Origin of the sequence: Lacisediminihabitans sp. (assembly GCF_036569425.1) — a bacterium.
In the GTDB taxonomy this organism is placed as follows: Bacteria; Actinomycetota; Actinomycetes; order Actinomycetales; family Microbacteriaceae; genus Lacisediminihabitans.
The window spans coordinates 1-56,562 of the sequence record NZ_DATCQQ010000020.1 but is presented as its reverse complement, the minus strand read 5'-3'; the positions used below and the strand labels follow the sequence as shown (position 1 = coordinate 56,562).

The window sequence follows — 56,562 nt, the reverse complement described above, 5'->3', positions numbered from 1 at the left end:
GACGCCATCCACCTCGCTACGGCGGTGCTGCTCGACGCGGACGTCGTGATCGCCTACGACCAGCGGCTCATCGAGGGCGCGCGCGAACTCGGTTTGCGCACGCGCAGCCCGCGCTGAGGCCCCGCCCTATTCGCCCGCCCTATTCGATCGTCGCGAGCAGCTTCATGAACTCCCGCATCCACTCCGGGTGGTCCGGCCAGGCCCGCCCGGAGACGAGGTTGCCGTCGACCACCCCCGCTCCGCCCTCGAAGATGCCGCCGCCCAGCTCCACGTCCGGTTGGAGCGCGGGGTAGGCGGAAGTCGTGCGGCCGTGCAGCACTCCGGCGGCCGCGAGCAGGAGCGGCCCGTGGCAGAGGGCGGCTACCGGCGCATTCTTCTCGAAGAAGTAGCGCACGATGCGCTTGGCGTCCTCGTCGTTTCGGATGTACTCCGGCGCCCGCCCGCCGGGCACCACGACAGCGACGTAGTCGGACGGGTCGACGTCCTTGAAGGCGATGTCGGCATCCCACATGTGGCCGAGCTTCTCGGTGTAGGTGTCGAAGCCATCGACGAAGTCGTGCACCACGAACTGCAGCTTCTTCTTCGTCGGGGCCGCGATGTGCACCTCGTAGCCGGCCTCGCGGAGGCGCTGGTACGGATAGAAGACCTCGAGGGTCTCGGCGGCGTCCCCGGTCAGGATGATGATCTTGGCCATGTCATACCTCTCTGTATGCGAAATCGGGCTCGGTACACGCGCCAGATGAACCAAGCGTCGGCCCCGACGCGCGGGGAGGCAACGCGGTTTCGCACCATCTGCGAAACGGGGGCCGATGGGCCTCGATCGCGGGGCGGCGCACGGCCTGGATAGACTCGCCCCATGTCTGCAGCGACGCAGTTCTCCGACCGGTCCGGCATCCAGTCCGCCGAGCGCGTGCTCGCCATCCTCGGCGAGATCGGCGCCGCGCCGTCCGGGGCAACCGCTCACGAGCTGGCCGGCCGTCTCGGCCTCACCCTCTCGACCACCTATCGCCTGCTCAAGACGCTCGAGCGGCAGGACTTCGTCAGCCGCCAGGCCGTCGACCACCGCTACATCCTCGGCCGCACGGTCGACACGCTCGGGCGGGCGCTGCGCTACCAGCTCGTGGCCACCGAGCAGGTGAGGGCCACCCTCCGGTCGGTGCACGACGCCGTGCACGCTCCGGCCTATCTCACGGTGTTCCGCGGTGAGGACATCGCCGTGGCGCACATCGAGGACTCGCCGGAGCATCCCAGGATCGGGCAGCTGCACGTGGGGTTCGCCGAGGCGTCGCACGCGACCGCGTTCGGCAAGCTCATGCTCGCGGCGATGGATGACGCGTCCCTCTCGCGCTTCCTCGAGCGCCACAACCCCCGAGCACTGACGACCCACAGCGTGACGGACGCGGCGAAGCTGCGCGAGCAGCTCGACGAGGTTCGCGCCCAGCAGATCGCGGTGGAGGTGGAGGAGTACACGCCGCTGCTCGCGTGCATCGCGGCCCCCGTACGGGCCCGTGGCGGCAAGGTTATCGGGGCCGTGTCGGTCTCCGTCTCGGCGGCCGATTTCTCCCGCCGGTCCGGCGACCTCGAGAAGGCGGTGCGGCGGGGAGCCTGGCACGTCTCGGCCCAGGTCGAGTGATCGCACCGCTGGTGGCGGTCTGACCACCGCTACCGTGCGCGGGGCGTGAGCCTCTCCAGCTGGGTGACGTGCGCCGGGGTGAGTTCCTCGAGCGAGTTCACTCCGAGCAGGCGCATGGTGCGCACGATCTGCTCGCCGAGAATCTCGATCGCCCGGTCTACGCCCTCTCGACCGCCGGCCATCAGGCCGTACAGGTAGGCGCGGCCGACCATCGTGAACTTGGCGCCGAGCGCCACGGCGGCAACGATGTCGGCGCCGCTCATGATGCCGGTGTCGAGGTGGATCTCGGTGTCCATGCCCACCTCGCGGGCGACCTCCGGCAGGAGGTGGAACGGGATGGGCGCCCGGTCGAGCTGGCGCCCGCCGTGGTTGGAGAGCGTGATGCCGTCCACGCCCATGCTCGCGAGACGCTTGGCGTCCTCGAGGTTCTGCACGCCCTTGACCACGAGCTTTCCCGGCCACTGGTCCTTGATCCAGGCGAGGTCCTCGAAGGTGACCGTGGGGTCGAACATGGTGTCGAGCAGCTCGCCGACGGTGCCGCTCCAGCGGTCGAGGGAGGCGAAGGCGAGCGGCTCGGTGGTGAGGAAGTTGATCCACCACTCGGGGCGCGGGAGGGCGTTGACCACGGTTCCGAGCGTGAGCTGCGGCGGGATGGAGAAGCCGTTGCGCTTGTCGCGCAGGCGCGCCCCGGCGACCGGCACATCCACCGTCACGAGCAGGGTGTCGAAGCCGGCGGCAGCGGCGCGGTCCACGAGGGCCATCGAGCGCTCGCGGTCCTTCCACATGTAGAGCTGGAACCAGTTGCGGCCGTTCGGATTCGTCGCCTTCACGTCTTCGATCGCGGTCGTGCCCATCGTCGAGAGCGCGAACGGGATGCCGGCCGCCGCCGCCGCCCCGGCGCCGGCGATCTCGCCCTCGCTCTGCATCATGCGGGTGAAGCCCGTCGGGGCGATGCCGAACGGGAAGGCCGTCGGGCCGCCGAGCACGGTCGACGAGGTGTCGACGACGGACACGTCGCGCAGGATGCCGGGGTTGAACTGGATGTCCTCGAACGCCTGGCGGGCGCGGGCGAGCGAGATCTCCGCCTCGGCGGCCCCCTCGGTGTAGTCGAACGCGGCCTTCGGGGTGCGGCGCTTGGCGATCGTGCGCAGGTCGTGGATGGTGAGGGCGTTCTTCAGGCGGCGCTTCTTCGCGTTGAGCTCCGGCGTCTTGAAATGCATGAGCGGCGCGAGGTCGCGCGGGCGGGGGAATCGTCGTTGCAGGGAAGACATGGATCAGCTTTCGTTGTGGTCGTCGTCGAATTTGCGCAGCAGACGGTCCCGTGCGTTGAAGATGTGCTCCCGGGTGAGCCGGCCGGCGAGGGCGATGTCGCCCACGGCGACGGCGTCGAGGATACCCTGGTGCTGCTCCGCGACATCCGAAGGCCTGATCAGCTGATGGGCCTGCACCTGCCCGATGCACAGCTCGATCTCGCCCATGATGAGCGAGTGCAGGCGGCTGAGTCGGGGGCTCTGCTGGGCGACGACGAGGGCGCGATGGAAGTCGATGTCGGTTCGGGCAAGAGCGGCGCGGTCGTCGTTCGCGGCGTGCTCCTGGAGTTGCCGTTGCAGCGCGAGGGCCGTGGACGGCACGGTGCCGGCCATCGCGAGGTTGTGCAGCGCCGCCTCCTCGATGAGCGCGCGGTTCGCGTAGAGGTCGACGATGTCGTCCCGGTCGAGTTCCGGCACGCGTGCGGCGTGGTGGGCCTGGCGGGTGAGGAGGCCCTCGCTCACGAGTCGCTCGAGCGCCGCCTTCGCGGTGGGGCGGGCGACCCCGTACTGCAGGGCGATGGCGGTCTCGGTCATGAGGGACCCCGGCGCTGCCGAGCCCGTGACGATGCTCTCCCGGAGCGCCTCGTAGACGGCCTCGGGGAGGGACGTGGTCTTCAGCGACACTGACATTGTTATACAAGTATACGAGCCCGGTGCGATTGCGCAAGCCTGCCTGCTATCCCATTCCCTCCCCGCTCAATCGTCATGTCACACCAAGGGTTGAACACGCCCAAATCAAGAGGCGTCGATCAGGGTCACGCCCGCCTCGATCGCTGCGTGCGCGGTGTCCACGGCGGCGGACTCGCCCACCGCGGTGAACGCGAACGGCGCCGTGCCGTGGCCGATCGGGACGACGGCGCCGTGGCCGATGCGCGCGCTCATGGGGCGTTTCGGCGGGAGTCGCTCAGTTCTTTCAGCCCGGCCTCGATGTTGTTCCGGACGAACGGCGGCAGCGGGAACATGGCCTCGCCGAGGGCGCGGCCCGGCGTCCACTGGGTGTGGTGCCGGAACACGCGCGCGGCCTCCTCGTCGTGGGCGGCGATCGTGGTCCAGATCGCGGCGTAGGCCTCCGGGTCGTCGATCACCTCGGACAGCGGGGTCTCGAGCGACACCTCGCCCCGCGCCGGAGCCTCTGCGTCCGCCTGCACCGACCAGCGGTGGCTACCCGATCCGACCCGCACGAACTCGCGCGCCCCCGGCAGCCAGACCTCGGCTGTCGTGTTGGGCGGGATCACCGCGTCGACCTCGATCGTGCCGTGGTCGGTGCGCGCCCAGCCCGTGCTCGCGAGACCGTATGGCGTCTCGTGCGAGGTGCGGGCGAAGTCGAACTCCGGCAGCGGCCGGGGGGCGACGAGGATGTTGCGATAGCCGGGGCTCGCCGGGGCGAGGCCAGCGAGCGACCGGTGCATCCAGTCGGCAATGGCGCCGAGAGCGTAGTGGTTGAAGCTCGTCATCTCGCCGGGATTGATCGACCCGTCCTCGAGCATGCTGTCCCAGCGCTCCCAGACGGTGGTCGCGCCCATGGTCACCGGGTACAGCCAGGACGGATTCTCCGTCTGGGTGAGCAGGCGGCCGGCGACCTCCAGGTGGCCGGTCATGGCGAGAGCCTCGGCGACGAGCGGTGTGCCCACGAAGCCGGTGCCGATGCGGTAGCCGGCCGAGCGAACGAGGAAGGCGAGCCGGTCGCCCATCCGCTGGCGCTCCTCCTCGTTCCGGGTGAGCCCGAACATTATCGCGAGCCCGTAGCCGGTCTGGGTGTCCGAGATCATGCGACCGGACTCGCTCACGTACTCGCGCAGGAAGGCGCGGCGCACGGTCGCCGCGATCGCGGCATAGGTCTCGGCGTCCCGCCCGTTGCCGAGCACCGTGGCGGCGCGCGACACGATCTCCACGGAGCGGAAGAGGTACGCGCTCGCGACGATGTCCGGATCGGTCTTGGCGTCGCCCGGGAAGTCGGCCGGGGCATCCGGGTCGAGCCAGTCGCCGAACTGGAACTTGCCCTCCCACAGGTAGCGCTCGCCGGCGATGCCGATGAGGGTGTCCGCCCACGACTTCATGCTCTCGTACTGGTCGTCGAGCACGCCGACATCGCCGAACCGCTCGTAGAGCACCCACGGCACGACGGTCGCCGCGTCGCCCCACGCCGCCGCGGCGCCCGAGCCGCCGCCGAGCACGTTCGGCACGATGAACGGCACGATGCCGCCGCGCGCCCTCTGCTCGAGGGCGAGGTCTTCGAGCCAGCCGGCGAGGAATCCGTCCGCCTCGTAGAGGTAGCTTGCCGTCGGGGCGAACACCTGGATGTCGCCGGTCCAGCCGAGACGTTCGTCGCGCTGCGGGCAGTCGGTGGGCAGGGAGAGGAAGTTGCCGCGCATGCCCCACACCACGTTCTCGTGAAGCCGGTTGACGAGCTCGTGGGAACTCTCGAACCAGCCAGTGCGTTCCATGTCGCTGTGGATGACCACCGCCGTGACATCGGCCGGGTCGAGTTCGCCCGGCAGGTTGTCGATCTCCGCATAGCGGAATCCGTGGAACGTGAATCGCGGTTGCCAGGTCTCCGCGCCGCCCCCGGCCAGCGTGTAGTGGTCGGTCGCCTTCGCCCGGCGCAGCGGACGGATGCCCAACTCGCCGTTCTCCAGCACCTCCGCGTGGCGCAGGGTGATGGTGTGGCCGCGGTCGCCGCGCACGGTCACCCGGAGCCAGCCGACGAGATTCTGGCCGAAGTCGAGGATGGTTCGGCCGCTCGGCGAGGTGATGACCTCCTGTACGCCGATCTCCTCGATGGCCCGCACGGCGGGAGAGGAGCGCGGAGTGGGGGCGGGGAACGTGCCGTCGACGCGAACGGGGGTCCACGCCGAGGCATCGAAGCCGGTGGTCGACCAGCCGTCGATTGCGCGCGTCGCATCGAAGGTCTCGCCGTCGTAGATGCTGCTCGCGGTGATGGGGCCGTCCCCGGTCCCCACCCAGCTCTCGTCGCTCAGCACCGTCTTCGTGCTGCCGTCCGCGTAGACGATCTCGAGCTGGAGGGCAACGGCCGGGTCGCTTCCGTAGAACGGGGCAGCCGAGTCCGCGAATCCGAAGATCTCGGTGTACCAGCCGCCGGCCAGCGTGACGCCGATGGTGTTGTTCCCCTCGGCGAGGAGGGACGTGACATCCGTCGTCTCGTGGGTGAGGCGGAACTGGTAGGCGGTCCAGCCGGGCTTGAGGATCTGGTCGTCCACCTCGGTGCCGTTGACCTCGACCTGGTAGACGCCGTGCGCCGTCGCGTAGAGCGTGGCCCGCGAGATGGGCCCGGATGCGGTGAACTCGGTGCGCAGGAGAGCCGGCTGTGCCACGGTGGCCGGGCTGTTGAGCCCGATCATCCAACCCACCCAGGTGCCGGGGGCGAGGAATCCGCCCGTCAGCTCGAGGGGCTCACTCCAGTCGGAGGCCGACCCGTCGACGCCGGTTACACGGACTCTCACCGCGCGGGTCTCGCCGGGGGCGAGGGGAGCGAACGGCCATTCGACGAGCGCCGAGTCCCTGGACTCCAACCGGTTGGTCCTGTCGCCGTCGGTGAGCTCGGCGACGGCCTGCAGCCAGCCGTCGATCGGCGTCTCGGTCTTCCAGCTCAGCCGGGGCGTCGGCGTCGCGACAAACCCGGTGTCGCCACGGTACTCCGCGCGGAGGCTGGACACTCGGACGGTCGACGAGGTGGAAGCCACTGGCTCTCCTTCGAGTCGGGACGTGATCTGGGTCCATGAAACGATTCAAGTATAGCGAGCATCCGAGGCCCGCCACAACGCACACGGCAAATGACCGGCCGGTCAGCTGTATTCGGGAGGCACGGGAGGTCGACATCCGAATCCGCCCGCTTGGTGCCGCGGGCGACGGGCCCCGTGATGATCACCGCGAGATTCTCGGGCACGGTCGCCGCGTGGGCGAGGAGGACTCGACGGCGGTGTCGTGGTGCCTCACCGCGAATTCCCCGGCAGGTAGCGCCGCACCGCGGTGCTCGCGGCGACGAGCGCGCGCAGCGACTCGATGCTCCCCGTGACGAGGCCGAGCGTGCGGGCCTGGACGAGCACGTTGCCGATGGCGGTGGCCTCGGTCGGGCCGGCGAGCACCGGGAGCGCGCAGCGGTCGGCGGTCAGCTGGCAGAGCAGCTCGTTCTGAGATCCGCCCCCCACGAGATGAACGACGGTCACGGGTATTCCCGAGAGCTCGCTCGCGAGCCGCACCGTGCGCGCGAAGGTCGCGGCGAGGCTCTCGACGATGCTCCGCACGTACTCCGCCCTGCTCTGCGGCAGCGGCAGCCCATTCTCTCGGCAGTAGTCGGCGATGCGGGCCGGGATGTCGCCCGGCGCGAGGAAGCGGGGGTCGTCGGCGTCGAAGACCGAGACCTCCTTCGTCACCGCCGTGGCCGCCGCCAGAAGGCCGGCGAGGTCATCCGTCTGCCAGGTGCGCAGCGACTCGCTCAGCAGCCAGGTGCCCATGACGTTGTGCAGAAAGCGCACCCGGCCATCCACCCCGCCCTCGTTCGTGAAGTTGGCGAGGCGGGCGGCCTCGGTGACGATCGGCGCGTCGAGCTCGACTCCGACGAGGCCCCAGGTGCCGCAGCTGATGTAGGCGAAGTCGCTGTCGACCGCCGGCACGGCGAGAACGGCCGAGGCCGTGTCGTGAGAGCCGACGGCCATCACGACGGTCGAGTCCGGCAGGCCGAGTTTCCGCGCCATGGCGGTCGTGAGGGTGCCGAGGGCGGTACCGGCGTCGATGAGCTCGGGGAAGATGCCGCGAGGCAGGCCGAGCCTGGCGATGAGCGCGTCGTTCCAGCCGCCGCGGAGGTCGAGAAGGCCCGTCGTGGAGGCGTTGGTGCGTTCGGCGGCCGGCCGGCCGGTGAGCCAGAAGGCGATGAGGTCCGGGATGAGAAGCATCGAATCCGCCTCGGCGAGGGTGCCGTCCGCCAGGTCGGTGGCGAGCTGGAACAGCGTGTTGAATGGCAGGTGCTGCAGGCCGTTCGCCGCGTACAGTTCGGCCGGCGTCACGGCCGAGAGCACGGCGTCGACGCCGCGGAAGTTGCGCTCGTCGCGATAGTGGTGCGGGGCGCCGAGCATCCGTCCCTTGCGCAGGAGGGCGTAGTCAACGGCCCACGCGTCGACGCCGATGCTGCGAAGCCCCGGCTCCTGGCTTCCGGCGATGGCGAGCCCGGTGCGAACGTCGGAGAACAGCCGATCGATAGGCCAGTGGATGCCGTCCGCACCGGTCACTGGCCCGTTGGGAAACCGTGCGACCGACTCCAGGCGCAACTCGTTCGGCCCGACGTAGCCGAGCATCACGCGCCCGCTCGTCGCGCCGAGGTCGACCGCGGCCACCGCCTCCGTCATCGCCCGCCCCCGAATCCTCTTCCGAATCCTTTTCCGAAATCCATGCATTTCTCGGTCAGGCTCGGCGTGTCTGTGTCAACACGCCGCTGGTCTATCACGATCGCATGGATTTCGGAAGGGTCGAGAGAGTGGGAGCCGCGCCCGGTCATCGGAGGAAGGCCGCGGCGACACCCGCGTCGACCGGGATGTGCAGGCCGGTCGTGTGGCTGAGGTCGCTGGTGCAAAGCACGAAGACCGCGTTGGCCACGTTTTCGGGCAGCACCTCGCGCTTGAGCAGGGTGCGCTGGGCATAGTACTTGCCGAGTTCCTCCTCCGGCACGCCGTAGACGGCGGCGCGCTTGGCGCCCCAGCCGCCGGCGAAGATGCCGGAGCCGCGCACGACGCCGTCGGGGTTGATGCCGTTGACCTTCACACCGTGCTCGCCGAGCTCCGCGGCGAGCAGTCGCACCTGGTGAGCCTGGTCCGCCTTGGTGGCCGAGTATGCGATGTTGTTCGGGCCGGCGAAGACCGAGTTCTTGCTCGAGATGTAGACGATGTCGCCGCCGAGCTTCTGGTCGATCAAGACGCGAGCGGCGGCCCGGGAGACGAGGAACGACCCCTTCGCCATCACGTTGTGCTGCAGGTCCCAGTCCGCGACGGTGGTCTCGAGCAGCGACTTCGACAGCGACAGGCCGGCGTTGTTGACCACGAGGTCGAGCCCGCCGAACGCGAGCACGGTGGCGTCGACGGCGGCCTGCACCTGGTCCTCGTCTGTGACGTTGGCCTGCACGCCGATCGCGACATCCGTCGTGCCGATCTCGGCCGCGGCGGCCTGCGCCTTCTCGAGGTCGAGGTCGGCGATCACGACGCAGGCGCCCTCGGCGGCGAGACGGGTGGCGATGGCTTTGCCGATGCCGGATGCCGCGCCGGTGACCAGGGCGACGCGGGTGGCGAGGGGCTTGGGCTTCGGCATCCGCTGCAGCTTGGCCTCCTCGAGCGCCCAGTACTCGATGCGGAACTTCTCCGCTTCGTCGATGGGCGCATAGGTGGAGATCGCCTCGGCACCGCGCATCACGTTGATGGCATTGATGTAGAACTCGCTCGCCACCCGGGCGGTCTGCTTGTTCGCGCCGTAGCTGAACATGCCGATGCCGGGAACGAGCACGATGAGCGGGTCGGCGCCCCTCATTTTCGGGACCCCGGTTCCACCCTCGCTCGCAGGCTCGCTCGGCGCTGGCGTCGCGGAATCGCTGGCGCGATTCGCTGAGCTCCAGCGGTCGTAGTACGCCTGGTAGTCGGCGCGGTACTCGTCGTGAAGCTCGTGCAGGCGCGCGAGCTGTTCCTCGAGGGACGCGGTCGGCGGCAGGTCGAGCAGCATCGGCTTCACCTTGGTGCGCAGGAAGTGGTCCGGGCAGCTCGTGCCGAGCGCGGCGAGGCGGGGGTGCTCTGAGGACTGCAGGAAGTCGAGAACGACCTCGGCATCCGTGAAGTGGCCGACCTGGGCGCGGTCGGTGGAGGCGAGGCCGCGCAGGGTCGGGGCGAGGGCGGCGGCCCGGGCGGCCCGGGATTCCGGGCTCAACGGGGTGTACCCGTCCAAGACGGTTCCGAACGGAGTGGCTCGCCCGTTCGCGGCGATGAACTTCTCCGCGGTCTCGATGATCCAGAGCGAGTTGGCCTCCGCCTCGTCGCTCGTGTCGCCCCAGGCGGTGATGCCGTGGCCGCCGAGGATGCAGCCGATCGCGTTCGGGTTGGCGGCCTTGATCGCCGCGATGTCCTCCCCGAGCTGCCAGCCCGGCCGGCGCCAGGGAACCCAGACCACCTTCTCGCCGAACGCCTTCGCGGTGAGCGCCTCCCCGTCCGCGGCCGTGGCGAACGCGATGCCGGAGTCGGGATGCAGGTGGTCGACGTGCGCGGCATCCACGAGCCCGTGCATGGCCGTGTCGATCGACGGCGCCGCGCCCCCCTTGCCGTGCAGGGTGTAGTCGAACGCCGCGACCATCTCGTCCTCGCGGTCCACGCCGGGGTAGACGGCGGAGAGGGCGCGCAGCCGGTCGAGGCGCAGCACCGCGAGACCGGACTCGGTGAGGGTGCCGAGGTCGCCCCCGGAGCCCTTCACCCAGAGCAGTTCGACCGGCTCGCCCGTGACCGGGTCGGTCCCGAAGCCCTTCGCGGAGGTGTTGCCGCCCGCGTAGTTGGTGACGCGCGGGTCGGAGCCGAGGCGGTTGCTTCTGGCCACGAGCTCCGCGGCGGTGGGGTTGACGGGCATTGCTACTCCTCAGGCGGCGGGCCGCCTCGATCTGTGGGGTGGTCAGTTGTCAGTGGGCTGGTCGATCGCCGGGAGGCGAGCTCACCAGATGGTGTAGCCACCGTCGATCACGAGGATCGAGCCGGTCATGAACGCCGACGCGTCGCTCGCCAGGAAGACCACAGACGGGGCGATCTCCTCGGGCTGGGCGAAGCGTTTCTGGGGAGCGTCCTGCACCCAGTAGCGCAGGTAGTCCTCGCGGTGCACCGGGGTCATCTCGGTCTCGACGTAGCCGGGGGCGACGGCGTTGACGCGGATGTTGCGGGGCGCCCACTCCTGGGCGAGCGACTTGGTGAGATGGTGCACGGCGGCCTTCGACGCGTTGTAGGCCGGCTGGTTCTGCGGACGGTTGACGATGAGGCCGGACATCGACCCGATGTTCACGATCGACCCGCCGCCGGTCATGTGCCGGGCGGCCGCCACGCTGCTCTTGAAGACGGCCTTCACGTTGAGGTCGAACACGGTGTCCCACTCGGAGTCCGGCACCTCGTCGGCGTCGCGGTGGAAGCAGGCACCGGCGTTGTTGACCAGGATGTCGAGTCCGCCGAGCGCGTCGGCCGCCTCGTCGATCGCCCGGTGCAGCTCGGCATCCGAGGTCAGGTCGGCCTGGATGGCAGTCACGTGGATGCCGGCCGCCTCGAAGTCCTCGAGCGCGACGGCGCTCTGCGCAGAGTCGCGGGCGATGAAGGCGACCTCCGCGCCCGCCTCGGCGATCGCTCGCACGAACGCCTTGCCGAGCCCGCGATTGCCGCCGGTGACGAGGGCCTTGCGCCCGGAGAGGGAGAACAGGTCGAGCACGGTCATGGCGACTCCTCTGGTCTGTCGTGGTTGCCGACCATCATGCTCCCCAGCCGGCCTGCACGCCACCGACCCGGTCGGCGGCGATGGCGGCCTGGTAGCCGGATGCCGCGTAGGCGGCCATCGGGTCGCCGGCGAGCCCGCGGGACTCGCGCCAGGCGGCGAGGTCGCCGCGCACGTCGGTGTAGAAGGCGTCCATGAGGATGCCGTTGGCGCCGAGCACGTCCCCGGCATCCTGCGCCGCCTTCAGCGCGACGCCGTCAACGAGCAGCGCGCGTGCCGTCATCTCCTGCACGTTGAGCACGGAGCGGATCTGGCCGGGGATCTTGTCTTCGACGTTGTGGCACTGGTCGAGCATGAACGCGACGCCGGAGTCCGGTCCGAAGCCACCGCCCCGGATCACCTCGTAGAGGATGCGGAACAGCTGGAACGGGTCGGCCGCCCCGACGATGAGGTCGTCGTCGGCGTAGAAGCGCGAGTTGAAGTCGAACGAGCCGAGCTTGCCGAGACGCAGCAGCTGGGCGACGATGAACTCGATGTTGGTGCCAGGCGCGTGATGGCCGGTGTCGAGGCAGACGAGGGCGCGGTCGCCCAGGGCCGAGACCTGGGCGTAGGAGGTTCCCCAGTCCGGAACGTCGGTGTGGTAGAACGCCGGCTCGAAGAACTTGTATTCGAGCACGAGCCGCTGGCTCTCGCCGATGCGGGCGTAGATCTTCGTGAGGGAGTCGGCGAGGCGATCCTGGCGCCCGCGGATGTCGCCCTGGCCCGGGTAGTTCGTGCCGTCCGCGAGCCAGATCTTGAGGTCCCGCGAGCCGGTCGCGTGCATGATGTCGATGCACTCGAAGTGGTGGTCGATGGCCTTCTGGCGCACGGTCGGGTCGACGTGGGTGAGACTGCCGAACTTGTAGTCGTCGTCCTGGAACGTGTTGCTGTTGATGGTGCCGAGGGCGACGCCGTGGTCGCCCGCGAAGGCACCGAGGGCGGTGTAGTCGTCGACCTTGTCCCACGGGATGTGCAGCGCGACGGTCGGCGACAGGGCCGTGTACTTGTTCACCTGGGCGGCATCCGCGATCTTCTCCTGCGGAGTGCGCGGGGTGCCGGGCGTACCGAACACCTTGAATCGGGTGCCCGAGTTGCCGAACGCCCACGACGGGAGTTCGATGGCCTGCTGGGCGAGCAACGCGGTGATGTCGGTGAATTGCGCCATTGGAATTCTTGTGTCCCTTATTGAGTGTCGATTAGTGAGTGTCGATAGAACATTGAAACGATTCAGTGAATCGTTTCAGGTCCACCATACGGGGTAGAGGGCGAATTGTCACGACCGGGTCCGAGCGAGCTGGTCGTCGAGGTTGAATGCCTCGTCGAGCAAGGAGAACGCCTGATCCGCCGGCACGTCGAGGTCGACGAAGTGCTCGGCCATCGCCGCCTGCCAGCGGGCGTTTACCGGGTGGGCCGCCATGCCATCGAGGTTCGCCTGGAGGTCTTCGGTTTCGAAGTAGCCGATCACGAGACCATCTGGCGAGAGGAAGATCGAGTAGTCGTGCCATCCGGTGTCCCGCAGGGCCTCGAGCATCTCGGGCCACACGGCGGCATGGGCTTCGCGATAGGCCTCGACGTGGCCGGGCTTCACCTGCAGCTGAAAGCACACACGCCTCATGAGCGCCACCGCGGCAGCGTCGCCATGTCCACATGCCGGTGCTCGATGCCGAGAAGCGAGGCGGCAGCGCGGATGTCGCCGGCGCGATGCCCGACGCAGAGGGCCCAGTGGTGGCCGATGCCGGTCTGCGACCACTCGTCCACCCACTCCCCGGGATCGCCGCCAAAGTCGACGCGGGAGGTCGTGTTTCCGATCGCCAGCACGGGGCCAGGCACGACGGTGCCCTCGCTGGTGATGAAGGTGAAGCTGCCGTCGCGGTCCTGGCCGATGCCGAAGGTCGTGACCGGACCCTGTTTCACGTCGAATTCGACGGAGACGCCGTATCCCCGTTTGCCGTGGTAGACACCAAGCCCGCGAAGAAGCGGATCACGTTCGGAGATAGCGAGGTGTGCAGGCCCGTCATGGCCCATCTCCACCACGTTGTCGAAGAAGTTGAGGGCCTGGATCTCGGTGAACGAGCCGCCGGCCCCGATGGTGTGCGCGGCCAACATCGCAAGGCTCGTTCGCAACTCGTATTCCCCGACGAAGGGGATGCCGCGGGCCGTCAGCAGCGAGGCGCCGAGGATCATCCCCGCGCCGAGCCGCTCGTGTTGTTCGCCCTGGAGCCCACGGTGGTAGTAGGCGGCGGAGTCGAGGTCGAAGTCCTCGACCAGGCGGTCGAGACCGACCGACACCTTCGCGCCCCAGGCGAAGTCCTCGTCCTTGACCGAAGGGTCGAGCGTGAAGAGTGACTTCGCGAGCTCCATGCGCTCCCGCACCTGGTCATCCGTGACTTCGGCGACGCGCACCCGCAGGTCGTCGAATTCGAGCACCTCCACGTGGGAACCGAACTGGGTGGAGACGAGAGTCAGGTCGGTGGAGACGTCGAGCATGCCGGGGTAGAGGTGGCCCATCAGGCCGTGGCGGGCGTTGCGCAGCGTGGCGCGAACTCCTGCGGCATGTACCCACTGGTCGATGCGCGCCCACGCGGACTCCTGCTTGAGGTCGCCGGACACGGAGCGGAACGGGATGCCGGCGCGGCGGAAGACATTCGCCACCTCCGGCACGGGGCACTGGCCGCAATACGCGAGCCACTTGCCGGTGTCGAAGTTCGCGTGGTCCATTGCCTCGGTGGGCTGGAGGTCGATCACGAGCACCGGTGTCTTCGAGCGCTGGGCGATCGGCAGAACCATCGATGACGTGAGGTAGGTGGTGAGAAAGATGACGATGAGGTCGCAGTCGGCGACGCGCAGCTTCTCGGCGGCGATGTTCGCCTCTGGGGCGTCCGAGATGAACCCCACGTCGATGACTTCTGCATCGAGAGCATTGAACCGCGACGTCACATAGGCCGAGGACGCTCGCAACTGGGGGAGGAGATCCGGAAACTGCGGCCAGTAGGCGGCGAGACCGCCGGCCACGAGGCCGATCCGGGTCTGGCGGCGCGTCTTCGGCGTGAGAACGTCAGCGCCGGCGAGGGGGGAATTCATCTGGTCTCCGCAAAAAAGGGAAGGGATGCTCTCCCGGGCCGGGCGGCCCGGCCCGGGAGAGCGGAGGGTTTAGAAGTTGTACTGGTCGATGTTCTTAGCGTCGAACTCGGTCGGCGGGCCGACGATGACGGTGTTGTCTGCACCGACCTTCAGGGTGCCGAGGTCACCGGCCTCGAAGGAGTCGCCTTCCTTGCCCGTGATCGTTCCGGCGACCAGAGCCTTTGCGGCATAGACCGCGGCGGTGCCGATCTTTGCCGGGTCCCAGAGCGCGAACGCCTTGACGGTGCCGTCTTTGACGTACTGGCGCATTTGGTTCGGCAGCCCCAGGCCGACCAGGGCGACCTTGCCCTTGTACGCCGAGGTGGAGAGGTAGCGAGCCGTCGCCGCGATGCCGACCGTCGTGGGCGAGATGATGCCCTTGAGGTTCGGGTACGTGGAGAGCAGACCCTGCGCGACCTGGAACGAGGTCGTGTCGTCGTCGTTGCCGTAGACGGTCGCGACGAGGTTGATCTTCGCGTACTTCGGGTTCGACTTGAGTTCGGCCTTCATGAACTCGATCCAGGCGTTCTGGTTCGTCGCGTTGGCGGTGGCGGAGAGGATGGCGATGTCGCCTTCGTAGTTGATCTGCTCGGCGACCTGCTTCACCTCGATCAATCCGACATCCTTCGACACGACCTGGTTGATGAAGAGGCTGCGGCAGTTCTTGGCGGTGTCGGAGTCGAAGGTGATGATCTTCGCGCCTCCCGCCTTCGCCTGGTTGAGCGCCGAGCAGACCGCGTTCGGGTCGTTGGCGGCGATCGCGATGACGTTGATCTTCTTCTGGGTGAGCGTGTTGATGTAGCTCACCTGCGACGAGGCGCTGGCGGTGTTCGGCCCGACGACGGAGTAGGTAACCCCGTCAACCGCCGCCGCGGCCTTCTTTCCTCCGCCGAGTTCGACGTCGGTGTACGGGTTGTTGAGCTGCTTCGGCACGAAGGCGATGCTGAAGCCCTTCGCGCTTCCGCCGGATGACGACGGCGCGCCTCCGGATGCACAGCCGGCGAGAGCCATGGCGGCTGCGGTGGTGATGGCGGAGACCGCCAGGATGCGGCGGACGGCCACGGATCGACCCTCTGCAAGATGAAACAACTTCACTGTTCTTCCTTTCCTAGTGGACTCGTCGCCGGGTGCTCGGCGCCGAATTATCTACGCAGCTGCTGCGTCGTGTAATGGAGCGCGGTTCCTGCGCTTTTCTCTCGAGTGTCGGAGGCCGGTCGTGACGCTTGGTGCGATGACCGAGAGCACGAGAAGCGAGCCGGTGACGATGGTGAGCACGGTGTCGGGAAGGCCGGCGAGCTGCAGGGAGTAGTTGACGGTGCGGATGATGAGAACGCCCGCGACAACACCGACGATGCCGCCCGATCCGCCGAAGATCGAGACGCCGCCGAGCAGAACGGCAGCGACGACGCTGAGTTCGAGGCCGGTCACACTGTCGCTCTGTGCACTCGAGTAGCGCAGCACCCAGAAGATACCCGCGAACGCCGAGATGCCGCCGCTCGCGACATAGAGCCAGAACTTGGAGCTGTTCACCCGGATGCCGACGAAGCGCGCGGCCTCCTTGCTGAACCCGAGCGCGAACAGGGCGCGGCCGAACGGGGTGAAATGCAGCAGAACGCCGAAGGCGATGACGACGATCGCGACGAAGATCATGAAGGTCGGGATACCGGTGGCCCCGATTGTCGACGTGGCGAAGGTCGTGAGATCGATGGGAAAGTCGGCCACCGCATTGTCGCCGATGACGACGAGCGCGAGCCCGCGGAAGAGGGCGAGCGTGCCGATTGTGACCGCGAGCGATGGTAGGCCGATCATCGTGATCAGGATGCCGTTGAAGGCCCCGCAGAGCAGCCCGACGAAAATGCAGGCGACGAACACCCACCAGATGTTCCAGTGCGCGTCATGGAACAGCACGCCCATCACGGCGGCGGAGAGCCCGGCCGTGCTCGCGACAGAGAGGTCGATCTCGCCGGAGATGATGATGAGAGCCATCGGCATGGCCATGAGAAGGATCGGGATGGCGTCGATGAGCAGGAAGCTCACCGTTGCCACCCCCGCGAAATATGGCACGAGCACGCTCGCGATGACCACGATCAGGAGAAGGGCGTACACGGTGTTGGCGTTGCGGCCAAGCAACAGCCTCCGTGCCGTGCTCCTGGCTTTCACGGGCCGGGCGGTGGCGTTCGTTGTGACGGTCTTAGACATTGCGGGCCTCGCTCACTCGCAGCTTGCGGGCGGTTCGAATAGACAGGATGCGGTCGAGCAGAATCGCCGCGATGATCAGCACACCGACGATGGCCTGTTGCCAGAACTTGCTCACGTTGAGTGCCGCCAGGGCGCCGGTCATGGTGGTCAGAAGCACGGCACCGATCGCGGCGCCGGTGACAGTGCCGCTCCCGCCGAAGATCGCGACGCCGCCGACCACGACGGCCGCCACGATCTGAAGCTCGAATCCGGTGCCGGTGTCGGCACCGACCGAGTTGAAGCGCGAGGCGTAGAGAACGCCGGCGAGGCCGGAGAGGGCGCCGCTGGCGATGAAGGCTCCGACGACGCGGCCATTGACCTTGATGCCGAACAAGCGGGCGGCTTCGGTGTCGGATCCGATTGCGTAGAGGTCACGGCCGGCACGGGCGCCGAACATGAACACGGCGGCGATGAGCACCACGATGAGCGCGGCGATCGCAAACAGCGGAATGCCCCACAGCGTCTGCACCGAGAGGTTGCCGAATGCGGGCGGCTCGTTTCCGATGAAGTACTGCGTGCTGCCGGCCCAGGCGTTGTTGATGCCCCGGAAGATGTACAAGGTGCCGAGCGTGATGACGAGCGATGGCACCCCGGCGATGGTCACCACGAGCCCATTGATCGCCCCGAGCACGGCGCCGAAAGCGATCCCGATGAGGAAGACGAGCGGAATCGGGATGCTCGGGAACGCGTGGAACAGCGATCCGGTGCCGAAGGCCGAGAGCCCGAGAATCGCACCGATCGAGAGGTCGACATTGTTGGTGATCACAACGACGGACAGGCCGACCGCCATGATCACGAAGATGGTCGAGTTGAGCAGAAGGTCTTTGACCCCCTGCGCCGCGAGGAATCGCGGATTGACGGTCGCGGTCACGATGATCAGCACCGCGAGAGCGGCGAACACCGAGAACTCGCGGGAGACGAAGATTCTGCCGATCGCGCGGCCCGCGGCGGGCTTCTCGATCGGAGGGGCGGTCATGGTCTGGGTCATTCCGCACTCTCCGACGTTGCGCTTGCGGCGTGCATTACTGCTTCGGCGGTCGCCTCGTCGCGCGAGAGTCGCGCGGAGATGCGGCCCTCGTGCATCACGAGGATGGTGTCGGCCATTCCGAGCACCTCGGGCAGCTCCGACGAAATCATCAGCACGGCGATACCCTGGACAGCGAGCTCGGAAAGCAGACGATGGACTTCGGCCTTGGTGCCGACATCGATGCCGCGGGTCGGTTCGTCGACGATGAGAAACCGGGGACTCGTCGCGAGCCACTTGGCGATCACGACCTTCTGCTGGTTGCCTCCCGACAGGGTCGCTACCGAGAGGTCTTGCGATCCGGTCTTCACCTGGAGTCGTGCGCTCCACTCCTCGGCGGCCCTGCGCTCGTCCTTCGAGTTGATAAGGCCGAATCGGGCGAGCTTCTTACGCAGCGTCAGCGTGGCGTTGCGAGCCACGGACAGGTCCATCACGAGACCCTGCTTGCGGCGATCCTCGGGAACGAAGCCCATGCCGGCATCGATGGCGGACTGGGGCGAGTGCGCTCGGAGGGCCTTCCCTGACATGTGCACGGTTCCCGAGTCATAGCGGTCGATGCCGAAGATGGCTCGGGCGACCTCGGTGCGACCGGCGCCGACGAGACCGGCAAGGGCGACGATTTCGCCCGCATGTACCTCGAAGCTGATGTCGGAGAAGACCCCGACTCGAGTCAGGCTAGACACCGAGAGCACCGCCTCGCCAATGGTGGCCTCTTGCTTGGGGAAGAGCGTCGCGATGTCACGGCCCACCATCTCCCGAACGAGTCCGTCGACGGTGATGTCGGCGGTGGCATGGGTGGCGATGAACGCACCGTCTCGCATCACGGTGATGCGGTCGCAGAGGTCGAAGACCTCTTCAAAGCGGTGGGAGATGAAGAGGATGCCGGTGCCGCGGTCGCGCAGACTGCGAGACACCGCGAACAGGCGCTCGACCTCGACACCGCTCAGCGCCGCGGTCGGCTCGTCCATGACGAGGATGCGCGCGTCGAGCGAAATCGCCTTCGCGATCTCGATGATCTGCTGATCGGCGATCGAGAGACCCTCGGCAACGCGGTCGGGATCGATGGGCACTCCGAGTCGTGAGAACAGCTCGCGGGCCCGCGCCCTCATCGTGGGACGATCGATGAGCCCTAAGCGCCCCCGTGGCTGTCGACCGATGAAGATGTTCTCGGCCACGGTGAGATCCGGGAAAAGGGTCGGCTCCTGGTAGATGACCGATATGCCGGCTGCCTTGCTGTCTGCCGGGGACTTGAAGGTGACCTCGGCGCCGTCGATGACGAATCGACCGGAGTCTGGCTGGTGCACCCCCGCGAGGATCTTGACCAGGGTCGACTTCCCGGCGCCGTTCTCGCCGACGAGTGCGTGGATCTCGCCGGGAAGGATCTCGATCGTCCCGTTGGTGAGAGCGGCGACTGCCCCGAAGGACTTGGTCGCCGAGGACAGCGACAGCGCGGCGTCGATCGTGGGTGCAGTGCTACTGGGGCTCATCGACATTGACGGCTGATTCTCCGCGTTGAGGTAATTGAATCGTTTTAAAATCCGGAACGAGATGAACTCTACGACGTGGCGCTCCCCGTCGTCAAGTGGGATTGTGAATCGTTCCAAAAAAGTTCCCCGTGAGTGTTAAATGCTGGCATCATTCAATGAGCACGCAGTGGAGCGTTGCGCGAAACCCAAGGATCCCCATGTCAGCCAGTGTCAAAGACGTCGCGGCGCTCGCCGGCGTGTCGGTGGGCACCGTCTCCAACGTGATGAACCGGCCGGAGAAGGTGTCGATCGCGGTGGCCAACCGGGTTCAGGCGGCCATCGATGAGCTCGGGTTCGTGCGTAACGACGCCGCCCGTCAGCTGCGGGCTGGTCGAAGCTCCACCATCGGACTCGTCGTTCTCGACGTGCGCAACCCGTTCTTCACCGATCTCGCACGGGGGGCGGAGGACCGCGCGGCGGTCGACGGATTCTCCGTGATCCTCGGCAACAGCGACGAGAAGGCCGATCGCGAGGCCACCTACCTCGACCTCTTCGAGGTGCAACGCATGCACGGGGTGCTGATTTCGCCCTTCGGCGACATCACCCGCCGGCTGCGGCAACTGCGCGACCGCGGAATCCCGGCCGTGCTTGTCGACCGCACAAGCGCCGATGCCTCGTTCAGTTCGGTCTCGGTCGACGACGTAGCCGGCGGCGCTCTCGCGATAGAGCACCTCCTTTCGATCGGCCGTCGCCGCATCGCGTTCATCGGCGGGCCGATGCAGATCCAGCAGGTGACCGACCGGCTCGAGGGAGCGCGAACCGCGGTCTCGGCGCATCCGGATGCCAGTCTCGAGGTGATTACCCTCGACGCCCTGAGCGTGATTGCGGGCCGCGCCGCCGGCACCGGACTGGTCACGCGCGCACCGGCGCAGCGCCCGGACGCCGTGTTCGCGGCCAACGACCTCGTGGCAATGGGAGTCCTTCAGGCCCTCATGATGCAGGGTGCGGACGTTCGCGTGCCCCACGAGATCGCGCTCATTGGGTACGACGACATCGACTTCGCGAGCGCGGCCGTAGTTCCGCTCTCCTCTATCCGCCAGCCGAGCGCGCTCATCGGGCAGACCGCCGTAGAGATACTGCTCGAGGAGGCCGCCGACCCGACCCTGGTGCCGCGGCAGGTGGTGTTCCAGCCCGAGCTCGTGGTGCGCGAGAGCACTGCGACGAGAACATCCCCCGTGCTCGCAGCGTCAACCGGTTGACGGTGGGCGGGGTCGCCTCCGGGCGAACTCCCGCGGGTCTGCCCGTGAGGCGCTCATCCACCACCCACCGCCCAGCGGATGAGGGACGCGACGCTCTGTTTCTGTGAGAGACGCCTCATCCGAAACAGCGGGTACGCCGCGGCGAAACAACGCCGCAACATCCGGGGAATAGGCTCACACCATGGATGGCCTGTTCGACGGATACGGCGCCCAGGCCACCAAGGGTCCAAAGACCGGTGCGAAGCCCTGGGACGAGATGTTTGCGGCCCCGGCCTCCGTGCGCACGGCGTACCGGGAGATCCACTCCGCGCTCGCGCAGATGACCCAGGAGGAGCTGCGCGGGCGCACCGACGCCCTCGCCAGCTCGTACCTCGCCCAGGGCGTCACGTTCGACTTCGCCGGCGAGGAACGACCGTTCCCCCTCGATGCGGTGCCGCGCGTGATCGAGCTCGCGGAGTGGGTGAACGTCGAGGCCGGAATCAAGCAGCGCGTGCTCGCCCTCGAGGCCTTCCTCGCCGACATCTACGGGCGGCAGAACGCGGTCAAGGATGGCGTGATCCCGGCGGCGCTGATCAGCTCGTCGAGTCACTTTCACCGCGAGGCCGCCGGCATCGTGCCGGCGAACGGCGTGCGCATCCAGGTCTCCGGCATCGACCTCATCCGCGACGAGAATGGCGCGTGGCGGGTGCTCGAAGACAACGTTCGCGTGCCCAGCGGCGTGAGCTACGTCATCTCCAACCGGCGAGTGATGGCCCAGACGCTGCCCGAACTGTTCGTGAGCATGCGCGTGCGGCCGGTCGGCGACTACCCGCACAAGCTCCTTCAGGCGTTGCGGGCGAGTGCGCCGGAGGGGGTGGATGACCCGACGATCGTCGTGCTCACCCCCGGCGTCTACAACTCCGCCTACTTCGAGCACACGCTGCTCGCCCGGCTGATGGGAGTGGAACTCGTCGAGGGCCGCGACCTCTTCTGCTCCGGCGGACGCGTGTGGATGCGCACGACGGCCGGCCCCACCCGGGTGGACGTGATCTACCGCCGGGTCGACGACGAATTCCTCGACCCGCTGCAGTTTCGAGCGGACTCGATGCTCGGGTCTCCCGGCCTCCTGCTCGCCGCCCGGCTCGGCAACGTCACCATCGCCAACGCGATCGGGAACGGGGTCGCCGACGACAAGCTCGTCTATACCTACCTACCCGACCTCATTCGCTACTACCTGGGCGAAGAGGCGATCATCCCCAACGTCGACACGTGGCGGCTCGAAGACCCGCAATCGCTCGAAGAGGTGCTCGACCGGCTCGACGAGCTCGTCGTGAAGCCGGTCGACGGCTCGGGCGGCAAGGGCCTCGTCGTGGGTCCGGCCGCGAGCCGCGAAGAGCTCGACCAGTTGCGTGCGCGGCTGCTGGCCGACCCGCGCGGCTGGATCGCCCAACCCGTGGTGCAGCTCTCGACCATCCCCACTCTCGTCGAGGACGGCATGCGGCCGAGGCACGCCGACCTGCGGCCGTTCGCCGTCAACGACGGCAAGGATGTCTGGGTGCTGCCCGGCGGGCTCACCCGCGTGGCGCTGCCCGAGGGCGAACTCGTCGTCAACAGCAGCCAGGGCGGCGGATCGAAGGACACCTGGGTCGTCGGCCAGGACCCCTTGCAGGTCTCTCGGCGCTCGATTCAGGGCCTCGTCGCCGACCAGGCGACCTCCACCGAGGCGATTCCGATCGTCTACAGCGAGGTGCACCACATCGAGCAGGCGCCACGGGACCGTGCGCTCGGCCAGGGCCAGCAAGAACAGCAGCAACAACAGTCGGGGCCGGAATGCTGAGCCGCATCGCCGAGAGCCTGTTCTGGATCGGCCGCTACATCGAGCGGTCTGACGGCACCGCGCGCATCCTCGACGTGCACCTGCAACTGCTGCTCGAGGACCCGTGGATCGAGGAGAACCTCGCCTGCCGTTCCCTGCTGAGCGTCATGGGCACCGATGTGCCAGAGGGCACGGTGCTCACCCGCCAGCACGTTCTCGAGCTCCTCGCCGTCGACCGCTCGGAGCCCGCGTCGATCGCGTACTCGCTCGGCGCCGCGAGGGAGAACGCCCGCCGGGCCCGCGAGATCGTGTCGAGCGAGCTGTGGGAGTGCCTCAATACGACCCGGGCGCGGATGCCGCGCAAGGTCTCGAGCGACAAGGTGCACGAATTCTTCGGCTGGGTTCGTGAGCGCAGCGCCCTCGCTGTCGGCATCATCGAGTCGGCGACGAGCCGAGACGAGGCATGGCAGTTCTTCACGCTCGGCCGCTCCATCGAGCGCGCGGACATGACCGCCCGGTTGCTCTCCACCCGGTCGCTCACCGAGGCGAGCGGGCCGTCCTGGACCACGATCCTGCGCTCGTGCGGGGCGTACGAGGCCTACCTCCGTACCTACCGTGGCGTGCCGAGCGCGCGCAATGCCGCCGAGTTCCTGCTGCTCGACCGGCTCTTCCCCCGCAGCATCCTCTTCTCCGTGCGCCGCGCCGAAATGTGCATGCGCGACATCGAACCGCGCACCGACCGGGTCGGCGTCGCCGACCAGGCGCAGCGGCTGCTCGGCCAGATCCGCAGCGAGCTCGAGTACCGGCCGATCGCCGAGATCCTCGACGACCTGAGCCTGCACATGGACAACGTGCAGGCCGCCACGAGCGCCGCGTCTGAGGCGATTCGCCAGCGGTACTTCCCGACCAATGCCGCGCCCAGCTGGGTCGGTGAGGTCACATGAACCGGCTCCGCATCAAGCACATGACCGGCTTCCGCTACGGCGGCGAGGTCACCGCGAGCTACAACGAGGCGCGGATGCTGCCGACGAGCAGCGACGGACAGTTCGTGCTCTACTCCAACCTCGAGATCCTGCCGATCTCCTCCCATCACACCTACGTCGACTACTGGGGCAGCCGGGTGTCGTCGTTCGAGATCCTCACCCCGCACCAGGAGCTCGCGCTCACCGCCACGAGCCTCGTGGAGGTGCGCCCCCGGGATCATCCGGAGCACGTGGTGACCTGGGAGCAACTCGCCACCGAGGCGGAGCGGGCGACCGAGTACGTGGAGCAGCGCAAGCAGACGAAACGCACAGAGCCTCCGGCCGATGTGGTCGAACTGGCGAGGACGATCGTCGGCGAAACCGACAACCCGTGCGACGCCGCCCTCGCCATCTGCGTGCGCATCGGCGAGAGCGTGGAGTACATGCAGGGGGTGACCGGAGTGCACACGACCGCCGCGGAGGCCTGGGCGCACCGCAAGGGCGTCTGCCAGGACATCGCGCATCTCGCGCTCGGTGCGCTTCGGTCGGTGGGCATTCCCGCGCGTTACGTGTCCGGCTACCTGCATCCGAAGCCCCATGCCGCGATCGGCGAGACGGTGGCCGGCGAGTCGCACGCGTGGGTGGAGTGGTTCTGCGGCGATGGCTGGCGCGGCTTCGATCCGACGAACCAGATCGACATCGGCGACCGCCACGTGACGACCGGGCACGGTCGCGACTACAACGACGTTCCCCCGCTGCGCGGCGTCTACGCGGGGCCGTTCAAGTCGCAGCTGTTCGTCAAGGTGGAGATCACCCGCGAGAGCTGAGGGCGCGGCCCCGGCCTCCCTCCTAACCGGAGAGTGTGCCCCTCCGACAGGTTTGTGCGTGGTCGCCCCTGGCCAGTCGCGACGAACGGGAACAATCCCGGGCGCCCGGGAGCGCGGGTCTGACACAATGGGGCCAGTTCGAGGGGGAGAACCGTGCGATTACACAGCAACGCGGTGACAGTCGTGCGGGCGATGCGGTCGCCGGCCCGATTCGGCATCATCGGCGCCGCCCTCGCCCTCACCTATCTTCTCGGGGTCTCGGCGGTGTTCCTCACTCCCGCCGGCTCAACGACGGCGGCGTGGTGGCCGGCCGCGGGTGCCGCGGTGCTCGCCGTGCTGTTCGCGCGCCGCGCGCGGTGGGCCGTCGCGGCCCTGATCTTCGTCATCGGCGTCGCCTCCAACTTTTCGGCGGGCCGGCCGATTCTCGTTTCCATCGGATTCGGCGTGGCGAACGCGAGCGAGGCCTGGATCGTTGGCTCCCTGCTCTCCGGCGGCCCCCACGATCCCGGGCTGCGCACCATGGGGGACGTCGGTCGGCTCCTCATCTCTGCGACGCTGGGGGCCCTCGCGATCGGCGCGCTCGCCGCGCTCGTCGTGCTGCTCGCGGACGGGGGCGACTTCGTCGCGACGATGGCAGCCGTCATTGCATCCCACGCGTCGGCGGTCATCGTCATCGTTCCGACCGCCCTCGCGTCCTTCGGCGGCCCCGGCTCGGGCCGCCGGAGCGAACAGGTGGCCCAGATTCTGGTCGCGGCCGCGGTTCTCGGCTTCGTGTTCTCCCTCTCCAATTCGCTTCCGCTCGCGTTTCTCACGCTTCCGGTGCTGTCCTGGGCGGCCTTCCGCTTCGGCTTCGGATTTGTGATCGCCGAACTGTTTGTCACCGCGGTCGTCGCGTCGGTGCTCACCTCCCTGGGCGGCGGGCCCTTCGCCGGCGCCGAGTTCCTCGGCACGAGCGTGACCAACGAAATGCTTCAGATCTTCATCGTCGCGCAGGCTGGGTCGGTGCTCTTCTACGGCGCCGGGCGGCTCGAGCGCGAACGGCTCGCCAGGCAGGTTGTCGCCCGCGAGCAACTCCTGCGCGGTGGCCTCGTCGGCGCGCAGGTCGGACTGCTCATCCTCGAGCCGCGAGTGTTTCCCGAGGCTCGGATCGTGCTCGGCAATCTCGCCGCGGCCCGGTTGTTGGGGTGGCCGGAACTGGACGGCATCGCGGACGCCAGCGTCGGCACGAGGGTGATCGACCTCACGCGGCCCGACCCGGTGATTCGGATCCTCGCCAGACACTTCGCGGGCGACGGCACGGCGCAGGCGGGCGAGGCGACCACACCCTCCGGGCGACGGGTGCAGTTCTTTCTCAGCACCCTCGGCACCGACTCCGATGGCGAGATTCTCACCGCGCAGTTCGTCGACATCACCGAGCGCCATGCCCTGGAAGTCGCCAACGAAAAGGCCCTGCTGCGCGAGCAGGAGCTCGTGGACCAGCTGCGCGACCTGAACCGGCAGAAGGACGATTTTGTCTCGTCGGTGAGCCATGAGCTGCGCACCCCGATCACGAGCATGCTCGGATTCGCAGAGGAACTGGAGGACTCCGTCGTTGATCCGACCCAGAGCGGATACGTCCAGGTGATCCTGCGCAATGCCCGGCGGCTGGCCGACCTGGTGGAAGACCTCCTCGAACTCGGAAGCATGACCTCCAGGGTGCCCGTGCGCGATGCCGTGCTCGTCGATGCCAATGCGGTGGTCCTGGAATGCATCGTCGAGCAATCCACCACCGCGAGGGATCGCGGAATCGAGGTCTCGATGTCGCTCTCCGCCGAGTCGCCGTGGGTCAGATCCGCCTCCCACGACCTGGCGAGGATCGTCTCGAATCTCCTCTCGAATGCCATCAAGTTCTCGCTCGCCCACGGTTCGGTGAGTGTGAGCACCACGTGTGAGGCGGATGAGGTGCGCATCACGATCGCGGACAGGGGGCCGGGCATCCCGCCAGACGATCTCGAGCGGGTGTTCGAGCGCTTCTATCGCTCACCGGCCGAGGCGCTCCGGGTGATTCCGGGCACCGGGCTCGGGCTCCCGATCGTGAAGTCGCTCGTGGAACGCCACGGCGGCCGCCTCACCCTCGAGAGCGACCACGTGCTCGGCGGCACCACTGTGTGCGTGATGTTCCCCACGGAGCCGGCCCCGGCGACGGTATCGTAGCGCCGTCAGCCCTTCTGCGCGGTGACCTCGTCGGCGAGCACGGCCTGCAACTGCTGCTGGCCGTCGTGGCTCAGGCTCAGCCGTCGATCGGCAAAGTGCAGTCGAAGGTGCCGGTACCGAATCAGCCAGCCGAGCGCGACCGCCGCGGCCAGGATTCCGGATGCCGCCCCCACGCCGAGCGCCCAGCGCGGCCCGAACTCGTTGGCGACCCAGCCGACGACGGGGGCACCGATCGGGGTGCCACCCATGAAGATCGCCATGTAGATGGCCATCACCCGGCCGCGCACCGGGGCCGGCGTCGACAGTTGCACTGCCCCGTTCGCGGTGGTCATCAGGGTCTGCGAGGCGAGCCCGACCACGGTGAGGGCGACGGCGAAACCCCAGAAGCTCGGCATCACCGCGGCGACGATGCAGGCTACGCCGAAGACCGCTGTCGACACGAACAGAAAGCGCAGGCGAGGCTTCTCGCGCCGCGCCGAGAGCAGCGCGCCGACCACCGAACCGACGGCCATCACCGACGAGAGCAGGCCGAATTCGGCAGCCCCCTTGTGGAAGATGGCGGTGGTCATGGTGGAGATGAAGATGGGGAAGTTGAGGCCGAAGGTGCCGATCAGGAAGACCATGACGAGGATCACGCAGATGTCGGGCCGGGTGAGCACGTAGCGGAATCCCTCGGCAAGCGCGCCACGTTGGCGCGGCGCCCGCGGCATCCGCTGAAGCTCGCTCACCCGCAGGAACTTGAGGGAGACGAGCACGGCACCGAAGGAGGCGGCATTGATCAGGAACACCGGCCCGGCGCCGACGAGAGCCGTGAGCACCCCTGCCAGAGCCGGGCCGATCATCCGCGCCGCGCTGAACGACGCCGAGTTGAGGGCGACAGCGTTGGAGAGGTTCTGCCGCCCCACGAGCTGCGAAACGAAGGTCTGCCTGGCCGGTGCGTCGAAGGCAGCGGCGCAGCCGAGAAGAAGCGCGAAGACGTAGACATGCCAGAGCTGCACTATTCCGGTGACGGTGAGGATGCCGAGGACCAGGCCGAGCACGCCCATGGCCGCCTGCGTGGTCATGAGCACTTTTCGCTGGTCGAAGCGGTCCGCGACGAGACCGCTGAGCGGCAGCAGAAGGAGTTGCGGACCGAACTGAAGCGCCATGACGAATCCCACCGCCGCCGCGTCATGGTGGGTGAGCTGGGTGAGCACGATCCAGTCCTGGGCGGTGCGCTGCATCCACGTTCCCACGTTGGAGACCAGCGCGCCGGCGGCCCACACGCGGTAGTTGAAGCCGCTCAGCGAGCGGAACATGGCACTCACCGGTCGGCGAGCTCCCTGAGGATCGGCGCGACCTCGTCGAGCAGGCGACGTTGCTCCGGGGTGAGCAGCGCCAGCCGTTTCGTGAACCAGGCGTCCCGCCGCCGTCGGGTCTCGTCGATGAAGGCATGGCCGACATCCGAGAGGTCCAGGGTCACCTTGCGGGCGTCGTCCTCGGCGGTGACCCGGGTGACGAGGCCCGCCGCGACGAGGGCGTTCACCGTGCGGTTCATGCTCGGCGGCGTCACGTGCTCGTGCTCGCTGAGGGAGCCGAGGGTCTGCGAGCCCTTGTTCGACAGCGCGAAGAGCACGCTGCGCTGGCCCTCCGTCACGTCTTCGTCGGCCTGCATTGAACGGATGCGGCGGGCGAGTCTCTGGATGGAGAGGCGGAGTTCTTGATCGTCGTGAGGCACAATTGATTAGCCTAGCAAATTAGCCTTGCTAATGAAAATCCGGGGCCAGCGGGGCGCAATACACTGGGGGCACGAATTCGCGAGCGGAGGAGGCCGGATGATCCAGTTCATCGCCGCATGCCAGGAGCGCACTTTCGTCGACGCGGACGGCGTGACGATCCACTTCTACCAGTGGAAGGTCGGCAAGCCGCGCGGAATCGTGCAGATCGCGCACGGCCTCGGCGAGTATGCCGGCCGCTACGAGGAGCTCGCGCAGAAGCTGGTCACCGCCGGCTTCACCGTGTACGCCGACGACCACCGCGGGCACGGTCAGACGGGGCTCGACCAGTGGGGTGGCGATCACTCGAAGCTCGGTGACCTCGGTCCGGGCGGCATCCGCTCCACGATCGCGGAGGTGCGGCAGCTCAGCCAGATCATCCGGGAGGAGAATCCGGGAGTCCCGCTCGCCCTCCTCGGGCACAGTTGGGGATCGCTCATCGCGCAGTCGATCGTCAACAAGCACTCCGAGGACTACGACGCCCTCGTGCTCACCGGCACCGCGTACCGCACGCTCATCCACATGAACGGCGGTGACCTCGCCAAGAAGCACGCCCACCTCGGCAGCACCGGCTACGAGTGGCTCAGCCGCGACGACAGCGTCGGGCAGGCGTTCCTCGACGATCCGCTCACCTTCAAGGCCAACGGGATGAAGCTCTTCGGGCTCGTCGATAGCCTGCGGCTGCTCGGCCGCCCGGCCAGGAAGCTCGCCAGGGACATCCCGGTGCTGATCCAGATCGGCAGCGAGGACACGCTCGGCGGGGAGCGCAGTGTCGAGAAGCTCGCGCGGGCGTACCTCAGCCGCGCGCAGCTCAGCGACGTCGAACTCATCGTCTATGCCGATGCCCGGCACGAGATCTTCAACGAGACCAATCGCGAAGAGGTCTACGCGGACACGATCGCCTGGCTGCTCTCCCGCCTCGCCCCCGCGACCTGACCGCCGGCCTCACCCGCGCTCTCACCCGCGTTCTCACCCGCGTTCTCACCCGCGTTTCTCCGGAGGTTTCGCGCTATTCGGCCCGCTGCGGCCGTTTTGGGGCTTCGCCGCCCGGATGCTCCGGAGAAACGTGAGTGCGTGCGGACGGGACGGCGGGCGAGCCGTGGCGCACCGGCTGCGGTTCGCCGCGCTGCCGCATCCGCCCCATCCGCCCGCGTTTCTCCGGAGGTTTCGCGCTATTCGACCCGTTTGGGGTCGTTTTGGGGCTTCGCCGCCCGGATGCTCCGGAGAAACGTGCGTGCGTGCGTGCGTGCGTGCGGGCGTGAGCGCGGGCGTGGGTGCGGGCGAGGACGTGAGTGCGTGCGGGCGCGAGGTGCGCGGCGGGGCGGGTGCGGGCGGGCGAGGCATAGGCTTGAGCGGGCAGTCGATTCGAAAGGCACCTCATGCACGGCGAGTTCAAGGTTCCGGGCGGCAAGCTGGTGGTGGTCGACCTCGACGTCGTCGACGGCCTGATCGCGAACTTCCACCTGTCCGGGGACTTCTTCCTCGAGCCGGACAGCGCCCTGGGCCGCATCGACAGCGCGGTGAACGGCCTGCCGGAAGACAGTGACGCGGCCACGATCGTCGCCGCGGTGCGCCGAGCGCTGCCGGAGGATGCGATCCTGCTCGGATTCGCGCCGGAATCGGTGGCCGTGGCCGTGCGCCGCTCGCTCGCCCGCGCGACCAGCTGGACCGACTACGACTGGCAGCTCATCCACGGGGAGGCTTACCCGCCCGTGTTGCAGATGGCGCTCGACCAGGTGCTCTCGGAGGAGGTCGGCTCCGGACGCCGCCAGCCGACCCTGCGCATCTGGGAGTGGAATGAACCTGGCGTGGTGATCGGCAGCTTCCAGTCGGTGAAGAACGAAGTCGACCTCGAGAACGCGGCGAAGTACGGATTCCAGGTGGTGCGCCGGGTGAGCGGCGGCGGAGCCATGTTCATGGAGGCGGGTTCCGTGATCACCTATTCGATCTACGCGCCGATCGAACTCGTGCAGGGCATGACCTTCGCCGATTCATACGCCTTCCTCGACGAGTGGGTGATCACCGCTCTCAAGTCGCTCGGCATCGACGCGTTCTACCAGCCGCTGAACGACATCACGAGCCCCACCGGCAAGATCGGCGGCGCCGCCCAGAAGAGGCTCGGCACCGGCGCCGTGCTGCACCACGTGACCATGAGCTATGACATGGACGGCGACCGCATGGTCGAGGTGCTGCGGATCGGGCGCGAAAAGATGAGCGACAAGGGAACGAAGAGCGCGAACAGGCGCGTTGACCCGCTGCGGAGCCAGACCGGGCTCAGCCGCGCCGCGATCATCCAGCGCATGGAGGAGACCTTCACCGGCCTGTACGGGGCGACGTCGAGCGACGTCACGATGGACGAACTGGCCCGCGCCCAGCAGCTCGTCGTGGACAAGTTCGGCACCGAGGAGTGGCTGCAGCGCGTTCCCTAGTCGCGCCGAGCGGCCGGGCGAATCGACACCATCCACGAATCGCCGAAGTGTCGATTACCCTTGAGGCATGAACTGGTGGATTTTCGGTGCCGTGGTGCTTGGCGTCGTTGTCCTCGGTTACCTCGCGCAGCGGTTCGGTCTCATCGACCTCAGCGGCCATGACAAGCCCAAGAGTTCGGGCACCGGGGCCGGACTCATCGGCATCGGCGACGAGGTCTTCGCGCCCGCACGGCATGAGGCGGCGATGGAACTGGATCGCCAGACGATTCTCCCCGCCCCGGCACCGGTGGCGGGAGATCCGGATCGGGGCATCTACAACGGCCAGGTCAAGATCGACCTCAATCGCGGATCCCGCCGAAGCTAGCCGCGCAGCTCGAGCTCCTGGTATTCCGGGTGCTGCTCGAGCCAGTCGACCACGAACGGGCACTCGGCCACCACACGGTAACTCGTGTCGGTGCGGATGGCGTCGAGCACCGACTGCACCATTTCCGAGCCGAGTCCGCCGCCCCGCAGGTGCGGGTCGATCTCGGTATGGGTGATGTGGATGGAATTGCCGCGCAGGGTGTAGTCGGTGAGCCCGACCTGTACGCCGTCCTTCTCGAAGACGTACCGGTTCTGACCCGGGAGATGCAGCACTTCTGTAGACATCCATCGAGCCTACGTTCGGCGCGCTCGACGACGCAACGTGACGGGCGCGATGCGAGAATGAGGGAATGCCCCCACTCTTCACAGCCGATTCCCCGAATCGGGTGATTCTGGGAGACAACCTGAAGGTTGCGGCCGGGCTGCCCGATGGCGCATTCACCCTCATCTACCTCGATCCGCCGTTCAACACCGGGCGCAGCCAGGCCAGGCAGTCGACGACGAGCGTGCGGTCGGTGGACGGCCCGATCCGGGGGTTCAAGGGCCAGCAGTACGAGCGCATTCGGGGCGACCTGATGAGCTACGACGACCGTTTCGAGGACTACTGGTTGTTTCTCGAGCCGCGGCTCGCCGAGGCCTGGCGCCTGCTCGCCGACGACGGCACGCTGTACCTGCACCTGGACTTTCGCGAGGCGCACTATGCCAAGGTGCTGCTCGACGCGCTGTTCGGTCGGGAGAGCTTTCTCAACGAGATCATCTGGGCGTACGACTACGGGGCGAAATCCAAGTCGAAGTGGCCCACCAAGCACGACACGATCCTCGTCTACGTGAAGAACCCGCAGGCGTATCATTTCGATTCGACCGCGGTCGACCGCGAGCCGTACATGGCCCCCGGTCTCGTGACCGCCGAGAAGGTCGCTCGCGGCAAGCTTCCGACGGATGTCTGGTGGCACACGATCGTCTCCCCGACCGGTCGTGAGAAGACCGGATACCCCACGCAGAAGCCGGAGGGGATCCTGCGCCGCATCGTGCAGGCATCCAGCCGCGAGGGCGACTGGGTGCTCGACTTCTTCGCCGGATCCGGCACGACGGGTGCGGTCGCGGCCGCTCTCGGCCGCCGGTTCGTGCTCGTCGACCAGAGCGAGGAGTCGATCGCGGTGATCGGCGCCCGGCTGGCCAAGGCCGGAGTCGAGTTCACCTAGCGCGCGCGTCAGGTGGCGATCGGGATCGCGGCGGCCTTGCCCACGCTGGCGGCCCAGTCGCGAGCACGGTCGAGTTCGCCGTCTTCGAGCACCGTGTCCTTGGACACGAGGAAGCTCGCCGCGGGGAGCACCGCGTGCGAGCCGCGTGCCTTCAACTCGTGTTCGATGCGCCCGGAGGCGGCCCCGGAGAGAATCCGTGCGATGTCCGCCCGGGTGTCGAACGCCGCGAACAGGGCCGGCACGCGATCCAGGCCGTCGATCCACTCCCGCACCCCGGTTCCCGGGGCGAGCGGTTCGAGGCTGAGCCTCCTGGCCGGGTCGTTGGCCCAGTTGCGCGCCTCGTCGCGGGACGCCTGACGGCTCATCCCGTGGACGTGGGTCGGACCGCCGACCAGCAACAGACTCGCGGATTCCGCGGCATCCTTTGCCGAAGCGTCATTGACGTTCGCCACGGTCGCCGGGCCGTACGGGGTGAGCCCCTCAGCGATCGCCGCGGCGACCTGGCGCGTGTTGCCGAACATGGATTCGTAGACGATGACGATGCTCATGACGTCTACGCTTCCAACTCCCGGCGCGTCCGGTCAGGGTCGAAGGTCCCTTGGCCCGGTCAATTCGCGCGCGAGTCGTACAGGGCACGGGCCGCCAGAATCTCGTCCGAGCTCTCGTGGGCCCAGCGGGCGAACGCGAGGGCCGGGGCGAGCAGGGTCTCGCCGAGGGCGGTGAGACGGTACTCCACCCGGGGCGGGATCTCGGCGAAGCTCGCGCGGCTCACGAGGCCGTCCCGCTCAAGCTTTTTGAGCGTGAGGGTGAGCATGCGTTGCGAGATGCCGGGCACGCGCAGCTTCAGCTCGCCGTAGCGCACGGCGCCCTGCTCGAGCATCCCCACGACCAGGAGCGTCCACTTGTCGCTCAGGTGGTCGAGCAGGTCCCGGATGCTCTCGCCGGACTGCACGGTGGCCGAGCACAATTCCTGCATCTCCCCGGCCTCCGCCGGTAACCCCTGGTGCACGGCGTTCTCCGTTTCTTCCCTCGGTGTTCGCGACGAACACTGCAGTGCGTGGCACCGATGGGCTATAAAAGTAACCAATCGTGCTGTTGGTTACTGATCGTAACTGACCCAACCGAGAGAAGACATCATGACCGTCGCCCTGTGGATCACCTCCGCCCTCCTCACCATGATCTACCTTCTCGCGGGCGTGATGAAGGTCGCCAGCAGCAAGGAGGCCGTGCAGCCGCAGATGGCCTATGTCGAGGACTTCGCCGCCGGGCAGGTGAAGGCCATCGGCGCGGTCGAGTTGCTGGGCGCGCTCGGCGTGATCCTGCCGCTCGCGACCGGCATTGCGCCCGTGCTCACCGGCGTTGCCGCGGTCGGACTCGCGGTCGTTCAGGTCGCTGCGCTCGTCGTTCACGTGCGCCGGGGCGAGAAGAGCCTGCCCGTGAACATCGCGCTGCTGCTGCTCGCCGTTGCGGTGGCCGCGCTGCGCTTCGCCACCCTGTAGAGCGGATGCGGGGGGCCGGTGGTCAGGCGGAGTCGCGCTCCACGATGTGGGTCTCCATGATGCGCTGGTGTTCGACGGTTTCGCCGCGCAGGAGCCCCAGCAGCATCCTGGCCATCTCGGCGCCCATCGCCTCGGACGGCTGGTGCACGGTGGTCAGGTGGATCGCGCCGCTCGTTGCCGATGGCGAGTCGTCGAATCCGAGCACCGCGACGTTACCGGGGATAGCGAGGCCGCGCTCGAGCAGCACGGAGATCGCACCGGTGGCCATGAGGTCGCTCGCGACGAAGACCGAGTCGAGGTCGGGATGGCGGTCGAGGATCTCGCGCATGGCCCGCGCTCCGCTGGCGAGGGAGAAGTCGCCGTAGGCGATGCGTGCCGTGGAGAGCCCGGCGTCGGTCATCGCGCGCGCCCAGCCGGTGGCCCTGTCGAGTCCGGCCGGCATGTCCGGCGGCCCCGCGATCGTGGCGATGCGCGAGTGGCCCTTCTCGATGAGGTATCGCGTGCCGCGCTCCGCGGCGGCCACATTGTCCACGTCCACGAAATAGGCCGGCGGGCCGTCGAACAGCATGGGCCGACCGCCGAAGACCACGGGCATGGCGCTCGTGAGGTTGCCGAGGAACACGTCGCCGGAGTGGTGTGACACCACGAGCGCTCCGTCTGCGTTGCCGCCGGCGAGATACCGCAGGGTCTTCGCGCTCGGATGGGACTGCGCCACCTGGAGGGTGAGCACGTAGTCGCTGTCGTCGAGGGCACGGGTGATGCCCTGCACGACGGACGCGAAGTATGGGTCTCCGAAAAATCGGGTTATGTCTTCGGGAATCACGAGCGCGATGGCCATCGTCTGATTGTTGGCCAGCGACCGGGCGGCGCGGTTGGGGATGTAGTGCAGCCGCTCGATCGCCTCGTGCACGGCGGTCTCGACATCCGGGCTCACCTGGTTCGACCCGTTCACCACGCGCGACACCGTCGACCGGGAGACGCCAGCCTCGGCTGCAACCGCTTCCAGCGTCGGGGCGACGCGGCGGGGTGGGAGCACGGTACTCATGTGAATCGAAAGTATAGCCAGTGATTCCGGGGGGCTAGAGGGATCGCCGGGCGATGATCTCCCGGTACTCGATCGAGCTGTCTTTGAGGGTTCGCTGCTGGGTCTCGTAGTCGACCCGCACGATGCCGAATCGCTTGTCGTAGCCCCAGGCCCACTCGAAGTTGTCCATGAGCGACCAGTAGAAGTAGCCCTTCACCTCGACTCCGTCATCGATCGCATCGAGGATCGCACCGAGATGCAGTCGAAGGAACTCGAGCCGGTCGGCATCGTGCACCGAGCCGTCGGCCTCGACGACGTCGTTGTATGCCGCGCCGTTCTCCGTGACATAGAGGTCGACGCCGGGCGCGCCGGTGTACTCGTCGCGCACGCGCCGCAGGAGCCTGGTGAGCCCCTCGGGCTGCACCTCCCAATCCATGGCGGTGAGCGGGAGCCCACGCGGATGCCAGAACACGCCGTCGGCGGCGGGAAATGGCGAGCGTTTCGGCCGCTCGGAGGGCGCCGCCGTCGTGGCCTCGGCGAGGCCGGGCCGTGAGCTCACGTAGTCGCCGTGGTAGTAGTTGACGCCGAGAACGTCGATCGGCGCGGAGATGATGGCCAGGTCGCCCGGCTGCATGACCGTCTCGAAGTCGTTGCCGGCGACATCCGCCAGCACGTCCACGGGGTATTCGCCGCGAAAGATCGGGTCGAGAAAGAACCGGTTGAACTGCCCGTCGATGCGGCGAGCGGCGTCGACGTCCCCCGGCTCGTTCGGATCGACCGGGTCGGCCACGGTGAGGTTGAGGGTGATGCCGAGCTCGAGGGACGTGTCGCGTGACCGCAGCTCGTTCACGACGAGGCCGTGCCCGAGCAGCAGGTGGTGCGCGGCGGCGAGGCCGGCCGGCACCTCCTGGCGACCGGGGGCGTGCTCCCCGCCGATGTAGCCGAGAAAGGCCGCGCACCAGGGCTCGTTGAGCGTCGTCCACGCGGTGACCCGGTCACCGAGTACGTCGTGCACCGTCGCCGCGTACTCGGCGAAGCGGTACGCGGTGTCGCGGTTGGTCCAGCCGCCCTTCTCCTCGAGCGCCTGCGGCAGGTCCCAGTGGTACAGCGTGAGCCAGGGCTTGATGTTCTTCTCGAGCAGCTCGTCCACGAGTTTCGAGTAGAAGGCGAGGCCCGGCTTGTTCACGTCGCGGCCGTCGGGGCGCACCCGCGACCAGGAGGTGGAGAAGCGGTAGGTCTGCAGGCCGAGGTCCGCCATGAGCGCAACGTCATCCGTGTGCCGGTGGTAATGGTCGCAGGCCACCTCGCCGTTGTCGCCGTGCACGACGGCGCCGGGCAGGCGGCAGAAGACGTCCCAGACGGAGTCGGTGCGCCCCTCTTCGTGGGCAGCTCCCTCGATCTGGTAGGCGGCGGTCGCGGCACCGAACAGGAAGTTGTTGGCGAATCCGCGACGCGTGGCCGTCTCTCGCGCTGGCGTCGTGTCGAACATCTGTGTCATCCCTTTACCGCTCCTTGCATGATTCCTGAGATTAGCTGCCTTCCGGCGACGATGAAGAGCACCAGGAGGGGAAGCGTGGCGAGAACCGCGCCGGCGAGCACGATCGAATAGTCGACATACTTGGCCGATTGCAGCTGGCTGAGGGCCACCTGGAGGGTCGGGTTCTGCGGAACGACGAGCAGCGGCCAGAGGTAGTCGGTCCAGGCGGTCATGAACGTGAAGAGACCGAGGATGGCCATCGCGGGCCGGGCGGCCGTCACGCCCACGTGCCAGAAGGTGCCGATCATGGTGGCGCCGTCGACGCGTGCGGCCTCGATCAGCTCATCGGGGATGACGTCGACGAGGTACTGGCGCATGAAGAAGACGCCGAACGCCGTGACGAGCGTGGGGATGATGACCGCGCCGAGCGTGCCGGTCCAGCCGAACTGCCGCATGAGCATGAAGAGCGGGATGATGCCGAGCTGAGTGGGCACCGCGAGGGTCGCGACGACGAAGACCAGCAGGCCCTCACGGCCGCGGAAGCGGAGCTTGGCGAACGCGTAGCCGGCGAGGGTGGAGAAGCTGACCACGGAGAAGGTGATCACGCTCGAGACGATGATGCTGTTGCCGAGGGCGCTCCAGAACGGGATGGTGTCCAGCACCTCGCCCACATTCGCCCAGAACTGACCACCGGGCAGCAGCGGCGGCCAGGTGTCGCTGAGCGCGGTCTTGTCACTCGAACCGATCACGAACGACCACCACAGGGGGTACGCGCCTCCGACCACGGCGGCGATGAGCAACCCGTAGACGAGGAATCCGGGGCGGCGTTCGATGCCGAGGCCGCGCCGTCGGCGTGGCCCAGGTGGGGCTTCCGACAGGGCCGGGGTGCTGGTGGTCATGATCGAGGCTCCTGGTGGGACTCTGCGGGCAGACGGGCGATGGTGCTCGATGGTGCGTCCGGGGACGAGGCCAGCCGGGCCCTGGCGAAGACCCGGGCGGTGCGGCGCTGGGACTTGCGGGAGTCCGAGGTGGCGATGCGGCTGGAGAGGAAGAAGTTGATCAGACCGATGAGCACGATGATGATGAACAGGATCCAGGCGATCGCGGCGGACTTGCCGAAGTTCTCCCGGTTGAAGGCCACATCCCACATGTAGAGCACCGTCGTCTGGTACTGCCGGAACGGGCCGCCGGGCACGGAGCTCGACGCGTTGAACAGCTTCGGTTCCGTGAAGATCTGCAGGCTTCCGATGGTGGACGTGATGATCACGAAGATGACGGTGGGTCGGATGCTCGGGATCGTGATCGAGAAGAACCTCTGCACCGCATTCGCGCCGTCGATCGCCGCGGCCTCGTGCACGTCTTTCGGCACGGCCTGCATCGCGGCCAGCAGGATCAGCGCGTTGTAGCCCGTCCAGCGCCAGTTGATCATCGACGCGATTGCGAGGTGCGACGGGAAGAGCTCGGTCTTCCACATGATGGGGTCGATGCCGATGGTCTGCAGGATGTTGTTGACGAGCCCGTACTTTTCGGAGAAGACGCTGCTGAAGATGAGTGCGACGGCCACCGGCGTCACGACGTATGGCAGCAGCACGCCCAGGCGCCAGAAGGTCTTGGCTCGCAGGTTCTGGTCGAGCACCGCGGCGATGATGAGGGCGCCGATCAGCTGGGGTATTGCGGAGATGAGGAAGATGCTGAACGTGTTGAAGATCGAGTTCCAGAACAGCGGGTCGGCCAGTTCGGCGGCGTAGTTGTCGAATCCCACCCACTTGCCAGGGCCGGTGAGCAGGTTCCAGTTGTTGAGCGAGACCACGAAGGTGTAGACGAGGGGGAAGACCCCGACGAGCCCGAACAGGATGAAGAACGGCGCGACATAGACGTACGGTGAGAACTTCACGTCCCAGCGGCCGAGCTTCTGCCGGAAGGTGAGGTCGGCGCCGCGGTTGCGCCGCTCGAGCGCGCCGCTCTTCGCCGGTTGGGTCACGGTGGAAGTCATGAAGAAAACCTTCTGTGGGAGGAGGCCCCCGGAACCGAAATCCCGGGGGCCTCCACTGGTGATGGACTGCTACTTGTTGACGACGAGCTGCTTCAGCAGGGTCATTGCGTGAGTCCACGCCGTCGCCCCGTCGGCCTTGCCAGAGTCGATCTCCTTGATCGACGGCCCGAAGACCTGCTCCTGGATGGTCGAGTCGTCCGGTCCCTTGTACTGCGCCACGACGCCCTTCGCCCGGGAGGCGAGGATCGTGCCGACTGGGGCCTCGTTGAAGAACTTCGTCAGCGCGCTCGAACCGGTGACCCCGGCATCCGACTGCGCAGCGACAACGCTCGGGAAGGTGCCGGCCGCCTGGAAGGAGGCCGCCTCCTGCTTCGCGGAGGTGAGCCACGCGGCGAGCGCCGCGGCCTCAGCCGGGTGCTTCGACGTGGTCGGCACGGTCAGGAACGAACCGCCCCAGTTGGCTGCGCCGCCGGGGAAGACGTCGGCGAAGTCCCACCCGGATGCGGAGCTGCCGCCCGCGGACTCGACCTGGCCCTTGACGACACCGAGCATCCAGCCCGGGCAGACGAAGGTCGCGAACGAGCCGTCGACGAAGGCCTTGCCCTTGCCCCAGTCCCACTGGGACTGGTTGCTCGAGAGGCCGGCCTTGGCGCCGTCCGCGAGCTGGGTCCACAGCGCCTGAAGCTTGGCGTTGCCCTCGACGTTGAGCTTGCCGTCCTTCGTGTAGTAGCCCTCGGGGAGCTGGTTGACCATGGCATTCCAGACGAAGCCGCTCTGGTCGTACCAGGCCTTGCCGGTCTTGGCGTGGTACTGCTTGCCGAGCTCGAAGAACTTGTCCCAGCTGGCGTCCTTGCCGCCGAAAGCCGCCGCGACGGCGTCCCGGTCGCTCGGCAGCCCGGCGTCGGCGAGGAGCTTGCCGTTGTAGCAGAGCCCCTCCGGCCCGATGTCGGTTCCGTAGCCGATGATGCGCTTCTTCGAGTCGGTGACCTGCTTGACCTTCCACGACACCCAGTCGGCGGCGGACTTGTCAGCGCCGTACTTGGTGAGGTCGACGAAGGAGTCGGAGACCTGCATCACCTTGCTCAGCCAGCCCTCCTCGACGGCCTGCACGTCGGGGAGGCCGCTTCCGGCGGCCTGCTTGGTCTGCCAGTCGGTCTGCGCGTTGCCGCCGGTGTCGATGTTCGTGGCCTTGATGGTGATGTTCTTGTGGTCCTTCTCGTACTGCTTGTACAAGCCGTCGAGGCCCATCGTGCCGAAGGTCGTCACGGTGAGGGTGATCGGTTCCGTGCTCGAGGTCGAACCGCCGCCGGACGAACAGCCGGTGGCGATCAGGGCGAAGGCTGCCGCGCCGGCGATGGCGGCGACAGCGGTGGTGCGTCGTGAGAGTCTCACGGTCACTCCTTTGTGTGCGTGGATGAGGTGGGTGCGGGTGGCGCGTGGGAGCGCTCCCAAATCGAATCATGGGAGCGCTCCCACGCAATGCGGCCAACCATACCCAGAGACTCCGACCGCTGTCAACACGAAAAGGGGCGGCCCACCAAAACCGCTGGTGAGCCGCCCCAAATTGGTCGAGCGTTACGGGCCGGTCGGTGCCGGATCCTTGCGACCGCCACTCGTGACTGTGGCCGGCTCGAGCGGTGCGCCCATCATCTCGGCGGCCTGCACGGCGAGGATGGCCGCGTCCTGGTCCGCGACCTCCTGGATGGCCGACTTCTGGCGAAGCGGCGTGGCCTTGAGGAAGAAGCTCAGGATGAAGGCCACGAGAACCACGATCAGGCTCACCCAGAATCCGCGCACCATGGCATCCGAGAACCCGTTGAGGAACGGCGCGGCGAGGGCGTGGTCCGCGTGGGTGAGGAACGAGGTGTTGCCGTCGAGAGACGTCGACGCGCTGCTGCTTCCTCCGGCCCCTGGCGTGAACTTGGCGATGACACCGTCCACGACCTGGTGACGTGCCGCGGTGTTCGAGAGGTCCACCTGCGGGGGCAGATTCTGCTTGATCGGGTCGACGATCGCGTTGTAGATCTTGGACATGATGCCCGTGTTGTTCGGCGCACCGGCGACGGCCGGGTTGAGCGCGGCGTCGAGCGCCGCGCGGAGCGTGCCCTTGTCGCTGAACGAGGCCTTGATGTAGCCGCCGACGACGCTGAACACGACCGAGAAGATCACGGCGACGCCGAGCGTTCCACCCACCTGGCGGAAGAAGGTCGACGACGAGGTCGCCACCCCGATGTCGCGTGGCCCGACGGAGTTCTGGCTGGCAATCGTGAGGGTCTGCATGAGCTGGCCCAGGCCGAGGCCCACGAGCAGCATCGCGCCGGCGAGCACCCAGTAGTTGGTGTCGGCCTTGATCGTGGTGAAGAGCAGGAAGCCGATCACCATGAATCCGGTGCCCACGATCGGGAAGATCTTGTAGCGGCCGGTGCGCGAGATGAGCTGGCCGCTGACGATCGAGGAGATCATGAGCCCGAGGATCATCGGCAGCAGCTGGAAACCGCTCTCGGTGGGGGTGGAGCCCTTCACGAGCTGCAGGTACAGCGGAACGGTCGAGATCGCGCCGAACATGCCGAAACCGACGAGAACACCGAGGATCGTGGCGACCGAGAAGGTGGGCGACGTGAACAGCTTGAGCGGGATGAGCGCGTCGTCCCCCATGAGCTTCTCGGAGACGATGAAGGCGATGATGCCGAGACCGCCGACGATGTAGCAGGCGATCGCTCCGGTCGAGCCCCAGCCCCAGTCGCGGCCCTGCTCGGCGACGAGCAGCAGCGGCGCAACGGCGATGATCACCGTCGTGGCGCCCCACCAGTCGATGCGCACGCTGCGGTTGACGCTGCGCTTCGGCAGGTGCAGGAACCTCAGCACCATGGCGAGGGCGATGATGCCGATCGGGATGTTGATCATGAAGACCCAACGCCAGCCGTCGATGAAGAGGATGTACGGCGCACCGGCGAAGAGGCCGCCGATGAGCGGGCCGATGACGCTCGAGATGCCGAATACCGCGAGAAAGTACCCCTGGTACTTGGCGCGCTCCCGCGGGGCGAGCATGTCGCCCATGATCGCGAGCGGAAGGGCCATGAGGCCTCCGGCACCGATGCCCTGGATGGCGCGGAACCCGGCGAGCTCGAGGATCGAGGTCGAGAACCCGGACGCGATCGAGCCGACGATGAAGATCGAGATCGCGAAGATGAACAACGGCCGGCGGCCGAAGATGTCGGAGAGCTTGCCGTAGATCGGCGTCGCGATCGTCGACACGATGAGGTAGGCGGTGGTGACCCAGGCCTGCTGGCTCAGCCCGTCCAGGTCGTCCGCGATCGTGCGGATCGACGTGCCGACGACGGTCTGGTCGAGAGCGGAGAGGAACATTCCGGCCATGAGGCCGTAGAGCACGAAGAGAATCTGGCGGTGGGTCATGATCCCGCCAGAGTCGTGGACCGCTTGGGCCCGGCTTGCAGTTTCGGCGCGTGACATGGATCCTCGTTCTGGATGGAGTATTGGGGGCTTAACAGACAGAGGTCACAGCGGAACGCGTCCACCAGTGGCCAAGAAACTTTGCGTAGAGTGCAAACTTACACCTGCGGCAAGCATTTTCGCAAGTTACTCCGACGCTAAAATCGGCAGCATGTCCTCGCGCCGCAGAAGCCCCGTCCTCGCCTGCGCCCTGGCCGTCGCTATCGCCGTTGGACTGGTGGGGTGCGCGCCGGAAAAAGCCCCGATCCGCTCGTCGGCCGCGTCACCCGCGGCCCCCCAGGCGCACACACCCACACCCACCCCCACTCCCACTGGCTTCGACAGGGCCGCGCTGTCGATCGACGACCCCACGAGCATCTGGGTGGTCGTGGACAAGCTCCGGCCGCTCGCGCCGCCTACCTACGTGCCGGCCGATCTGGTCGACACGCCGGTGCCGCACCTCAACCCTCCGGGTCTTCGCGCGGAGGCCGCGAACGCGATGGTGGCCATGTTCGCCGCGGCGAAGGCGGAAGGTGCGGGCTCCATGCAGCTCCAGAGCGCCTACCGCTCGTACGTCGTGCAGGTGAAGGTGTACAACGGCTACGTCGCGAGCGCGGGCAAGGCAGGTGCGGATGCCCAGAGCGCCCGACCGGGATTCAGCGAGCACCAGAGCGGGTTCGCCGCCGACATCAGCGCCCTTCCGCTGAAGTGCGCGCTCGCCGCCTGCTTCGGGCAGACGCCCCAGGGGCTGTGGCTCGCCGCCAACGCGTACCGGTTCGGTTTTCTGTTGAGGTACCCGGCGGACAAGACCGCGGTCACCGGCTACATGTACGAGCCGTGGCACTTCCGCTACATCGGGGTGCCGCTCGCGACCGAGATGCACGCCACGGGAATCACGACGCTCGAGGAGTTCTTCGCGCTGCCGCCCGCGCCAGACTACGCCCCCTGAGCCGTCGGCTCGGCCGGTGCCTCTGCGCGTCGAGTTGCCCAGAAATGCCGCTATCGCGCGGCGGATAGCGGCATTTCTGGGCAACTCGCGTCCGTGACGCCCTGATCGACCGGCGAGGCCGGCGGTCGATCCGGTCGCTCCGAGACTGCATCGGGACCCGCGAAGGTCAGCCCCCGAGGGCGGCATCCACGATTGTCTTCGCCTCGGCCTGCACCCGCTTGAGGTGGTCCGCCCCGAGGAACGACTCGGCGTAGATCTTGTACACGTCCTCGGTGCCGCTCGGGCGGGCGGCGAACCACGCGTGCTCGGTGACCACCTTCACGCCTCCGACGGCGGCGCCGTTGCCCGGAGCCTCGCTGAGCTTCGCGATGATCGGCTCGCCCGCCAGGCTGTCCGCGGTGATCGCGGAGCCGTTCAGCTTGCCGAGCGCGGCCTTCTGCGCCTTCGTGGCCACGGCATCCACCCGCTCGTAGACCGGGGAGCCGTACTTCTCGGTGAGTTCGGTGTAGAGCTCGCTCGGCGACTTGCCGGTCACGGCGACGATCTCGCTCGCGAGCAGGGCGAGCAGGATGCCGTCCTTGTCGGTGGTCCAGACGGTGCCGTCCTTGCGCAGGAAGCTCGCCCCGGCCGACTCCTCGCCGCCGAACGCGACGGATCCGTCCACGAGCCCGGGCACGAACCACTTGAAGCCCACCGGCACCTCCCAGAGGCGACGTCCGAGCGAGCTGGCGACCCGGTCGATCATGGTGCTCGAGACGAGCGTCTTGCCGACCGCGGCATCCGGCTTCCAGCCCGGTCGGTGACCGTAGAGGTACTGAACGGCCACGGCGAGGTAATGGTTGGGGTTCATCAGGCCGCCGTCGGGGGTGACGATGCCGTGGCGGTCGGCGTCGGCGTCGTTGCCGGTGACCACGTCGAAGTCGTGCTTGTGCTTCAGCACGCTCGCCATGACGGATGCCGATGACGGGTCCATGCGGATCTTGCCGTCCCAGTCCAGGGTCATGAAACCCCACTGCGGGTCGACTGTCGGGTTGACGACGGTGAGGTCGAGACCGTAGCGCTCGGCGATGGCGCGCCAGTAGTGCACGCTCGCCCCGCCGAGCGGGTCGGCGCCGATGCGCACTCCCGCCTTCTTGATCGCCTCGATGTCGATGATGTTCTCGAGGTCGTCCACGTACTTGCCTCGGTAGTCGTATGTGCCCACCCCGGTCGGCTCGGAGCGCTTCACGTCGTGGCTGCCCTCGGCGATGATCTCGTTCGCTCGGTTGGCTATCCAGTTGGTGGCGTCGCTGTCGGCCGGTCCGCCGTGCGGGGGATTGTACTTGAAGCCGCCGTCGCGAGGCGGGTTGTGGCTCGGGGTGACGACGATCCCGTCGGCCTGGTCGTCGTGGCCGGCCGCGTTGTAGGCGATGATCGCGTGGCTGAGCGCGGGGGTGGGCACGAAGTCGTCGAACTCGTCGACGAGGGCGTTCACGCCGTTGGCCGACAGCACCTCGAGCGCGGTGGTCTCGGCGGGCCTGCTGAGCGCGTGGGTATCCCGGCCGATGAAGAGCGGCCCGGTGATGCCCTGCGACGCCCGGTACTCCACGATCGCCTGCGTGATGGCGGCGATGTGCGTCTCGTTGAACGCCGCGTCGAAGCTCGACCCCCGGTGGCCAGAGGTGCCGAACACCACGCGCTGTTCCGGCACCGTCACATCCGGTATCAGCTCGTAGTAGGCGTGCACCAACGCCTTGATGTCGGTGAGATCGGATTCCTGGGCGGGCTGTCCTGCGCGAGCGTTCATGCCGCAAGTCTCGCATCCGGCGGTGTCGGGCCACCAGCCACGGATTGTCCGTGCGATGAATTCGTCGTCGAAGCGACCGCTGCGCCCGCCTTCCCGCCGACGATCCCGCTGACGGCAACCCGAGCTGACGGCAGCCCGCGCTGACGGCGACCCGAGCTGACGGCATTCCCGTCGCGGTGTGCATAACTCAGGCTGGATGCGCGGGGCCCCGGCTCCGGCCCCGGAAATCCGGCGCTGTTCTTGCTCCCGGCCGAAATCAGCCTGAGTTATGCGCAGGGGGCGGAGCAGGCTGCGGCGAGAGGGACGGGCGGGCGAGAGGGACGGGCGGGCAGAGGGGCGGCAGGAGCGACGGCAGCGTGAGCGAGGCGACGCGGATGGGGCAGCCGAGGCCGCCCAGCCAATAGGCTCGGGGCATGCCCGAAACGCCGCCGCCGGAAACCTACAGCTACCTCGGGCCAGCCGGCACCTTCACCGAGGTCGCCCTGTCCCAGGTGGCCGCCGCCGCCGGCAAGCCGTGGCGCTCGGTCAACAACGTGGGCGAGGCGCTCGACGACGTGGTCACCGGCCGCAGCGCCGCCGCCATGATCGCGATCGAGAACTCGGTCGAGGGCGGCGTCTCGGCCACCCAGGACGCCCTCGCGAGCATCCCGCATCTGCGCATCATCGGGGAGTACCTCGTGCCGGTGAACTTCGTTCTCGTGGCGCGACGGGGCACGACTCTCGCCGACGTGCGGGTGATCAACGCGCATCCGGTGGCCTACGCCCAGTGCCACCTCTGGCTCGACGCCAACCTCCCGAGCCACGGCCACATCCCGGCCACCTCCAACGTGGCGGCCGCTGCCTCGCTCTTCGACTCGGACCACGCGGATGCCGCGATCGCCCCGCCCGGGATCACCGCGCACCACGACCTCGATGTGCTGGCGGAGAACATCGGCGACAACCCGAACGCGGTCACCCGGTTCGTCTTGGTGAGCCGGACGACCACGACCCCGGCGGCGACCGGGGCGGACAAGACGAGCATCATCGCCGAGCTCCCGGACGACCGCGCCGGGTCGCTGCTCGAGATGCTCGAGCAGTTCGCGACCCGCGGGGTGAACATGAGCCTGCTGGAGTCTCGCCCGATCGGCGATGCTCTCGGACGCTACCGTTTCGTGATCGACCTGGACGGGCACATCGACGAGGAACGCGTCGCCGATGCGCTGATGGGCCTTCGTCGGTTCAGCCCGAATGTGACATTCCTGGGTTCATACCCCCGCGCCGACGGAATTCGAGTAAAATTCGACCAACGATACGGCGACGCCGTGTTCATCGAAGCGCGAGACTGGCTCGACCGTGTGAAGTCCGGGCTGGAATAGCCGGAATCGCCGGTCGCCGAGGGGGCAGCATGACCGACGACCGCGAGCCGCGGATAGACCCGCGTTACCACCCGGAGTTCCAGCGCGGCTATGAGCCGGCCGCGGGTCCCTCGAGGGCGCGGGTCGACTCGGCGCCGACACTGTCCCCCGTGGCGGTGCCGGATGCGGCTCCCGCGAGCGTCTTCGACGCCGAGGACATTCCGGAGACCGACGGCGGCATTCAGCCGGAGCGATGGGGTTTCAACCCGTACTTCGCGGCGCTCTGGGTGGCGGCCGTCACGTGCGTGGCCGGCGGAGTGCTCATCTCGATCCGGTCGACGATCGCGAGCTTCGGGGGCGGCGACCAGGCCCCGGTCGATCGATTTGCACAGACCATGCAGGTGCTCGGCTACTTCACGGCGCCGGCGCTCATGACGGTGGGGCTGCTCACCATCGCCGGGCTTGTCTTCGTTGCGGCCGTGCGGGCCTCGGGGCGCGCGCGATGAATCGGGCCGAGCACCTGCTGATCGGTTTCGCGGGCCTGCTGTTCGCCGCGGTCGTCGCCGGCGCGGTCTACTCCAGCAATGGACAGGGCCAGACCTTCACCGAGGGGCACATCCCGCCCTCGATCATCCTCGGCCAGCTAATCTCTCAGCTCGTTCCGCCACTCACTTTGGTCGGGCTGGGGATCCTCGCCGGGCTGATGTTCGCGCGCGGACTGCGCTGGCGCCCCCGTGTCGACGCCGAAGACGCAGTCGTGGACGGCGACACCGACGCCGGCGGCCGCCCGGAGTAGAGCGCCCCACCGGCCGGAACCGGTCGATTCTCCTCCCGCGTGTATCTGCCGGGGCCCGGGCCCGCTCCTTACGAGTAGCGACTCCAACCCGGGGCCGCCCGTATGGAGGAGTGCCTCATGGCCCCCGAGCCAGAGAACGAAACCCGAGCGGCAATCCGCCCGGTCAAAGAACGGGTCGAGGATGCGTTGATCGCCCAGCCGGGCGTCGTCGCCGTCGACATCGGCCACAAGGTATCGAAAGGAGTGAACACGGGCGAACTGAGCATCGTCGTCTACGTCGACAAGAAGAAGCCGAAGAGCGCGCTGCCCAAGGACCAGGTCATCCCCTCCGAGATTGACGGCATCAAGACGGATGTCAAGGAGCTGACAATCGAACTGCAGCCCGCCCGAGAGCTCGCGGACGGCTCGGCGTTCGTCGACACCACCGTCTACTCGACGCTCACCGGCGGCATCAGCATGGGGCCGGTGCGCAGCATCCACCTCGATCCGCCGGATGTGCCGACCTCCGGCCAGTACGTCTTTTCCGGCACTCTCGGTGCGCTCGTGCGCGACCGGGCGTCCGGGGCGACGATGGCTCTCACCAACTTCCACGTGGCCTGTCTCAACAACTCGTGGACGGCCGGGGACAGGATGGTGCAGCCGTCCATTCCGGACGGCGGAGGCTCCGCCGTGCAGTTCGGCAGTCTCGCTCGCGGGATGCTGACGGACCAGGTGGACGGCGCCGTCGTCACCATCGACGCCGGAAAGGCGTGGGAGCCGAGCATCCGCGACATCGGATTCGTTGCAGGCCAGGCCGCGGCCATCGTCGGAGAGCCGGTACGCAAGCGCGGTCGCACGACCGAGCTCACCTCTGGGAGCGTCGCGTCGACCGACTTCACGGCGAGCGTCAACTACGGCGGAAGCATCGGCCTGCGCACGCTCAAGCACCAGTTGCGCATCAACACGGACACGACGAAATCGGCGCGGTTCTCGGACCACGGCGACTCCGGATCGATGGTGGTGAATGCGAGCCGCCACGTTGTCGGCCTGCTCTTCGCGGGCTCCAACGACGGATCGATGACCTTCGCGAACCCGATCGCGACGGCCCTCGACACGATGGGAGTCGACCTGATCGTGCGGATCATCTCCGTGCCGCCGACCCGCATCCCGGTGCTCTGCCCGACCCGGGTGATCACCGCCTGCCTCACGCGGTCGCCCGTGCTGTGCCGGGTCACGCGGTCGGTGATCTGCCTTCCGACGAGGCCGATCACCTGCCGGATCACGCGCACCCCGATCTGCGAGGTGGTCTACAGCCGCCCGGCCTGCCCGCCCGGCCCGATCTTCTCGCGGGCGTGCAACGATCCCTCCATTCCGTTCAACCCGGGCGGGCCGATCGAAATCCCCGGCGGTCGGATCCCCGGCTTCCAGGCGGACTACTCCGACCCGTACGCCGGGCAGTACTCGACCGGCGAGTTCGAGGACGACCCCACTTACTGGGCCGGCTACCTCGCCGCGATGGAAGACCTGTCGGACGAGGGCACGGAATGACCACCGCTCCGGGACTGGCGGCCGTGGCGATCCGAGCCGGTCTGGTCGACGCCTCCGATGTGCTGAACGGATCGGTCACCGTCGTGCCGCAGTCCCGGAGCAACGTCGTCCACCGGTTCGACCGGGGCGACATCCCCCTCGCGTTCGTCAAACAGCGCGGCCTCGCCTCGCACCTCGATGGCGATGACGCGATCGAAAACGAACGGACGGTGCTGCGGATGCTGGGGGGCCGCCGGTTCGCGCCCCGCCCGATCGAGGTGGCCGGCCCCGCACTCTGGACCGCCGCCGTGCCCGGCACCGACCTCGCCGAGTTCGCGCAGGACCCGTGGTCGCTCATCGCGGCGGCGCGGGCGACCGGTGCGGCTCTTGCGGAACTTCACACCACCGCCCCGGCCGAGGGGTGCCCGAACGCCCCTCGGCCGTGGGCGCTGTCTCCGGACTCGCTCCCCCCGTCGATGGCGACGGATGGCTCGTCTCCCGCTCTCGAGTCGGTGCTCGCCGCGCTGGCCGAGCCCGGCATCCGCGACGCCCTGCACGGCGCCGCCGCGAACTGGACCGCCGATCACCTCATCCACGGCGATCTGTCGGCGGGCAACATCGTCGTGGAGTCGCCCGCGACCGGTCGCGGCACGGCGACGCTCATCGACCTGACCTTCGTCGACTTCGAGTCGGCGGGTCGCGGTGACCCGTCCTGGGATCTCGTCTGCGCCGTCGCGATGGTGCAGTCCCTCGCCTTCGACGAGGCGACCGCCGCTGCTGCGGGCGAGGCCCTCGCCCTGGGCTATCGCGCCGCCGGGGGGAGCGGCGAGGTCGAAGACTCCTTCGCCTGCGTTCGCGCGCTTCTCACCGCGTGGCAGGTCGCCATGGCTCCGGGCTGGGCGGCACGACAGTTCGGGACGCCGGAGCCGAACGACGCCGACGTCTCAGCCGAGGTGGACGCGTGGCTCGACCGGGCGCGCGACCATGCCGCCGGGTCGGCTTCCGTGCGGGCCGTCGGCGCGGTTTTGGTGGGCGCAGTGTCGGTGGGTGCAGTGTCGGTTGGCGCGGTTTTGGTGGGCGCAGCAGCACGGGCGGTGGCACGGTGACCGCGTCATTCGGGCCTCAGTCGTTCGCGCCGGAGCTCTGCGCCCGACTTGAGCACGGCATCCGCCTCGGTCTCGACCTTCTCGCCGAGAGACCCGACCTCTCGGAAGACGATCTCGCCGGGGCGCTCTACGGCGGCTGGTACGCGGCCCCGGTCGGAGAGCCGCAGGTCGTCGATCCGACCTGGCCGCCGCTCGCCGGCATGTTGCGGGAGGCCCACGCCGGAGCCCGCCTCGTCTCCGACGCCACCGTCATCCGCCGTGGCGCAGCGGGAATCGCGGTAGTCCGCCGCGACGACGGTCCGCTCCACGCGGCCACCCGGGGCGAATACCTCCACCCGGACGGGTCGACGAACTTCGGTCTCGTCCCCGCCGTCGGCGAACGACTCTCGGTGCTCACCCGGTTCGGCGCCGCCGTCGCCGACGGCTGGTGGCGCACCTGGGGCGGGGGCTGGGATCCGCGCACCGTCGGCCCCGGACTCTCCCGCCTGTACCTCGCGCCGCAGCTCGCCCTGCTGCCCGACCTCGTCGCCACTCTCTCCGACGCACTCGGGGCGGTGTCGACCCCGTGGATGTTCAAGGCCGGCATCGACGACTACTCGATCAATCGGGCGGATGCCGTGGTCGTCTACCTCGCGGACGCCGAGGTCGACCTGCGCTCGGCCCTCGCTCGGCGGGCGGAGGCGTTCGTGCGCTGGGTGCCAGGGCCGCCGTTCACCGAGTGGATCGCCCCCGGCATCAGCTGGTCGGAAGACCCGCAGAACGGCCTGAGTTTCGGAGAGGAACGCTGCCGACTGGTCGCCGAGGCGCTCATCGCGGCGAGGGACCATCCCCTCGTGGCTGTGGAGAACGCCTTCGTCCGGGCGGGACTCGATCCGTCGGAACCGCACCGTCGTGCCGTGCGCAGAGAGGGGGTTGGATCGTGAGCGCCATTCTCGAGGCCGCGCTCGACGGCTGCATCGACGCGCTCGTCTCCACCGCGATCCACTCCGGCGATCGTGTCGGCTGGCTCAGCTGGGAACTGGATGCGCATGGGACCCCCGCGCGGATGGTCGGCGGCCGCGCGAACCTCTACGATGGCGACGCCGGGGTGGCCTGGGCTCTCGCCCAGCTCGCTCGGGCGACCGACCGCAGCGACCTGGCCGACCTCGCGGAATGTGCGGCCGGCTCGGCCCTCCGCGCGGTCGAGGGGCAGCCGTTGGGCGGCCTGCTCGACAGCGCCACCGGCGTGGTGCTGGTGGCCGAGAGTGTCGGGGTCGCGCGTGGCGCCCTCGGGTCGGCGAGCATCGGCGCCCTCAGGTCAGCGAGCATCGACATCGAAGCGACCGACCTGACGAGCGGGCTCGCCGGACTCGTGCTCGCCCAGTCCCGAGCGGCACAAGGGAGCACACCGGATGCCGTGAGGAGCCTCGCCGCCCGCGCCAGCCGTCATCCGGTCGGCGTCTGCTGGCCGGACCCGCTCGCCGCCGACGAACGCGCCGCCCGCCCGCTGCTCGGACTCGCGCATGGCAACAGCGGCATCGCCCTCGCGCTGGCGGAGGCGGCGTGCTGCGATGAGCGGACCGCGGGTGTCGCCCTTCCGCTCCTGCGGGACGCCCTGCGCTGGGAGGCGGCCTGGTTCGACCCGATCGTCGGGGGCTGGCCCGACCTGCGCAGCGACGAGGCGGGCTACCCGACCATGTGGTGCCACGGCGCAGCCGGCATCGGCGCGACGCGTCTGCGGATGCTGCAACTCGAAGGCGATGGCCTCGACCTCGGCTCTGCCGCGACCTCCGTTCGCGCGGAGGCGGAGGCCGCGGTGCAGGCGTGCGGGTCGGAGCTGGCTCGGGCCGCGGCATCCGTTCCGCAGTTCGGTGATGCCGCCCTGCTCGGCGGACTGACCCTCTGCCATGGACTCGGCGGCGCGCTCGATGTGCTCGTGCTCGCGTCCGAGCGCGGGGCTCCCACGCACCTCGATGCCGCCCGCCGATTCGCCGAGACGATCGTCGGTGCACTGCCGGAGGATCCGCTGGCCTGGTCGGCCGGGGTGCGGGCCGAGGGCAGTGTCTCGCTCTTCCTCGGGCTGGCCGGGGCGGCCGTCGTCCTGGCGCGGCTGCTGCATCCCGACCGCGTCGCGAGCCCGTCGCTGCTGATCTAGGAGCTGCTGCTCTCGGCGGGCACCTTCACGGCGAGGGCACCGGCATCCGCCCAGGTGTGCACCGACTTCGCGAGGCCGAACTCGTCCCCGTCGAGCTGCACCTCCTGCGGCGTCTCCACCGTCAGGCGGAGGTCCTTGCCGCGAAAGTAGAGAACGTCCTTCACGTCGGCGGTGAGGTCGATGATCGAGCGGCCGAGCGCGCTCTTGCGCAGCACGCCGTTCTCCCAGGCGACCTTGTTCCAGACCTTGAGCCAGCCGAACGGGCCGCTCGGCTGAAGAACGGCGATGTCGAGGATTCCGTCGTCCGGCACGGCGTCGGGCATGAGCAGGATGCCGCCGGGCAGCATTCCGCAATTGCCCACCATGATCGTGTGCACGCTTGCCGTCCTCTCGCCGGCTCCGTCGAGGCTGTAGCGCAGGTGCACCGGCTTCAGTTCGGGCAGGGCGCGCACGCCGGCATCCACATAGGCCAGCCACCCGACGGCCTTCTTCAGCTTCGAACTGGTCTTGGCGATCATCTTCGCGTCGAGCCCGAGACCGGCCATCACGAGGAACACGTGCTGTTCCTCGGTGTCGTCTTCGCGCACGATCTCGGCGATGCCGAGGTCGATCGTGCGCACGCCGCTCCCGAAGGCGACACGGATCGACTCCTCGTCGTTGGTGAGCGTGAGGGAGAGGTTGCGGGCAAGCAGGTTGCCGGTGCCGGAGGGCACCAGCGCGATCGGCACGCCGCTGTCGCGCAGCGTCTCGGCGACGGCGCGGACCGTGCCGTCGCCGCCCGCGGCGAGAACCACCGCTGCGCCGCCGGCGAGCGCCTGCTTTGTCATGCCCTGGCCGGCATCCTCCTCGGTCGTCGCCAGCCAGACGGTCGAGTCCCAGCCGGCCTCCGCCTCGGCGGACTCCACGATGCCCTCGAGCTTCGGCAGATCGACCTTGATCGGGTTGTAGACGACGGCGGCGTGCCGGTTGCTGGGGGCGGGAGTGTCGGGCACGTGACCTACGGTACGGCATTGCTCAATAGACTGGACGGGTGATCGACCCCCAGCTGCTTCGTGACAATCCCGAGGCAATAAGGGACTCCCAACGAGCGCGAGGAGCCGCGGCAGAGCTCGTGGATGTCGCGCTCGCCGCCGACATCAACCGCCGTAGTGCGATTTCGGAGTCCGAGTCCCTGCGTGCCACCCAGAAGACCCTCGGCAAGCTCGTGGCTCAGGCCTCCGGTAACGAGAAGGCCACCCTGCTCGCCGAGGCGCAGGAACTCGCCCTGCGGGTGAAGTGGCTCGCCCAGCAGGCGGCGGATGCGGAGCTCGAGTTCACGAGGGCCGCGCGCGGCATCGCCAACCCCATCATCGACGGCGTGCCGGCGGGCGGCGAAGAGAACTTCGTCACCCTGCGTGCGGTGGGAGAGAAGCCGTCGTTCGATTTCGAGCCGCGCGACCACCTCGAGCTCGGCGAGCTGCTGAAGGCCATCGACATGACCCGCGGCGCGAAGGTCTCCGGCAGTCGGTTCTACTTTCTGCGCGGAATCGGCGCGCGCCTCGAGATCGCCCTGATGAACCTCGCGCTCGACACGGCACTCGGCCACGGCTTCGAGCCGCTCATCACGCCGACACTCGTGCGCCCGGAGATCATGGACGGCACCGGTTTCCTCGGCGAGCACTCCGACGAGATCTACTACCTCCCCGCCGACGACCTCTACCTCACCGGCACGAGCGAGGTCGCGCTCGCCGGCTTTCACTCCGACGAGATCCTCGACCTGTCCGTCGGCCCGGTGCGGTACGCGGGTTGGTCGACCTGTTATCGGCGCGAGGCCGGCTCGGGCGGAAAGGACACCCGCGGCATCCTGCGCGTGCACCAGTTCAACAAGCTCGAGATGTTTAGCTATGTGCTGCCCGAGCAGGCGGAAGCCGAGCACGAGCGACTCGTGTCGTTGCAGGAGTCGATGCTGCAGGCGTGCGAGCTCAGCTACCGCGTGATCGACGTCGCGGCCGGCGACCTCGGCTCGAGCGCGGCACGCAAGTTCGACATCGAGGCGTGGGTCCCGACCCAGGGCACCTACCGCGAGCTCACGAGCACGAGCAACTGCACCACCTACCAGGCCAGACGGCTCGACACCCGCTACCGCACCGAGTCGGGCAAGACCGCCCCGGTCGCGACCCTCAACGGCACCCTCGCCACCACCCGCTGGCTTGTCGCGATACTCGAAACCCACCAGCAGGCGGACGGCTCGGTGCGCGTGCCGGCGGCACTGCGCCCGTACCTCGGCGGCCTCGAAGTGATGGAGCCAGCCCAGTGACCGACCGCTGGCTCATCGCCCTCGACATCGACGGGACGATCCTGCGCGAGGATGGCACGGTCTCCGATGAGGTGATCGCGCAGGTGCAGCGCGTGCGCGACCTCGGGCACGAGGTCATGCTCGCGACCGGCCGGTCCGTGTCGATGACGCTCCCCGTGCTCGACCGGTTCGACATCTCCCCGCACTACATCGTCTGCTCGAACGGCGCGATCACGCTGGAGCGGGATGCCGACGCGCCCACCGGGTACTCGCGCATCGCGGTCGACTCCTTCGACCCATCCGAGGTGCTCACCACGATTCGGGAGAGCCTCGCTGATGCCAGCTACGCGGTCGAAGACGAGAACGGCTTCTACCGCTACACGGGCTTCTTCCCCGATTCCACCCTCGGTGCGAGCAGCCAGAAGGTGGCCTTCGAGGAGCTGCTCGTGCACGAGGCGACCCGGGTCGTCGTGATCTCGCCCGAGCACGCGATCGAGGACTTCCTGTCGATCGTGGAGCGGATGGGGCTGCACAAAGTGACCTACAACGTCGGCTGGACGGCCTGGCTCGACATCGCCCCGGACGGGGTGAACAAGGCGACGGCCCTCGAGCGTGTTCGGGAGTGGCACGGCATCCCGCGCTCGCGCGTGTTGGCGGTCGGCGACGGACGCAACGACATCGACATGCTCGAGTGGGCATCCCTCGAGGGCAGGGGCGTCGCGATGGGGCAGGCGCCGCACGAGGTTCTCGCCGTGGCGAACGAGGTCACGGCGTCCGACCTGGATGACGGCGTCGCCATTCTCTTCGCCGACTTCTGACCCGCATCCCAGCCGCGATCCGGTCTCTGCCCGACAAGTTCGGTAGGATCGGGGCTGTTCCACCTGGGAGGGCTGTCCGAGCGGCCGATGGAGCCAGTCTTGAAAACTGGTGGGCAGAAATGTCTCTAGGGTTCGAATCCCTAGCCCTCCGCACTGCAGAGGCCCCAGAAACACTGTGTTTCCGGGGCTGTTTCATGCTCTCAGGCTTCCAAACCCCACGGATGCAGTAGGAGAGCCAATTTGGCTGTTTTGGCTATTTCTGGGTGAATTGATTCCGATCAATAGGCCAGGCCTCAAATCCCTCCGGGCGCAACAAAATACTGCCTCTGACCGGGACTGTTGCCGAGGGGCGTCCCTGTCCCGTTCTCTGGCCACATCCTGCCCACACCTCATCTCACTACTCGAGGCAATCTAGTACGAGGGAACCCGCAACGGGACAAGCCGCCGTCGTGGTAGCCACGCCGTTTCTTGGACTTTGACGCCCCCGAGTGGGGGCGCTAACGACTGATCTGTTCGACCTCCGGATTTTCCCTCTGGCCCCCGAATTGGGGTGAACAAGTCCTCAGGTTTTGGTGCAACAGAGTGGTCAGTTCACGCTAACTTTCAAATACCGATGCGAGTTGCCCTCGCGTTGAGAACGAGCGCGATTCCCGTGCCGCTCGTCGTCTTGCGTTTGGGCGCTGATGCGCGTTCTCGGTCGATCTTCCCTGCTCACTTCGATCGCTATGGGGGCGTCCCTGGCGTTGGTTGTCGGTTTCGCGGTTCCGGCCGAGGCGACACAGTCACCTACGGTGACTCCGCGTGATGCTGCGCCGGTGGTTACCTCGCCGGCGCTGAAGTTTCCGACTCCGACGGTGCCGAAGGTGCCCTTCGCCCCGGAAGCGTTCAAGGCGCTGCCGGTGCCGAAGGTGGAGGTGAAGAAGCCGTCGAAGGCGCCGGAGTTTGATCAGGCGTCGGCGACGGTGACGGGTCGTGATGAGTTTTCCACCACCTACACGGATGCAAATGGTCTACATCAGGTGGCGTTGTCGAACTCGGCAGTGAACGTCAAGTCGGCTGGCAAATGGGTCGAGGCCTCGACAAGTTTGAGTGATGACGGGTCCGGTGGGTTGCAGGTGGCGGACAACCCGCTCGCCCCGCATTTCGCAGCGAAGGCGGATGCTGCGGAGTTGTTCACAGCCACCAGGGGTGGTCATGCTTTGTCGTTCGGTTTGGATGAGGCGAAAGCATCTGCCGTTCAGCAGTTGACCGTGCCGTTTCTTCCGATCGGGCGTGACCGTGCGGCGTACCTGTCAGTTCTGCCGAACACTGATCTCCGTTACCAGGTGAGCGCGGGGGAGGTCAAGGAGTCAATCGTCCTCAATAAGGTGCCCTCTGCTGCGCAGTCAACGTATGTGTGGACGGTGAACGCGCCGGGGCTGACTCCGGTGAGGAACAAGTTCGACGACCTGGAGTTTCGGGACGACGCGGGTGTGGTGCTGTTCACGATGCCGGTGCCTGCCATGTGGGATTCCTCGGGGAAAGCCGGTGAGCGGCAGCCGGCGTTGACGAACATTGCGTACGACATTGTGAAGAAATCGGGTTCGAAGTGGACGCTGACGTTGAGTCCGTCCAGGGAATGGTTGACCGATCCTGACCGGGTGTATCCGGTGGTGCTTGACCCGACGGTCAATCCGGCGTCCAATGACGTGCATTCCTATAAGTCGGATGGGGCGACGTTCACCGGGAAAGCGTATGTGGGCAACACGCGGGACTCGAACACGAACAGGTACTGGCGTGCCATCCAGCATTACAACTATGAGCAGGTCTTCGGCGAGCAGGTTATCGGGGCGAGCATTCACGTGTATCCGACGACTGCGGCGGCGGGCTGTGCTGCCGGTGGCGTGTATTGGGCCAGCGCGTTCAGCTACAACGGAGTCGGCCCACAGCTCGGCGGATTGACGGTGTGCACGACCGATGCGAGCACCAGTGATGCGGGGATTGGCGGTCAGATCGCGTCGTGGGTGAATTCCGGCGGCAGCGGCGGTTACATCATGATCACCGGGGCTGAGGGCGGCACTTACACGTTCAAGGCGTTGAACACCGATATGTATGTCAGCTATAAGGACTTCCCTGCGGTTACCGGGGTGACCGGGGCTACGCCGGTGAATGGGGCGCGCGGGTCGGTGATGCCGATCATGCAGGCTACCGGGTACGACCCGATGGGGACGGGCCTTGCGTACCAGTACGAATTCAGCACTACCTCGAACTTTGCGTCGATCGCTTACAACACGGGGTGGGTCGGTTCGGGCCCGATGCAAGTCCCGCAAGGCGCCTTGACGCCGGGAACCACCTACTATTACCGCATTTCCACCTA

At 67.8% G+C, this 56,562-nt stretch carries 51 protein-coding genes and 1 tRNA gene (1 of these 52 only partly in view); 24 read left to right on the top strand and 28 right to left on the bottom strand.

The window, feature by feature from the left end; translation table 11 throughout:
• Window positions 1–117 carry the 3' portion of a type II toxin-antitoxin system VapC family toxin gene (locus tag VIM54_RS03430; protein ID WP_331899192.1) on the top strand. Its footprint begins 297 nt before the window's first position, so 117 of the gene's 414 nt are visible here — the last part of the coding sequence; its start codon lies off the left edge, out of view; its stop codon occupies window positions 115–117.
• Window positions 118–139: 22 nt separating this feature from the next.
• Here the strand turns inward: VIM54_RS03430 and VIM54_RS03425 are convergent, their stop codons facing one another.
• A complete protein-coding gene (locus tag VIM54_RS03425; protein ID WP_147784434.1) occupies window positions 140–694 on the bottom strand; it encodes a DJ-1/PfpI family protein in 555 nt (184 codons plus the stop codon).
• A 162-nt stretch (window positions 695–856) separates the two neighbouring features.
• Here VIM54_RS03425 and VIM54_RS03420 point away from each other — a divergent pair, with 162 nt between their 5' ends.
• Window positions 857–1,633, top strand: coding sequence for an IclR family transcriptional regulator (locus tag VIM54_RS03420; RefSeq protein WP_331899189.1), 777 nt, complete (start codon window positions 857–859; stop codon window positions 1,631–1,633).
• 29 nt (window positions 1,634–1,662) lie between these two features.
• Here VIM54_RS03420 and VIM54_RS03415 read toward each other — a convergent pair whose 3' ends face one another.
• The 14 genes from VIM54_RS03415 to VIM54_RS03350 form a co-directional block, all read right to left on the bottom strand.
• The gene (locus tag VIM54_RS03415; protein ID WP_331899187.1) at window positions 1,663–2,904 is read right to left on the bottom strand and encodes an alpha-hydroxy acid oxidase; all 1,242 of its coding nucleotides are present in this window, start codon (window positions 2,902–2,904) and stop codon (window positions 1,663–1,665) included.
• Window positions 2,905–2,907: 3 nt separating this feature from the next.
• Window positions 2,908–3,573, bottom strand: a complete 666-nt coding sequence (locus VIM54_RS03410; protein ID WP_331899185.1) for a GntR family transcriptional regulator — start codon at window positions 3,571–3,573, stop codon at window positions 2,908–2,910.
• A gap of 105 nt (window positions 3,574–3,678) precedes the next feature.
• Entirely contained in the window at window positions 3,679–3,825 is a 147-nt protein-coding gene (locus VIM54_RS03405) for a hypothetical protein (protein ID WP_331899183.1), read from the bottom strand.
• Entirely contained in the window at window positions 3,822–6,644 is a 2,823-nt protein-coding gene (locus VIM54_RS03400; protein ID WP_331899182.1) for a family 78 glycoside hydrolase catalytic domain, read from the bottom strand. The genes VIM54_RS03405 and VIM54_RS03400 overlap by 4 nt, the downstream gene beginning before the upstream one ends.
• A gap of 249 nt (window positions 6,645–6,893) precedes the next feature.
• A complete protein-coding gene (locus VIM54_RS03395) occupies window positions 6,894–8,303 on the bottom strand; it encodes a rhamnulokinase family protein (RefSeq protein ID WP_331899181.1) in 1,410 nt (469 codons plus the stop codon).
• A gap of 145 nt (window positions 8,304–8,448) precedes the next feature.
• Window positions 8,449–10,548, bottom strand: coding sequence for a bifunctional aldolase/short-chain dehydrogenase (locus VIM54_RS03390; RefSeq protein ID WP_331899180.1), 2,100 nt, complete (start codon window positions 10,546–10,548; stop codon window positions 8,449–8,451).
• Window positions 10,549–10,629: 81 nt separating this feature from the next.
• A complete protein-coding gene (locus VIM54_RS03385) occupies window positions 10,630–11,391 on the bottom strand; it encodes an SDR family NAD(P)-dependent oxidoreductase (protein WP_331899178.1) in 762 nt (253 codons plus the stop codon).
• 34 nt (window positions 11,392–11,425) lie between these two features.
• The gene (gene rhaI, locus VIM54_RS03380; protein ID WP_331899176.1) at window positions 11,426–12,592 is read right to left on the bottom strand and encodes an L-rhamnose isomerase; all 1,167 of its coding nucleotides are present in this window, start codon (window positions 12,590–12,592) and stop codon (window positions 11,426–11,428) included.
• Window positions 12,593–12,700: 108 nt separating this feature from the next.
• The gene (locus VIM54_RS03375) at window positions 12,701–13,042 is read right to left on the bottom strand and encodes an L-rhamnose mutarotase (protein ID WP_331899174.1); all 342 of its coding nucleotides are present in this window, start codon (window positions 13,040–13,042) and stop codon (window positions 12,701–12,703) included.
• Window positions 13,039–14,508, bottom strand: a complete 1,470-nt coding sequence (locus VIM54_RS03370) for an L-fucose/L-arabinose isomerase family protein (protein ID WP_331899172.1) — start codon at window positions 14,506–14,508, stop codon at window positions 13,039–13,041. The genes VIM54_RS03375 and VIM54_RS03370 overlap by 4 nt, the downstream gene beginning before the upstream one ends.
• Window positions 14,509–14,577: 69 nt before the next feature.
• The gene (rhaS, locus tag VIM54_RS03365; RefSeq protein WP_331899170.1) at window positions 14,578–15,609 is read right to left on the bottom strand and encodes a rhamnose ABC transporter substrate-binding protein; all 1,032 of its coding nucleotides are present in this window, start codon (window positions 15,607–15,609) and stop codon (window positions 14,578–14,580) included.
• Window positions 15,610–15,693: 84 nt separating this feature from the next.
• Window positions 15,694–16,746 carry an ABC transporter permease gene (locus VIM54_RS03360; protein ID WP_331899168.1) on the bottom strand — a complete coding sequence of 351 codons (1,053 nt, stop codon included), beginning with the start codon at window positions 16,744–16,746 and terminating at the stop codon, window positions 15,694–15,696.
• Complete coding sequence (locus tag VIM54_RS03355) at window positions 16,739–17,773, bottom strand: ABC transporter permease (protein ID WP_331899166.1); 1,035 nt, start codon at window positions 17,771–17,773, stop codon at window positions 16,739–16,741. The genes VIM54_RS03360 and VIM54_RS03355 overlap by 8 nt, the downstream gene beginning before the upstream one ends.
• Window positions 17,770–19,302, bottom strand: a complete 1,533-nt coding sequence (locus VIM54_RS03350) for a sugar ABC transporter ATP-binding protein (protein ID WP_414673158.1) — start codon at window positions 19,300–19,302, stop codon at window positions 17,770–17,772. Before VIM54_RS03350 ends, VIM54_RS03355 begins: the two co-directional genes overlap by 4 nt.
• A 191-nt stretch (window positions 19,303–19,493) precedes the next feature.
• Between VIM54_RS03350 and VIM54_RS03345 the strand changes: the two genes are divergently transcribed.
• From VIM54_RS03345 to VIM54_RS03325, 5 genes are all read left to right on the top strand, one after another.
• A complete protein-coding gene (locus tag VIM54_RS03345) occupies window positions 19,494–20,534 on the top strand; it encodes a LacI family DNA-binding transcriptional regulator (RefSeq protein WP_331899164.1) in 1,041 nt (346 codons plus the stop codon).
• A gap of 181 nt (window positions 20,535–20,715) precedes the next feature.
• Entirely contained in the window at window positions 20,716–22,350 is a 1,635-nt protein-coding gene (locus VIM54_RS03340) for a circularly permuted type 2 ATP-grasp protein (RefSeq protein ID WP_331899162.1), read from the top strand.
• Complete coding sequence (locus VIM54_RS03335; protein WP_331899160.1) at window positions 22,344–23,273, top strand: alpha-E domain-containing protein; 930 nt, start codon at window positions 22,344–22,346, stop codon at window positions 23,271–23,273. Before VIM54_RS03340 ends, VIM54_RS03335 begins: the two co-directional genes overlap by 7 nt.
• Complete coding sequence (locus VIM54_RS03330) at window positions 23,270–24,118, top strand: transglutaminase family protein (protein WP_331899158.1); 849 nt, start codon at window positions 23,270–23,272, stop codon at window positions 24,116–24,118. The genes VIM54_RS03335 and VIM54_RS03330 overlap by 4 nt, the downstream gene beginning before the upstream one ends.
• 153 nt (window positions 24,119–24,271) lie before the next feature.
• On the top strand, window positions 24,272–26,311 hold the full coding sequence (locus VIM54_RS03325; RefSeq protein ID WP_331899156.1) for an ATP-binding protein: 2,040 nt from the start codon (window positions 24,272–24,274) through the stop codon (window positions 26,309–26,311).
• A gap of 5 nt (window positions 26,312–26,316) precedes the next feature.
• Here the strand turns inward: VIM54_RS03325 and VIM54_RS03320 are convergent, their stop codons facing one another.
• Complete coding sequence (locus tag VIM54_RS03320) at window positions 26,317–27,609, bottom strand: MFS transporter (protein WP_414673164.1); 1,293 nt, start codon at window positions 27,607–27,609, stop codon at window positions 26,317–26,319.
• Window positions 27,610–27,614: 5 nt separating this feature from the next.
• A complete protein-coding gene (locus tag VIM54_RS03315; protein WP_331899152.1) occupies window positions 27,615–28,028 on the bottom strand; it encodes a MarR family winged helix-turn-helix transcriptional regulator in 414 nt (137 codons plus the stop codon).
• Window positions 28,029–28,125: 97 nt separating this feature from the next.
• Here VIM54_RS03315 and VIM54_RS03310 point away from each other — a divergent pair, with 97 nt between their 5' ends.
• The 3 genes from VIM54_RS03310 to VIM54_RS03300 all read left to right on the top strand — a co-directional run bounded on the left by VIM54_RS03310 (window position 28,126) and on the right by VIM54_RS03300 (window position 30,858).
• Window positions 28,126–29,001 (top strand): alpha/beta hydrolase, encoded by an 876-nt coding sequence (locus VIM54_RS03310; RefSeq protein ID WP_331899150.1) that lies wholly within the window; start codon window positions 28,126–28,128, stop codon window positions 28,999–29,001.
• A gap of 443 nt (window positions 29,002–29,444) precedes the next feature.
• Entirely contained in the window at window positions 29,445–30,494 is a 1,050-nt protein-coding gene (locus VIM54_RS03305; RefSeq protein WP_331899148.1) for a biotin/lipoate A/B protein ligase family protein, read from the top strand.
• A 67-nt stretch (window positions 30,495–30,561) separates the two neighbouring features.
• A complete protein-coding gene (locus VIM54_RS03300; RefSeq protein ID WP_147784458.1) occupies window positions 30,562–30,858 on the top strand; it encodes a hypothetical protein in 297 nt (98 codons plus the stop codon).
• Here VIM54_RS03300 and VIM54_RS03295 read toward each other — a convergent pair.
• Entirely contained in the window at window positions 30,855–31,142 is a 288-nt protein-coding gene (locus VIM54_RS03295) for a GNAT family N-acetyltransferase (RefSeq protein ID WP_331899143.1), read from the bottom strand. The genes VIM54_RS03300 and VIM54_RS03295 overlap by 4 nt on opposite strands.
• A 65-nt stretch (window positions 31,143–31,207) precedes the next feature.
• Here VIM54_RS03295 and VIM54_RS03290 point away from each other — a divergent pair, with 65 nt between their 5' ends.
• Window positions 31,208–32,059: a site-specific DNA-methyltransferase gene (locus VIM54_RS03290; protein WP_331899141.1), complete on the top strand. Its 852-nt coding sequence runs from the start codon at window positions 31,208–31,210 to the stop codon at window positions 32,057–32,059.
• A gap of 8 nt (window positions 32,060–32,067) precedes the next feature.
• On the opposite strand, the gene VIM54_RS03285 is transcribed toward VIM54_RS03290, so the two are convergent.
• Both VIM54_RS03285 and VIM54_RS03280 read right to left on the bottom strand, forming a co-directional pair.
• Window positions 32,068–32,607, bottom strand: coding sequence for a flavodoxin family protein (locus VIM54_RS03285; RefSeq protein ID WP_331899139.1), 540 nt, complete (start codon window positions 32,605–32,607; stop codon window positions 32,068–32,070).
• 59 nt (window positions 32,608–32,666) lie between these two features.
• Complete coding sequence (locus VIM54_RS03280) at window positions 32,667–33,035, bottom strand: helix-turn-helix domain-containing protein (RefSeq protein WP_331899138.1); 369 nt, start codon at window positions 33,033–33,035, stop codon at window positions 32,667–32,669.
• A 160-nt stretch (window positions 33,036–33,195) separates the two neighbouring features.
• Between VIM54_RS03280 and VIM54_RS03275 the strand changes: the two genes are divergently transcribed.
• Complete coding sequence (locus VIM54_RS03275; protein WP_331899136.1) at window positions 33,196–33,558, top strand: DoxX family protein; 363 nt, start codon at window positions 33,196–33,198, stop codon at window positions 33,556–33,558.
• Window positions 33,559–33,580: 22 nt separating this feature from the next.
• Here VIM54_RS03275 and VIM54_RS03270 read toward each other — a convergent pair whose 3' ends face one another.
• From VIM54_RS03270 to VIM54_RS03245, 6 genes are all read right to left on the bottom strand, one after another.
• Entirely contained in the window at window positions 33,581–34,603 is a 1,023-nt protein-coding gene (locus tag VIM54_RS03270) for a LacI family DNA-binding transcriptional regulator (RefSeq protein WP_331899135.1), read from the bottom strand.
• A gap of 34 nt (window positions 34,604–34,637) precedes the next feature.
• Window positions 34,638–36,080 (bottom strand): GH1 family beta-glucosidase, encoded by a 1,443-nt coding sequence (locus VIM54_RS03265; RefSeq protein ID WP_414673157.1) that lies wholly within the window; start codon window positions 36,078–36,080, stop codon window positions 34,638–34,640.
• A complete protein-coding gene (locus tag VIM54_RS03260) occupies window positions 36,077–36,958 on the bottom strand; it encodes a carbohydrate ABC transporter permease (RefSeq protein ID WP_331899134.1) in 882 nt (293 codons plus the stop codon). Before VIM54_RS03260 ends, VIM54_RS03265 begins: the two co-directional genes overlap by 4 nt.
• A complete protein-coding gene (locus VIM54_RS03255; RefSeq protein WP_331899133.1) occupies window positions 36,955–38,052 on the bottom strand; it encodes a sugar ABC transporter permease in 1,098 nt (365 codons plus the stop codon). Before VIM54_RS03255 ends, VIM54_RS03260 begins: the two co-directional genes overlap by 4 nt.
• Window positions 38,053–38,121: 69 nt before the next feature.
• Window positions 38,122–39,444 (bottom strand): ABC transporter substrate-binding protein, encoded by a 1,323-nt coding sequence (locus tag VIM54_RS03250; protein ID WP_331899132.1) that lies wholly within the window; start codon window positions 39,442–39,444, stop codon window positions 38,122–38,124.
• Between the two features lie 183 nt (window positions 39,445–39,627).
• Window positions 39,628–41,466: an MDR family MFS transporter gene (locus tag VIM54_RS03245; protein ID WP_331899130.1), complete on the bottom strand. Its 1,839-nt coding sequence runs from the start codon at window positions 41,464–41,466 to the stop codon at window positions 39,628–39,630.
• A gap of 208 nt (window positions 41,467–41,674) precedes the next feature.
• On the opposite strand from VIM54_RS03245, the gene VIM54_RS03240 reads away from it, so the two are divergent.
• Entirely contained in the window at window positions 41,675–42,451 is a 777-nt protein-coding gene (locus VIM54_RS03240; protein WP_331899129.1) for a M15 family metallopeptidase, read from the top strand.
• A 166-nt stretch (window positions 42,452–42,617) separates the two neighbouring features.
• Here the strand turns inward: VIM54_RS03240 and pgm are convergent, their stop codons facing one another.
• On the bottom strand, window positions 42,618–44,237 hold the full coding sequence (gene pgm, locus VIM54_RS03235) for a phosphoglucomutase (alpha-D-glucose-1,6-bisphosphate-dependent) (RefSeq protein ID WP_331899128.1): 1,620 nt from the start codon (window positions 44,235–44,237) through the stop codon (window positions 42,618–42,620).
• A gap of 413 nt (window positions 44,238–44,650) precedes the next feature.
• On the opposite strand from pgm, the gene pheA reads away from it, so the two are divergent.
• The 7 genes from pheA to VIM54_RS03200 all read left to right on the top strand — a co-directional run bounded on the left by pheA (window position 44,651) and on the right by VIM54_RS03200 (window position 51,113).
• Window positions 44,651–45,592 carry a prephenate dehydratase gene (gene pheA, locus VIM54_RS03230; RefSeq protein ID WP_331899126.1) on the top strand — a complete coding sequence of 314 codons (942 nt, stop codon included), beginning with the start codon at window positions 44,651–44,653 and terminating at the stop codon, window positions 45,590–45,592.
• Window positions 45,593–45,621: 29 nt separating this feature from the next.
• On the top strand, window positions 45,622–46,077 hold the full coding sequence (locus VIM54_RS03225) for a hypothetical protein (protein ID WP_331899125.1): 456 nt from the start codon (window positions 45,622–45,624) through the stop codon (window positions 46,075–46,077).
• Entirely contained in the window at window positions 46,074–46,367 is a 294-nt protein-coding gene (locus VIM54_RS03220) for a hypothetical protein (protein ID WP_331899124.1), read from the top strand. Before VIM54_RS03225 ends, VIM54_RS03220 begins: the two co-directional genes overlap by 4 nt.
• Before the next feature lie 117 nt (window positions 46,368–46,484).
• Complete coding sequence (locus tag VIM54_RS03215; protein ID WP_331899123.1) at window positions 46,485–47,894, top strand: hypothetical protein; 1,410 nt, start codon at window positions 46,485–46,487, stop codon at window positions 47,892–47,894.
• Complete coding sequence (locus tag VIM54_RS03210; RefSeq protein WP_331899121.1) at window positions 47,891–48,979, top strand: phosphotransferase family protein; 1,089 nt, start codon at window positions 47,891–47,893, stop codon at window positions 48,977–48,979. The genes VIM54_RS03215 and VIM54_RS03210 overlap by 4 nt, the downstream gene beginning before the upstream one ends.
• Window positions 48,976–49,902, top strand: a complete 927-nt coding sequence (locus VIM54_RS03205; protein ID WP_331899119.1) for a T3SS effector HopA1 family protein — start codon at window positions 48,976–48,978, stop codon at window positions 49,900–49,902. The genes VIM54_RS03210 and VIM54_RS03205 overlap by 4 nt, the downstream gene beginning before the upstream one ends.
• The gene (locus tag VIM54_RS03200; protein WP_331899117.1) at window positions 49,899–51,113 is read left to right on the top strand and encodes a lanthionine synthetase LanC family protein; all 1,215 of its coding nucleotides are present in this window, start codon (window positions 49,899–49,901) and stop codon (window positions 51,111–51,113) included. The genes VIM54_RS03205 and VIM54_RS03200 overlap by 4 nt, the downstream gene beginning before the upstream one ends.
• Here the strand turns inward: VIM54_RS03200 and VIM54_RS03195 are convergent.
• The gene (locus tag VIM54_RS03195; RefSeq protein WP_331899115.1) at window positions 51,110–52,105 is read right to left on the bottom strand and encodes a diacylglycerol/lipid kinase family protein; all 996 of its coding nucleotides are present in this window, start codon (window positions 52,103–52,105) and stop codon (window positions 51,110–51,112) included. The two genes, VIM54_RS03200 and VIM54_RS03195, sit on opposite strands and share 4 nt — an antisense overlap.
• 38 nt (window positions 52,106–52,143) lie before the next feature.
• Between VIM54_RS03195 and serS the strand changes: the two genes are divergently transcribed.
• The 4 genes from serS to VIM54_RS03175 all read left to right on the top strand — a co-directional run.
• Window positions 52,144–53,409, top strand: a complete 1,266-nt coding sequence (serS, locus tag VIM54_RS03190; RefSeq protein ID WP_331899113.1) for a serine--tRNA ligase — start codon at window positions 52,144–52,146, stop codon at window positions 53,407–53,409.
• On the top strand, window positions 53,406–54,206 hold the full coding sequence (locus VIM54_RS03185) for an HAD family hydrolase (protein WP_331899112.1): 801 nt from the start codon (window positions 53,406–53,408) through the stop codon (window positions 54,204–54,206). Before serS ends, VIM54_RS03185 begins: the two co-directional genes overlap by 4 nt.
• Window positions 54,207–54,272: 66 nt before the next feature.
• A tRNA-Ser gene (locus VIM54_RS03180) sits at window positions 54,273–54,357 on the top strand.
• A gap of 664 nt (window positions 54,358–55,021) precedes the next feature.
• On the top strand, window positions 55,022–56,562 hold a 1,541-nt coding region (locus tag VIM54_RS03175; protein ID WP_331899110.1), incomplete at its 3' end, for a hypothetical protein.

Bases quoted from the DNA above. Each gene is read 5' to 3' on its own strand.
- VIM54_RS03335 (WP_331899160.1), top strand. From the start codon at position 22,344: ATGCTGAGCCGCATCGCCGAGAGCCTGTTCTGGATCGGCCGCTACATC.
- VIM54_RS03310 (WP_331899150.1), top strand. From the start codon at position 28,126: ATGATCCAGTTCATCGCCGCATGCCAGGAGCGCACTTTCGTCGACGCG.
- VIM54_RS03220 (WP_331899124.1), top strand. From the start codon at position 46,074: ATGAATCGGGCCGAGCACCTGCTGATCGGTTTCGCGGGCCTGCTGTTC.
- VIM54_RS03395 (WP_331899181.1), bottom strand. From the start codon at position 8,303: ATGACGGAGGCGGTGGCCGCGGTCGACCTCGGCGCGACGAGCGGGCGC.
- VIM54_RS03265 (WP_414673157.1), bottom strand. From the start codon at position 36,080: ATGACACAGATGTTCGACACGACGCCAGCGCGAGAGACGGCCACGCGT.
- VIM54_RS03360 (WP_331899168.1), bottom strand. From the start codon at position 16,746: ATGTCTAAGACCGTCACAACGAACGCCACCGCCCGGCCCGTGAAAGCC.
- pgm (WP_331899128.1), bottom strand. From the start codon at position 44,237: ATGAACGCTCGCGCAGGACAGCCCGCCCAGGAATCCGATCTCACCGAC.
- VIM54_RS03420 (WP_331899189.1), top strand. From the start codon at position 857: ATGTCTGCAGCGACGCAGTTCTCCGACCGGTCCGGCATCCAGTCCGCC.
- VIM54_RS03390 (WP_331899180.1), bottom strand. From the start codon at position 10,548: ATGCCCGTCAACCCCACCGCCGCGGAGCTCGTGGCCAGAAGCAACCGC.
- VIM54_RS03370 (WP_331899172.1), bottom strand. From the start codon at position 14,508: ATGAATTCCCCCCTCGCCGGCGCTGACGTTCTCACGCCGAAGACGCGC.
- VIM54_RS03240 (WP_331899129.1), top strand. From the start codon at position 41,675: ATGTCCTCGCGCCGCAGAAGCCCCGTCCTCGCCTGCGCCCTGGCCGTC.
- VIM54_RS03245 (WP_331899130.1), bottom strand. From the start codon at position 41,466: ATGACCCACCGCCAGATTCTCTTCGTGCTCTACGGCCTCATGGCCGGA.
- VIM54_RS03320 (WP_414673164.1), bottom strand. From the start codon at position 27,609: ATGTTCCGCTCGCTGAGCGGCTTCAACTACCGCGTGTGGGCCGCCGGC.
- pheA (WP_331899126.1), top strand. From the start codon at position 44,651: ATGCCCGAAACGCCGCCGCCGGAAACCTACAGCTACCTCGGGCCAGCC.
- VIM54_RS03280 (WP_331899138.1), bottom strand. From the start codon at position 33,035: ATGCAGGAATTGTGCTCGGCCACCGTGCAGTCCGGCGAGAGCATCCGG.
- VIM54_RS03425 (WP_147784434.1), bottom strand. From the start codon at position 694: ATGGCCAAGATCATCATCCTGACCGGGGACGCCGCCGAGACCCTCGAG.
- VIM54_RS03225 (WP_331899125.1), top strand. From the start codon at position 45,622: ATGACCGACGACCGCGAGCCGCGGATAGACCCGCGTTACCACCCGGAG.
- VIM54_RS03375 (WP_331899174.1), bottom strand. From the start codon at position 13,042: ATGAGGCGTGTGTGCTTTCAGCTGCAGGTGAAGCCCGGCCACGTCGAG.
- VIM54_RS03405 (WP_331899183.1), bottom strand. From the start codon at position 3,825: ATGAGCGCGCGCATCGGCCACGGCGCCGTCGTCCCGATCGGCCACGGC.
- VIM54_RS03270 (WP_331899135.1), bottom strand. From the start codon at position 34,603: ATGAGTACCGTGCTCCCACCCCGCCGCGTCGCCCCGACGCTGGAAGCG.
- rhaI (WP_331899176.1), bottom strand. From the start codon at position 12,592: ATGGCGCAATTCACCGACATCACCGCGTTGCTCGCCCAGCAGGCCATC.
- VIM54_RS03255 (WP_331899133.1), bottom strand. From the start codon at position 38,052: ATGACTTCCACCGTGACCCAACCGGCGAAGAGCGGCGCGCTCGAGCGG.
- VIM54_RS03385 (WP_331899178.1), bottom strand. From the start codon at position 11,391: ATGACCGTGCTCGACCTGTTCTCCCTCTCCGGGCGCAAGGCCCTCGTC.
- VIM54_RS03300 (WP_147784458.1), top strand. From the start codon at position 30,562: ATGAACTGGTGGATTTTCGGTGCCGTGGTGCTTGGCGTCGTTGTCCTC.
- VIM54_RS03340 (WP_331899162.1), top strand. From the start codon at position 20,716: ATGGATGGCCTGTTCGACGGATACGGCGCCCAGGCCACCAAGGGTCCA.
- VIM54_RS03290 (WP_331899141.1), top strand. From the start codon at position 31,208: ATGCCCCCACTCTTCACAGCCGATTCCCCGAATCGGGTGATTCTGGGA.
- VIM54_RS03285 (WP_331899139.1), bottom strand. From the start codon at position 32,607: ATGAGCATCGTCATCGTCTACGAATCCATGTTCGGCAACACGCGCCAG.
- VIM54_RS03305 (WP_331899148.1), top strand. From the start codon at position 29,445: ATGCACGGCGAGTTCAAGGTTCCGGGCGGCAAGCTGGTGGTGGTCGAC.
- VIM54_RS03355 (WP_331899166.1), bottom strand. From the start codon at position 17,773: ATGACCCAGACCATGACCGCCCCTCCGATCGAGAAGCCCGCCGCGGGC.
- VIM54_RS03410 (WP_331899185.1), bottom strand. From the start codon at position 3,573: ATGTCAGTGTCGCTGAAGACCACGTCCCTCCCCGAGGCCGTCTACGAG.
- VIM54_RS03330 (WP_331899158.1), top strand. From the start codon at position 23,270: ATGAACCGGCTCCGCATCAAGCACATGACCGGCTTCCGCTACGGCGGC.
- VIM54_RS03210 (WP_331899121.1), top strand. From the start codon at position 47,891: ATGACCACCGCTCCGGGACTGGCGGCCGTGGCGATCCGAGCCGGTCTG.
- VIM54_RS03295 (WP_331899143.1), bottom strand. From the start codon at position 31,142: ATGTCTACAGAAGTGCTGCATCTCCCGGGTCAGAACCGGTACGTCTTC.
- VIM54_RS03215 (WP_331899123.1), top strand. From the start codon at position 46,485: ATGGCCCCCGAGCCAGAGAACGAAACCCGAGCGGCAATCCGCCCGGTC.
- VIM54_RS03350 (WP_414673158.1), bottom strand. From the start codon at position 19,302: ATGTCGATGAGCCCCAGTAGCACTGCACCCACGATCGACGCCGCGCTG.
- VIM54_RS03415 (WP_331899187.1), bottom strand. From the start codon at position 2,904: ATGTCTTCCCTGCAACGACGATTCCCCCGCCCGCGCGACCTCGCGCCG.
- VIM54_RS03275 (WP_331899136.1), top strand. From the start codon at position 33,196: ATGACCGTCGCCCTGTGGATCACCTCCGCCCTCCTCACCATGATCTAC.
- VIM54_RS03345 (WP_331899164.1), top strand. From the start codon at position 19,494: ATGTCAGCCAGTGTCAAAGACGTCGCGGCGCTCGCCGGCGTGTCGGTG.
- VIM54_RS03260 (WP_331899134.1), bottom strand. From the start codon at position 36,958: ATGACCACCAGCACCCCGGCCCTGTCGGAAGCCCCACCTGGGCCACGC.